61 protein-coding genes and 2 pseudogenes (2 of these 63 running past the window's edge) are annotated in these 54,055 nt (G+C 71.5%); 33 read left to right on the forward strand and 30 right to left on the reverse strand.

Features of this window, described 5'->3' with window-relative positions; all coding sequences use genetic code 11:
* The 3 genes in view from KIS93_RS05770 to KIS93_RS05780 are tightly spaced (at most 33 nt apart) and all read right to left on the reverse strand, a layout consistent with a single transcriptional unit that may run on beyond the window.
* Nucleotides 1-192: the 5' end (the start) of an NADP-dependent oxidoreductase gene (locus KIS93_RS05770; RefSeq protein ID WP_186403906.1), read on the reverse strand. The gene continues 723 nt to the left of window position 1, outside the view; 192 of the gene's 915 nt are visible here — the first part of the coding sequence; it begins with the start codon at nt 190-192; its stop codon lies off the left edge, out of view.
* A gap of 33 nt (nt 193-225) precedes the next feature.
* A complete protein-coding gene (locus tag KIS93_RS05775) occupies nt 226-807 on the reverse strand; it encodes an NADPH-dependent FMN reductase (RefSeq protein ID WP_186403907.1) in 582 nt (193 codons plus the stop codon).
* A complete protein-coding gene (locus KIS93_RS05780) occupies nt 804-1,211 on the reverse strand; it encodes a MarR family winged helix-turn-helix transcriptional regulator (RefSeq protein ID WP_222107267.1) in 408 nt (135 codons plus the stop codon). Before KIS93_RS05780 ends, KIS93_RS05775 begins: the two co-directional genes overlap by 4 nt.
* A 106-nt stretch (nt 1,212-1,317) precedes the next feature.
* Between KIS93_RS05780 and KIS93_RS05785 the strand changes: the two genes are divergently transcribed.
* Nucleotides 1,318-2,406 carry a DHA2 family efflux MFS transporter permease subunit gene (locus KIS93_RS05785; protein WP_186403909.1) on the forward strand — a complete coding sequence of 363 codons (1,089 nt, stop codon included), beginning with the start codon at nt 1,318-1,320 and terminating at the stop codon, nt 2,404-2,406.
* Entirely contained in the window at nt 2,384-2,758 is a 375-nt protein-coding gene (locus KIS93_RS05790) for an MFS transporter (protein WP_186403910.1), read from the forward strand. Before KIS93_RS05785 ends, KIS93_RS05790 begins: the two co-directional genes overlap by 23 nt.
* 91 nt (nt 2,759-2,849) lie before the next feature.
* Here the strand turns inward: KIS93_RS05790 and KIS93_RS64685 are convergent, their stop codons facing one another.
* Nucleotides 2,850-3,107, reverse strand: coding sequence for a hypothetical protein (locus tag KIS93_RS64685; protein ID WP_186404013.1), 258 nt, complete (start codon nt 3,105-3,107; stop codon nt 2,850-2,852).
* Here KIS93_RS64685 and KIS93_RS05800 point away from each other — a divergent pair.
* A pseudogene (locus KIS93_RS05800) lies at nt 2,991-3,738 on the forward strand (IS256 family transposase); the annotation flags it as partial. The gene KIS93_RS64685 and the pseudogene KIS93_RS05800 sit on opposite strands and share 117 nt — an antisense overlap.
* A gap of 334 nt (nt 3,739-4,072) precedes the next feature.
* Nucleotides 4,073-4,504, forward strand: a complete 432-nt coding sequence (locus tag KIS93_RS05805; protein WP_186403911.1) for a hypothetical protein — start codon at nt 4,073-4,075, stop codon at nt 4,502-4,504.
* Nucleotides 4,505-4,862: 358 nt separating this feature from the next.
* Here KIS93_RS05805 and KIS93_RS05810 read toward each other — a convergent pair whose 3' ends face one another.
* Nucleotides 4,863-5,354 carry a tyrosine-type recombinase/integrase gene (locus KIS93_RS05810; RefSeq protein ID WP_186404002.1) on the reverse strand — a complete coding sequence of 164 codons (492 nt, stop codon included), beginning with the start codon at nt 5,352-5,354 and terminating at the stop codon, nt 4,863-4,865.
* 251 nt (nt 5,355-5,605) lie between these two features.
* Between KIS93_RS05810 and KIS93_RS05815 the strand changes: the two genes are divergently transcribed.
* Nucleotides 5,606-6,040, forward strand: a complete 435-nt coding sequence (locus tag KIS93_RS05815; protein ID WP_186403912.1) for a DUF6196 family protein — start codon at nt 5,606-5,608, stop codon at nt 6,038-6,040.
* A gap of 133 nt (nt 6,041-6,173) precedes the next feature.
* On the opposite strand, the gene KIS93_RS05820 is transcribed toward KIS93_RS05815, so the two are convergent.
* From KIS93_RS05820 to KIS93_RS05860, 9 genes are all read right to left on the reverse strand, one after another.
* Nucleotides 6,174-7,082, reverse strand: a complete 909-nt coding sequence (locus KIS93_RS05820; protein WP_186403913.1) for an NmrA family NAD(P)-binding protein — start codon at nt 7,080-7,082, stop codon at nt 6,174-6,176.
* A gap of 84 nt (nt 7,083-7,166) precedes the next feature.
* Entirely contained in the window at nt 7,167-8,147 is a 981-nt protein-coding gene (locus KIS93_RS05825) for a zinc-binding dehydrogenase (RefSeq protein WP_186403914.1), read from the reverse strand.
* 296 nt (nt 8,148-8,443) lie between these two features.
* Complete coding sequence (locus KIS93_RS05830; RefSeq protein WP_186403915.1) at nt 8,444-8,929, reverse strand: MarR family winged helix-turn-helix transcriptional regulator; 486 nt, start codon at nt 8,927-8,929, stop codon at nt 8,444-8,446.
* 39 nt (nt 8,930-8,968) lie between these two features.
* Nucleotides 8,969-9,796 (reverse strand): DMT family transporter, encoded by an 828-nt coding sequence (locus KIS93_RS05835; protein ID WP_246005212.1) that lies wholly within the window; start codon nt 9,794-9,796, stop codon nt 8,969-8,971.
* 76 nt (nt 9,797-9,872) lie between these two features.
* The gene (locus tag KIS93_RS05840) at nt 9,873-10,391 is read right to left on the reverse strand and encodes a hypothetical protein (RefSeq protein WP_186403916.1); all 519 of its coding nucleotides are present in this window, start codon (nt 10,389-10,391) and stop codon (nt 9,873-9,875) included.
* 79 nt (nt 10,392-10,470) lie between these two features.
* Entirely contained in the window at nt 10,471-10,998 is a 528-nt protein-coding gene (locus KIS93_RS05845; protein ID WP_186403917.1) for a lasso peptide biosynthesis protein, read from the reverse strand.
* Entirely contained in the window at nt 10,995-11,270 is a 276-nt protein-coding gene (locus KIS93_RS05850) for a PqqD family protein (protein ID WP_186403918.1), read from the reverse strand. Before KIS93_RS05850 ends, KIS93_RS05845 begins: the two co-directional genes overlap by 4 nt.
* Nucleotides 11,248-12,966 carry an asparagine synthase-related protein gene (locus tag KIS93_RS05855; RefSeq protein WP_186403919.1) on the reverse strand — a complete coding sequence of 573 codons (1,719 nt, stop codon included), beginning with the start codon at nt 12,964-12,966 and terminating at the stop codon, nt 11,248-11,250. Before KIS93_RS05855 ends, KIS93_RS05850 begins: the two co-directional genes overlap by 23 nt.
* 220 nt (nt 12,967-13,186) lie before the next feature.
* Nucleotides 13,187-14,110: an alpha/beta hydrolase gene (locus KIS93_RS05860; RefSeq protein WP_222107270.1), complete on the reverse strand. Its 924-nt coding sequence runs from the start codon at nt 14,108-14,110 to the stop codon at nt 13,187-13,189.
* Nucleotides 14,111-14,445: 335 nt separating this feature from the next.
* Between KIS93_RS05860 and KIS93_RS05865 the strand changes: the two genes are divergently transcribed.
* From KIS93_RS05865 to KIS93_RS67300, 6 genes and pseudogenes are all read left to right on the forward strand, one after another.
* Nucleotides 14,446-14,646: a transposase gene (locus KIS93_RS05865; RefSeq protein ID WP_080038501.1), complete on the forward strand. Its 201-nt coding sequence runs from the start codon at nt 14,446-14,448 to the stop codon at nt 14,644-14,646.
* Between the two features lie 113 nt (nt 14,647-14,759).
* Entirely contained in the window at nt 14,760-15,098 is a 339-nt protein-coding gene (locus tag KIS93_RS68825) for a transposase (RefSeq protein ID WP_418115083.1), read from the forward strand.
* 522 nt (nt 15,099-15,620) lie between these two features.
* Nucleotides 15,621-15,896 carry a hypothetical protein gene (locus KIS93_RS05875; protein WP_186403920.1) on the forward strand — a complete coding sequence of 92 codons (276 nt, stop codon included), beginning with the start codon at nt 15,621-15,623 and terminating at the stop codon, nt 15,894-15,896.
* Entirely contained in the window at nt 15,893-16,291 is a 399-nt protein-coding gene (locus tag KIS93_RS05880; protein WP_080038504.1) for a hypothetical protein, read from the forward strand. Before KIS93_RS05875 ends, KIS93_RS05880 begins: the two co-directional genes overlap by 4 nt.
* Nucleotides 16,292-16,371: 80 nt before the next feature.
* Nucleotides 16,372-16,680: pseudogene (locus KIS93_RS05885) on the forward strand (transposase); the annotation flags it as partial.
* Nucleotides 16,680-16,814 carry a hypothetical protein gene (locus KIS93_RS67300; protein ID WP_268966952.1) on the forward strand — a complete coding sequence of 45 codons (135 nt, stop codon included), beginning with the start codon at nt 16,680-16,682 and terminating at the stop codon, nt 16,812-16,814. The pseudogene KIS93_RS05885 and the gene KIS93_RS67300, both read left to right, overlap by 1 nt.
* 509 nt (nt 16,815-17,323) lie before the next feature.
* On the opposite strand, the gene KIS93_RS05890 is transcribed toward KIS93_RS67300, so the two are convergent.
* Nucleotides 17,324-18,307 carry an alpha/beta hydrolase gene (locus KIS93_RS05890; RefSeq protein ID WP_080038505.1) on the reverse strand — a complete coding sequence of 328 codons (984 nt, stop codon included), beginning with the start codon at nt 18,305-18,307 and terminating at the stop codon, nt 17,324-17,326.
* A gap of 123 nt (nt 18,308-18,430) precedes the next feature.
* Complete coding sequence (locus KIS93_RS05895; protein WP_080038506.1) at nt 18,431-19,354, reverse strand: SDR family oxidoreductase; 924 nt, start codon at nt 19,352-19,354, stop codon at nt 18,431-18,433.
* A 187-nt stretch (nt 19,355-19,541) separates the two neighbouring features.
* On the opposite strand from KIS93_RS05895, the gene KIS93_RS05900 reads away from it, so the two are divergent.
* From KIS93_RS05900 to KIS93_RS05915, 4 genes are all read left to right on the forward strand, one after another.
* The gene (locus KIS93_RS05900) at nt 19,542-20,111 is read left to right on the forward strand and encodes a TetR/AcrR family transcriptional regulator; helix-turn-helix transcriptional regulator (protein ID WP_230466148.1); all 570 of its coding nucleotides are present in this window, start codon (nt 19,542-19,544) and stop codon (nt 20,109-20,111) included.
* Between the two features lie 315 nt (nt 20,112-20,426).
* A complete protein-coding gene (locus KIS93_RS05905; RefSeq protein WP_222107271.1) occupies nt 20,427-20,903 on the forward strand; it encodes an SRPBCC domain-containing protein in 477 nt (158 codons plus the stop codon).
* A gap of 9 nt (nt 20,904-20,912) precedes the next feature.
* A complete protein-coding gene (locus tag KIS93_RS05910) occupies nt 20,913-21,269 on the forward strand; it encodes an ArsR/SmtB family transcription factor (RefSeq protein ID WP_080038509.1) in 357 nt (118 codons plus the stop codon).
* A gap of 5 nt (nt 21,270-21,274) precedes the next feature.
* On the forward strand, nt 21,275-22,108 hold the full coding sequence (locus tag KIS93_RS05915) for a DUF899 family protein (RefSeq protein WP_222107272.1): 834 nt from the start codon (nt 21,275-21,277) through the stop codon (nt 22,106-22,108).
* A gap of 125 nt (nt 22,109-22,233) precedes the next feature.
* Here KIS93_RS05915 and KIS93_RS05920 read toward each other — a convergent pair whose 3' ends face one another.
* Nucleotides 22,234-23,433, reverse strand: a complete 1,200-nt coding sequence (locus KIS93_RS05920; protein WP_080038510.1) for an ROK family transcriptional regulator — start codon at nt 23,431-23,433, stop codon at nt 22,234-22,236.
* 77 nt (nt 23,434-23,510) lie between these two features.
* Here KIS93_RS05920 and KIS93_RS05925 point away from each other — a divergent pair, with 77 nt between their 5' ends.
* From KIS93_RS05925 to KIS93_RS05945, 5 genes are all read left to right on the forward strand, one after another.
* Nucleotides 23,511-24,809, forward strand: coding sequence for an extracellular solute-binding protein (locus KIS93_RS05925; protein WP_080038511.1), 1,299 nt, complete (start codon nt 23,511-23,513; stop codon nt 24,807-24,809).
* 2 nt (nt 24,810-24,811) lie between these two features.
* Complete coding sequence (locus KIS93_RS05930; RefSeq protein ID WP_222107273.1) at nt 24,812-25,711, forward strand: carbohydrate ABC transporter permease; 900 nt, start codon at nt 24,812-24,814, stop codon at nt 25,709-25,711.
* A 166-nt stretch (nt 25,712-25,877) separates the two neighbouring features.
* Nucleotides 25,878-26,552: a carbohydrate ABC transporter permease gene (locus KIS93_RS05935; protein ID WP_222107274.1), complete on the forward strand. Its 675-nt coding sequence runs from the start codon at nt 25,878-25,880 to the stop codon at nt 26,550-26,552.
* A 12-nt stretch (nt 26,553-26,564) separates the two neighbouring features.
* Entirely contained in the window at nt 26,565-27,533 is a 969-nt protein-coding gene (locus KIS93_RS05940; protein ID WP_080038512.1) for an SIS domain-containing protein, read from the forward strand.
* On the forward strand, nt 27,530-28,468 hold the full coding sequence (locus KIS93_RS05945; RefSeq protein ID WP_080038513.1) for an N-acetylglucosamine kinase: 939 nt from the start codon (nt 27,530-27,532) through the stop codon (nt 28,466-28,468). Before KIS93_RS05940 ends, KIS93_RS05945 begins: the two co-directional genes overlap by 4 nt.
* 154 nt (nt 28,469-28,622) lie before the next feature.
* Here the strand turns inward: KIS93_RS05945 and KIS93_RS05950 are convergent, their stop codons facing one another.
* Nucleotides 28,623-29,210 carry a TetR/AcrR family transcriptional regulator gene (locus KIS93_RS05950; protein ID WP_080038514.1) on the reverse strand — a complete coding sequence of 196 codons (588 nt, stop codon included), beginning with the start codon at nt 29,208-29,210 and terminating at the stop codon, nt 28,623-28,625.
* Between the two features lie 137 nt (nt 29,211-29,347).
* Between KIS93_RS05950 and KIS93_RS05955 the strand changes: the two genes are divergently transcribed.
* Complete coding sequence (locus tag KIS93_RS05955) at nt 29,348-30,367, forward strand: NADPH:quinone reductase (RefSeq protein ID WP_080038515.1); 1,020 nt, start codon at nt 29,348-29,350, stop codon at nt 30,365-30,367.
* The gene (locus KIS93_RS05960; RefSeq protein WP_080038516.1) at nt 30,361-31,716 is read left to right on the forward strand and encodes a serine hydrolase domain-containing protein; all 1,356 of its coding nucleotides are present in this window, start codon (nt 30,361-30,363) and stop codon (nt 31,714-31,716) included. The genes KIS93_RS05955 and KIS93_RS05960 overlap by 7 nt, the downstream gene beginning before the upstream one ends.
* Before the next feature lie 149 nt (nt 31,717-31,865).
* Here the strand turns inward: KIS93_RS05960 and KIS93_RS05965 are convergent, their stop codons facing one another.
* Together KIS93_RS05965 and KIS93_RS05970 are read right to left on the reverse strand one after the other, a co-directional pair.
* Nucleotides 31,866-34,745, reverse strand: a complete 2,880-nt coding sequence (locus tag KIS93_RS05965) for a glycosyl hydrolase family 95 catalytic domain-containing protein (protein ID WP_222107275.1) — start codon at nt 34,743-34,745, stop codon at nt 31,866-31,868.
* A gap of 378 nt (nt 34,746-35,123) precedes the next feature.
* On the reverse strand, nt 35,124-35,441 hold the full coding sequence (locus tag KIS93_RS05970; RefSeq protein WP_155127048.1) for a hypothetical protein: 318 nt from the start codon (nt 35,439-35,441) through the stop codon (nt 35,124-35,126).
* Nucleotides 35,442-35,913: 472 nt separating this feature from the next.
* Here KIS93_RS05970 and KIS93_RS05975 point away from each other — a divergent pair, with 472 nt between their 5' ends.
* The 5 genes from KIS93_RS05975 (at nt 35,914) to KIS93_RS05995 (ending at nt 41,223) form a co-directional block, all read left to right on the forward strand.
* On the forward strand, nt 35,914-36,453 hold the full coding sequence (locus KIS93_RS05975; protein WP_080038519.1) for a GTP cyclohydrolase I: 540 nt from the start codon (nt 35,914-35,916) through the stop codon (nt 36,451-36,453).
* A complete protein-coding gene (locus KIS93_RS05980; RefSeq protein ID WP_080038520.1) occupies nt 36,450-37,877 on the forward strand; it encodes an FAD-binding oxidoreductase in 1,428 nt (475 codons plus the stop codon). The genes KIS93_RS05975 and KIS93_RS05980 overlap by 4 nt, the downstream gene beginning before the upstream one ends.
* 275 nt (nt 37,878-38,152) lie before the next feature.
* Nucleotides 38,153-39,163: a methyltransferase gene (locus tag KIS93_RS05985; protein ID WP_080038521.1), complete on the forward strand. Its 1,011-nt coding sequence runs from the start codon at nt 38,153-38,155 to the stop codon at nt 39,161-39,163.
* A complete protein-coding gene (locus tag KIS93_RS05990) occupies nt 39,160-39,933 on the forward strand; it encodes a class I SAM-dependent methyltransferase (protein ID WP_080038522.1) in 774 nt (257 codons plus the stop codon). Before KIS93_RS05985 ends, KIS93_RS05990 begins: the two co-directional genes overlap by 4 nt.
* 141 nt (nt 39,934-40,074) lie before the next feature.
* Complete coding sequence (locus KIS93_RS05995) at nt 40,075-41,223, forward strand: cytochrome P450 (RefSeq protein WP_230466150.1); 1,149 nt, start codon at nt 40,075-40,077, stop codon at nt 41,221-41,223.
* A gap of 49 nt (nt 41,224-41,272) precedes the next feature.
* On the opposite strand, the gene KIS93_RS68830 is transcribed toward KIS93_RS05995, so the two are convergent.
* From KIS93_RS68830 to KIS93_RS06035, 7 genes are all read right to left on the reverse strand, one after another.
* On the reverse strand, nt 41,273-41,503 hold the full coding sequence (locus KIS93_RS68830; RefSeq protein ID WP_418114538.1) for a glycosyltransferase: 231 nt from the start codon (nt 41,501-41,503) through the stop codon (nt 41,273-41,275).
* Entirely contained in the window at nt 41,500-41,979 is a 480-nt protein-coding gene (locus KIS93_RS06005) for an SGNH/GDSL hydrolase family protein (protein WP_186403922.1), read from the reverse strand. Before KIS93_RS06005 ends, KIS93_RS68830 begins: the two co-directional genes overlap by 4 nt.
* Before the next feature lie 11 nt (nt 41,980-41,990).
* Entirely contained in the window at nt 41,991-42,404 is a 414-nt protein-coding gene (locus tag KIS93_RS06010) for an SGNH/GDSL hydrolase family protein (protein WP_186403923.1), read from the reverse strand.
* Between the two features lie 5 nt (nt 42,405-42,409).
* Nucleotides 42,410-43,198, reverse strand: coding sequence for a glycosyltransferase (locus KIS93_RS06015; RefSeq protein ID WP_080038524.1), 789 nt, complete (start codon nt 43,196-43,198; stop codon nt 42,410-42,412).
* Nucleotides 43,199-43,355: 157 nt separating this feature from the next.
* Entirely contained in the window at nt 43,356-43,589 is a 234-nt protein-coding gene (locus KIS93_RS06020; protein WP_080038525.1) for a hypothetical protein, read from the reverse strand.
* A gap of 15 nt (nt 43,590-43,604) precedes the next feature.
* Entirely contained in the window at nt 43,605-45,902 is a 2,298-nt protein-coding gene (locus KIS93_RS67305) for an inorganic phosphate transporter (RefSeq protein ID WP_329607764.1), read from the reverse strand.
* A gap of 372 nt (nt 45,903-46,274) precedes the next feature.
* The gene (locus tag KIS93_RS06035; protein WP_080038527.1) at nt 46,275-46,871 is read right to left on the reverse strand and encodes a DUF6461 domain-containing protein; all 597 of its coding nucleotides are present in this window, start codon (nt 46,869-46,871) and stop codon (nt 46,275-46,277) included.
* A gap of 222 nt (nt 46,872-47,093) precedes the next feature.
* Here KIS93_RS06035 and KIS93_RS63045 point away from each other — a divergent pair, with 222 nt between their 5' ends.
* The gene (locus KIS93_RS63045) at nt 47,094-47,582 is read left to right on the forward strand and encodes an Lrp/AsnC family transcriptional regulator (protein ID WP_222107277.1); all 489 of its coding nucleotides are present in this window, start codon (nt 47,094-47,096) and stop codon (nt 47,580-47,582) included.
* Nucleotides 47,583-47,610: 28 nt separating this feature from the next.
* Nucleotides 47,611-47,961: an AsnC family protein gene (locus KIS93_RS63050; RefSeq protein ID WP_230466477.1), complete on the forward strand. Its 351-nt coding sequence runs from the start codon at nt 47,611-47,613 to the stop codon at nt 47,959-47,961.
* A 138-nt stretch (nt 47,962-48,099) separates the two neighbouring features.
* On the opposite strand, the gene KIS93_RS63055 is transcribed toward KIS93_RS63050, so the two are convergent.
* The gene (locus tag KIS93_RS63055) at nt 48,100-50,151 is read right to left on the reverse strand and encodes an ATP-binding protein (RefSeq protein ID WP_222107279.1); all 2,052 of its coding nucleotides are present in this window, start codon (nt 50,149-50,151) and stop codon (nt 48,100-48,102) included.
* Nucleotides 50,148-51,014, reverse strand: a complete 867-nt coding sequence (locus KIS93_RS06060) for an AfsR/SARP family transcriptional regulator (protein ID WP_222107280.1) — start codon at nt 51,012-51,014, stop codon at nt 50,148-50,150. Before KIS93_RS06060 ends, KIS93_RS63055 begins: the two co-directional genes overlap by 4 nt.
* A 97-nt stretch (nt 51,015-51,111) precedes the next feature.
* Here KIS93_RS06060 and KIS93_RS06065 point away from each other — a divergent pair, with 97 nt between their 5' ends.
* Both KIS93_RS06065 and KIS93_RS06070 read left to right on the forward strand, forming a co-directional pair.
* Nucleotides 51,112-51,564, forward strand: a complete 453-nt coding sequence (locus tag KIS93_RS06065; RefSeq protein WP_080038529.1) for a carboxymuconolactone decarboxylase family protein — start codon at nt 51,112-51,114, stop codon at nt 51,562-51,564.
* A 35-nt stretch (nt 51,565-51,599) separates the two neighbouring features.
* Nucleotides 51,600-51,890: a hypothetical protein gene (locus KIS93_RS06070; protein WP_080038530.1), complete on the forward strand. Its 291-nt coding sequence runs from the start codon at nt 51,600-51,602 to the stop codon at nt 51,888-51,890.
* Here KIS93_RS06070 and KIS93_RS06075 read toward each other — a convergent pair.
* Nucleotides 51,869-52,816: an AraC family transcriptional regulator gene (locus tag KIS93_RS06075; protein WP_080038531.1), complete on the reverse strand. Its 948-nt coding sequence runs from the start codon at nt 52,814-52,816 to the stop codon at nt 51,869-51,871. The genes KIS93_RS06070 and KIS93_RS06075 overlap by 22 nt on opposite strands.
* An 82-nt stretch (nt 52,817-52,898) precedes the next feature.
* Between KIS93_RS06075 and KIS93_RS06080 the strand changes: the two genes are divergently transcribed.
* Nucleotides 52,899-53,612 (forward strand): SDR family NAD(P)-dependent oxidoreductase, encoded by a 714-nt coding sequence (locus KIS93_RS06080; protein WP_222107281.1) that lies wholly within the window; start codon nt 52,899-52,901, stop codon nt 53,610-53,612.
* A gap of 436 nt (nt 53,613-54,048) precedes the next feature.
* Nucleotides 54,049-54,055: the 5' end (the start) of a P-loop NTPase family protein gene (locus tag KIS93_RS06085; protein WP_080038533.1), read on the forward strand. It continues 500 nt past the right edge of the window; 7 of the gene's 507 nt are visible here — the first part of the coding sequence; its start codon is at nt 54,049-54,051; its stop codon lies beyond the right edge, outside the window.

Raw genomic sequence — 54,055 nt, forward strand, 5'->3', positions numbered from 1 at the left:
CAGGCGCTGTGGGAAATGGGCAGGAATGGTGTCGGCGAAGTCGCCGCGGCGGAGCTTGCAGTCGACCGGATTGACTCCGGCTGCGTGGATCCGCACGAGCGCCTGGCCAGGTCCCGGCCGCGGGGTTTCGATCGGGAAGGGCCGCAGGACTTCCGGAGGACCGAAGCGGGTCAGTGCGATGACGGTCGGCATCGAAGGGGAACTCCTTGTTGCTCGTGTCGGCGTTCAGCCGGTCAGGACGTAGGGCCGGGCGGAGCGGGCGGCGCGCAAGGCAACTCCCCACCAGGTCAGCCGGTCGAACAGGGTGTGCGCTGCGGCCTCTGCGGATGTGGCGGTGGCGGGGTCGGTGATGTGCCCCTCCGGATCCACGTGGTCGTGCGGGAAGTGGAAGCTGACCGTGTCGCGGACGGTGACGGCATGGAGTTCGGCGAGGACCTGACGTAGCTGTTCGACCGCGCGTAGCCCGCCGGCGAACCCGCCATAGGAAACGAACCCGACGGGCTTGGCGGCCCACTCCTGCCGGACGGTGTCGATGGCGAGTTTCAGCGAGGCGGGGTAGCCATGGTTGTATTCGCAGGTCACGACGAGGATGGCATCGGCGGCGCCGATGCGGCCGGCGAACTGCGTCGCGGCGATCGAGCCGCTGAGATCGGCAGGCAGGGCAAGGCCGGCCAGGTCGATGACGTCGGTGGTGAACTCTGGCCGGCCGCCGGCGACGCGAGCGGTCCAGCGGCCGATGGAGGTGCCGAAGCGGCCCTGGCGGGTGCTGGCGATGATCAGCGCCAGGTGCAGGGGCTGGTCGTTCACTGGCGGGTGTCCTGTTCTTCGTTGTGGGCTCGTGCGGCGTCGCGGACGGCGGTGAGGCCGGCCGTGAGCTGCTCGCGCTGGGCGGGGGACAGCCGGCCGAAGGCGAGTCGTTCCAGTTCGGCCCAGGCGGCTCGGATGCGGGGGCACAACGCCTGCCCGGCGTCGGTAAGGCCGACCTCCATCGCGCGCTGGTCGGTCTCGGACGGGGTCCGCACGATGAGCCGGCCGCGCTCCATGGCTTGCAGGGTCGCGGTCACCGTGGAGCGGTCGCGGCCCAGGAAGCGAACGAGCTCGGCCTGCGGCGTCCGGCCATGGTCCTGCAGGTACAGCAGGACGACCTCCTGCGGCGCCACCAGGCCCAGCTCGGACAGCAGGGAGGTGGCCAGGGCGGCGTGGGCCCGCACCGCCTGCAGCAGCAGCGAGCCCAGTGGGCCTCGGCGATCTGGATCCCCGGGTGGGAACGTGTCCCTTTCCCGGAAGCCTTTTTTGTTGGCATACCAGCATAATACTTTGCATACTGCTGGCATGCCAACAAATCAGGGTGGCTCCGACCCACTCGATCCGAACCTGCTCCGGCTTGCCGCCGTCTTGATGGTCGGCGGCTTGGCCTCGCTGCTGAACACCACCATCGTGGGAGTGGCTCTGGATGACGCCCGCGTCGCCCTGGCCGCCGGCACCGAGCAGATTCAGTGGGTTGCGACCGCCCACCTCCTCACCCTGGCCGTGGTCGTCCCCACAATGCCCTGGGCACTCGGCCGCGTCGGCACCCGGTCGCTGTGGCGGGCCAGCCTGCTGATCTTCGCCCTGTCATCGCTGCTCTGCGGAGCGGCCTGGTCCACTGCCAGCCTCATCGTCTTCCGCATCCTGCAGGGGATCGGCGGCGGGCTGATCCTGCCCGTGCTGCAGACGATCCTGGCCACCATGGCGGGACCACGGCGGCTGGGCCGCGTGATGGCGCTGGTCGCGGTGCCCGGCCAGCTCGCGCCACTCCTCGGACCGATCCTCGGTGGCATGGTGATCGACGGCCCCGGATGGCGGTGGGTGTTCTGGGTCAGCGTTCCGCTGAGCACGGCAGCTCTGGTTCTGTCCTGGCATGGACTTCCCGCCACGGTCCCCGCCGATCCGCGACCACTCGACCTGCGCGGGCTGCTCTTGTTGTGCCCTGGACTGGCGGCCCTGCTGTACGGCGGCACCCGGCTGACAGCCTCCACCGACGTCCTCGGCGCCGGGCTGTCGATCGCGCTCGGCACCGTGCTGCTGCTCGGCTACACGCACCGCGCCCTCCGCCGCCGTCATCCCTTGGTTGATCTACGGCTGTTCGGCGAGCGTGCATTCGCCCTGTCCTGTGGGCTGATGGTGCTGGCCGGCGCGTCGATCTTCGGCCCCATGGTGCTGCTGCCGCTGTTCTACCAGCAGGTGCGCGGTGCCACCGGCATGGAGACAGGCCTGCTCCTGGCCCCCTGGCAGTCGGCACCATGGCCGCGCTGCCCCTGGCCGGCCGGCTCACCGACCGCTTGGGCCCCGTGTGCTGCTCGTCGCCGGCACGGTCGTCGCCGCCGCAGGCACTGTGCCCTACGTGGCCGCGCCCGGCGCGAGTGATTCGGCGCTGAGCATCGCCCTGTTCCTGCGTGGTATCGGGCTCGGCCTGGCCACCGTCCCCATCACCGCCGCCGCGTACATGCGGATGTCACCTGCGGCCATTCCTGAGGCGACCACCCTGCTCAGCGTCGTTCAACGCATCGGTGGCTCCTTCGGCACGGCATTCCTGCTCGCCATCGTGGCCCGTCACCTCGCCACCGGTGGCTCTGCTCCCCAGGCGTACGCGATCGCCTTCGGCGCCACCCTCATCATCTCCCTGCTCGCCCTCGCTCCAGCGGCGCTGTTGCCGCGGCGCGATCCCGCCTCTCCCGACTCCGACACCACAGGCGCTGCCGCTGAGCCAGTTCGGTGATCTGGGCGTTGTGCCATCGAACGCCGCAGCATTGTGGCCGGAACCTGCGTCCCCGCTCGACCTGTCGGCTCGCAGTGCGGGGCGAACGATATCAAGGGAGGACTGCAAAACCACGGCGGATTTGATGATCAAGGAAGAGACGCTTGATGTCCGAGACCGCCGTGGAGCCGTTGTCCATGAACGAACTGCCTGTCGAGCCGGACCGCTCGCTGACGGCCGGCAGCTGATCTCGATGCTCGTGAACCGGGCCCGCAGTGAGGGGCTGCAGCTGACCGGTGAGGGTGGCCTGCTGCAGCAGCTGACCAAGCGGGTGCTGGAGTCGGCGCTGGAAGGCGAGATCACCGATCACCTCGGCTATGACCGGCACGACCCGGCCGGCAAGAACAGCGGCAACAGCCGCAACGGCCTGCGCCAGGACGGTGGTGACCGACGTCGGCCCGGTCCAGGTGCGGGTGCCGCGCGATGTGGCGGGTACCTTCGAGCCCCAGCTGGTGCGCAAGCGGCAGCGCCGGCTGTCCGGCGTGGACGAGATGGTCCTGTCCCTGTCGGCCAAGGGGCTCACCCATGGGGAGATCTCCGCCCACCTGGCAGAGGTCTACGGGGCGAACGTGTCCAAGCAGACCATCTCCACCATCACCGACAAGGTCATGGACGGCATGGCCGAAGGGCAGAACCGGCCGCTCGATCGCGTCTACCCGGTCCTGTTCGTGGACGCGATCAACGTCAAGATCAAGATCCGGGACGGTCACGTCGCCAACCGGCCCATCTACCTGGTCACCGCCGTCACCGTCGAGGGACACCGCGACATTCTCGGTATCTGGGCCGGCGACGGCGGTGAGGGCGCCAAGCACTGGCTGGCGGTGCTGACCGAGCTGAAGAACCACGGCGTCGACGACGTGCTCATGCTGGTCTGCGACGCACTCAAGGGCCTGCCGCAGGCGGTGGCGACGGTCTGGCTGAATGAAAGAGCTCACTCATGTAGCGATATCGATCGGGGGAGTGAGCCGAGAGATAGTTCACCCTACGGTGTGATCGTTGACGACGAGCGGCCACAGCGAACCTATGATGAACATATGAGCACCAAGCCCATCACCATCACGGTGGACCCCCACGTCCACGAATACGCCCTCCAGCAGGTCGATCAGGGCCGAGCCCGGTCAGTGTCGGCCTTCTTCAACGATGCCGCCCTGCATCGTATGGAAACCGAGCGGCACGCCGATCAGGCTTGGCGAGCCGCCGTGGAGAAGGCGCACGAGGACCCTGCCGTCGTCGAGCGCGCCCAGCGCCGGGCGCGTAAGGCGCGGGAGATCCTGCATGCTCGCTGAACCAGGCTATGTGCTCGACGCCACAGTTCTGGCCGAGGTGGGCCGCGGCGACAATGATGTGATCGCGCTGCTGCAGCAGTTCGATGCCGACAACATCAGCATGATCGTGCCCGCTCTGGCCGTCACCGGCGCCGCCGTCGAGGCCGCTGCCACGGACGCGCAGCTGGCCGTCATCCGGGGTGTCGGCCGGCTGGAGGCGGCCGGGTTCGCCGGGATCACCGCGTTCGACGATGCCACCGACCTGGCCCGGATGCGGGTGGAGGTCGAGGCGCTGGGCGAGTTGTGGGATGCGCAGACGGCGCTGCATGCGCTGCTGCGGAACTGCCCGGTTTTGACCACGGACGCGGCCCGGTGGCAGGACGCCGTGCGGGAGATGGCCGGGCATCTGACCGTGGTCGAGATGTCGCAGCTCGACGATTAGTGGTGCCGACTTGGGTCGAACCGGGGCGCCCTGCCGTGATTACTCACGGTGGGTTTCCCCGGCCCGCCCGCCGCACCCTGCGTGCGTGGCTCCACGCACCGGGCGCTCCCACGTGCCTTGCCCGTCGGTCAGCTGTCAGCAGCTGCCGGGTTCAGGGCCATGGGGTCGCGATGTTGCCGCCGTGATAGCGCTTCACCGAGACGCTGGATGTGCCGGTGAAGGCGACGCCCTGGTGAGCGATCTTCCAGCCTCGATGGGGGCAGACCAAGTACGGGAGAAAGGGATAGTCGTGCCGCTGACCTCGGCACAGGAGATGGCCCGGAGCTCCTCTAGCTCCGGCGAGCCGCCACTCAGTCGATCAGTGGGTTCGGCGGCGTGGTGCCAGGATCTCGGTGACCTTGGCGATGGCTTCAGCGCCGGGCTTGACGTAGCGCATGGCGGTGCGAGGGTTCTTGCGCCGGGTCTTGCCCATGATGAGCTGCAGCGGCACCTCGGCCTCGCCGAGGTGAGTGGCGGCGCTGTGGCGTAGCTGGTGCAGATCGAGCCCGGCGTACTTCTCCAGCAGCACGCGGGCGCGGTCATAGCCGAGGCGGGCGCGGCCGGTGTGCGGGCAGATGTCGACGGCCGCCGGACGGCGCGCGGGGACGGAGCGGCGTTCGGACAGGAACAGCGGACCGTGCGTGCGGGTGCTGCCGTCCGGGAGGCGCAGGAGCCGGGGAAGCAGGTGCGCGGTGCCGCTGTCCCAGTACACCCACTCTGTCGCGCTGCCTTTGGACCGGACCGGAGTGCGGCGATGCTCCAGGTCGAGGTCCTCGACGTTCAGTGCCAGGACCTCCGCGGCCGCGGCGATGCACGCCCTCGGCGCGCAGGGTCACGGGTGGTTGTCCCTCGCGGTGACGCAGGACAACATTCGCGCCCGCCGCCTTCACGAGTCCCTGGGCTTCGTGCCACACCAGAAGAAACAGTGAGCCGCACGACCGATACCGGCCGGCCACCCGGCGATGGCGAGGGCGCGTGCCCCACGAGCCGGCCCGCCGTTCGGACGTGACCGGAATCAGCGCGCCGGCGAGGACGTTGTGCTCCGCCATAGGAGGTCCGCCCATGGTGAGCGTCAGTGTGGAGACCGCGGAGCAGACGGAGGCCCGGCTCCGGCGCGTGATCGCGGCGGCCGAGCTCGTCGTGCACGACGGCGTCTGGTGCTTCGAGGAGTCACCGGCCGACCGCCCGCCGGCCCTCACCCGTGACACGCTGGCGGTGGTCCGGGACGACGAGAGCTGGAGCGCGCTGGTCCCGTTCGCCCCCCAGCATGATGGCGCCGAACGGTTCGGAGTCTTCTCCTTCCACTTTCCCGCCGGCCTGGACAACAGCGGCTTCGTCGGCTGGCTGGCCACCCGTCTCAAGGCGCGGCTCGGCACCGGCGTGTTCGTCGTCTGCGGCAGCAACCGCGCCAGGGGTGGGATCTACGACTACTGGGGCTGCCCCGTCGACCTGAGGGACGACGCCCTCGCCGTCATCAGGGAACTGCGCGCCGGCTGACAGCGCTGATGGGCAGGAACGCTTCCCGCCGGGGACCGGCCTGCGGCTCTCGGCCGGATCTCCCGGCCCGGCCGAGGAAGCCCGGGAACGCGGTCCACTGCCGCACGCTGTGGGCCGCGTTTCGGTGTACGGGTCAGAGCCCGGGTGCGGTGGCGCGGACGAAGTCGGTCATCGACACGGGCGTGACGTCCGGGTACCTGTCGTTGTCCAGGCGGTCGAACTTGGCCTTGCCGCTCACCATGCACCACTGGTACTGCAGCGCCACATAGTCGAACGGGTTCTGCGCCACCGCCGCCTGGCGGGCGATCTCCGCGCGCAGGTCATCGGCGGTGCCGAGGTGCCGCAGCTCCAGGGTACGGCCGGAGCCGCGCTGGACCGCGTCGTGGAACTGGCGCATCGACATGACCTCGCCGGCGAACCGCAGCGTGCCGGTGGCGGCCGGGTCGAGGGCGACGGCGGCGGTGTAGGCGGCGGTGTCGGCCACCGAGGTGAGGTCGAGCGGCTGGTCGGGGTCTCCCCAGTGGGACAGGGTGCCCTGCTCCCAGTCGATGAGCCCCATGAAGCCGGTCATCACCTCGTAGAAGGCCCCGTTGAGCACGGAGATCACGTCAAGAGGGCTGCCGGCGCGGGCGGCGGCGGCCTGGCGACGCCAGTCGATCATGAAGTTGTCGCCGTCGTCCAGTTTGGTCAGGTCGAAGGCGAAGTCGGAGGGGATGAACCGCTGGGCGCCGGCCTTCTCCGCGGCGCGCAGGAGGTTGGCCTGCCCGTCCACGATCACGTCGGGGCCGCCCTGAACGGCCGAGATCACGGTCGTGGCGTCGCCGACGGCCTCCGCCAGCCGTTCGGCCGGGTCGGTGATGTCACCCTCGACCAGCTCCAGGCGGTCGGATCCCAGAGCGGTCAGGGAACGCTTCTTCTCCTCGCCGGCACCAGGGCGGACTAGGGCTCGAACGGGGGCGCCCCGGTCGAGAAGGGCCTTGACGATCTGGCCGCCGAGCAGCCCGGTGGCACCGGCTACAAAGATCTTGGGGAAAGCGGACATGATGGAGGAACTCCTCGTTGGTAACTAACGTGAACGCTCGTCCCGGGGCCCGTGGCGGGCCGAGGGAACGTTTCCGGGATGCGGTCAGGGGATGAGCAGGGTCTTGCCGACCGTGGCGCGCGCCTCGATGGCGGCGTGCGCGTCGGCCGCCCGTTCCAGGGGGAAGCGTTGGCCGATCACCGGGGTGAGCCGTCCCGCCGTGGCCAGGTCCAGGACCTCGGTCACCAGGTGGCGGGCGTAGGCGGGCCTGCTCCAGATGGGGCCCGTGCTGAACCCGGTCATGGTCACACTGCGGCCGATGAGCTCCATGGGCCGGACCTCCAGGGGCGTGCCACTGGAGAGGCCGAACGTGACCTGACGTCCGGTGCCCGGGGTGAGCAGCTCGAACGACGCGCGTCCGAGCGCTCCGCCGACATGGTCGAAGACCACGTCGATCGAGCCGCCCGCGGCGTCGCGCGCCTGCTCCGTCCAGCCCGGGAGCGTGTAGTCCACCACGTGGTCGGCCCGCAGCTCGCCGAGCAGGGCGAGCTTGCGCTCGCCGCGGGCCGCCGCGACGACCGTCGCCCCGGCCCGCTGGAGCAGCTGCACCAGGAGCGTGCCGACGGCGCCCGCGGCGGCCAGCACCAGGACCCGGTCACCGGCGCTCACCCGGGCCGCGCCGATCAGGCCCTGGGCCGTGGCGCCGTACCGGTAGAGGGCGACGGCCTCGGGCAGGCCGATGCCGTCACCGACCGGGATGAGGGTGCCGGCGGGGACGACGGCGGTCTCGGCGTACCCGCCGAGGCCCGTGGTGCTGGCCAGGACCCGCGTGCCGATCAGGGTGGTGTCGCCCCCGGGGCCGACCTCGGTGACCAGCCCGGCGACCTCCTTGCCGAGGATCACCGGCAGGGCAGCGCCGCCGAGCGCGCCGCGCATCGTTCCCGCGCGGGCCTGCGTCTCCAGGAACTGGACGCCGACCGCGGCCACCCGCACCGCGACCTGGCCCGCGGCCGGCTTCGGCGCAGGGACGTCCGCGATCCGCAGGTGGTCCGGTGGCCCGAATTCGTGCAGCACAACGGCACGCATGTGACATCACTTCCTTGAGTAAAGGCGGTAGAGAGCGCGACGGCGGGGGCGTGCGGACGGCAGCGTCGCGCTCAGGCACAGGGCCGGGACCGGCGTCGGCCGGGGTCGGGCCGGTGGCGGCCACGGCGGCCCTGGCCCGGCTGGAGGGGGATCAGCCGCCGCGGATGGAGGCGCGGCGACGTGTCGAGGACGGTAGGTGGCGTGCGGGCAGCACGGGGCCACGAGCCGAGAGGGTGTGGACCGGTGGCAGCGGGTCTACCTCCCAGCGCGGGCGGGACGCGGGAACCGTGATGGGCTCACGGCCCCTTCTTGATCGCTTCGCTGAGCGCGCCGAGACCGGCGGCCAGCCGTTCGACGTCCGCCGGATCCCAGTCGCTCAGCAGGGCGGCGACGGCTGCCGTGCGTGCCTTCCAGAGCTTGCCGATGGCGAGCTTCCCGGCCCGTGTCACGCTCACGAGCTGGGCTCGGGCATCGGCCGGGTCGGGCCGGCGTTCGATGAAGCCGCGTGCCTCCAGGCGTTTGGCCGGCGGTGACAGGGTGGATTTGTCCACCTCCATCAGCTCGGCCAGGACCGACAGCCGCACCGGCGCGTGCAGCGACACCTGCGCCAGCAGGGTGTAGTCGCCCAGGGACAGCTCCAGCCCCGAGGCCGCCATGATCGTGCGCCGCGTGGCCGGGGAGAACATCCAGTTGCCCACCGTGGCCAGCGCCGCCGCCACCTCGTCCACGGCCTGACGCTGTGCGCGAGAGGAGCCGCCCGCGCCGGCCGACGCCTGTTCCATCTCCGCACCACTTTCGAATGGTTGGTTGTGTCAAACCAACTATTGCGTATGTGGAGGCTCGATGCAAGTGCATGAACCCCGGCCCGGCCCCTGTGCGGCCCCGGCCGCTGCCGGAACGCCGGCAACCATGCGGGGCCACGACGTATCGACGATCGCGCCATGCGGGCTGGAGCGCTGGGGATCCGGCCCGCTCAGGTCGCGTCCGCGGAGGACCGCGACTGAACAGCGGCTGGACGGGCCGTGTGCCGGTTGATCAGGATGACGCCGGCCATGCTGATGACTCCGCCGACGAACTCGACCGGACCCGGCATCTCGCCCAGCCACACGAACGCCACGCCGATGGCGATCGGGGGGAGCAGCTACAGGGGCTGCCGTGGACGGCGCGATGGGATACCGGGCGATCGCGTAGCCCCGGGTGACGAAGCTGAGCGCGGACGGAAGCAGGCTGAGGTAGACGGTGGCCACCGCGGCGTCTGCCGGCGCGTCGAGCAGGTCGCGCACGGCGCCGGGCGCCAGCGGGGCCAGGAACAGCGTGCCCGCCCCCATCGTGTAACAGGCGACCTCCAGCCCTGTGTACCGCTTCAGCAGCGGCTGGGTGGCGAAGTGGTGGACGCCTTGGACGACGGCCGCCGTGAGGATCACCAGCGCGCTGGTGGTGACCTGCGCGGAGCAGCGGCGCAGGCGATGAGCGCCACGCCCGCCAGGGCCGTGACGGTGCCGGCCACGATGGCCACGGAGAGGCGCTCGCCGAGGAGGAGCGCAGGCCAGCAGCACGCTGAACACCGGCGCGGTGGCGATGAGCAGGCTGGCGATCCCGGCAGGGACGTGCACCTCGCCCCAGTTGAACAGCAACTGGTAGGCGCTCATCCCGATGACGGCGCACACGGAGGCCGTCGTCGCCCACGTGGCGAGCGGCCGGTCGCGTACGAGGCCGTGCGCCGGTTCACGGCGTCTGCTCGTCGATCTCGCACGAGGTGAAGACCCACTGGTGGCCGCCGCTGTTGTTCAGCGACCAGTACATCCACCCGGTCCCCGTCAGGTCGACGCTGGCGGTGAAGTCGAGCGCGATGGCGCCCCCGGAGACGTTCGCGGTCTGCGTGCCGCCGCCGTTCGGGGTGATGAGCTGGTACTGCGTGGCGGCGGCGTTGGTCGTGTTGAGGTGGAAGCGCAGCCGGTAGGTGTGCGGGGCACCGTCGGGCACCCGCACGTACGGCACCACGAGCTGGCTCGCCGAGGCGGGGATGACGTCCGGGTTGAAGGCGGCGTTGCTCGCGGTGAAGGCGTGCACGCCGTAGAGCACGAGCTGGGTGTCGGCCGAGATGACGTGCTGCGGGTCCACGGTGCCGACCGGCGTCCACCCGTACGCCGCGCCGCTGTGCGCACCCGCGCCGGACGGGAGCACCGCCCAGAGCAGCACGGCCGCCAGGCCCGCCAGAGCCGATCTTCTCGCGGTGATGCTCATGGGGCGCTGCCTTGCGATCGTCGTCGGGTCGAGTGCCACGCCCACCGATGCTGCTCCCGGAGCCGGGTCCGTCCGGCCTTCACGTACGGGCCGGCCGGCGCGCCTCGCCGAGGCGGCCGGACCGCACCCGTTGCAGCACGGCGTACCCGAGCTGGACGTCCGGGTTGTCGTTGAGCACGTGGCCGTACAGCTCGGTCCAGGAGTGGAAGGCGTTGCGAGGGACGGAGATGGTGCGCCCCCTGGCCACGATGACCTGGGCGGGCAGCCCGAGCGCGTTGAGGTGGACGGCCAGGGCGAAGGAGCGGGTCAGGCACTGCCCGTCGGGGGCGAGCACGCGCGTCACCAGCTGGCAGAACAGGACCTCGCGGCGGGCCAGCCGGACCGCGCTGGCTTCGGGGAGCCGGGTGATGGGGGCCGAGCCGCGGGCGGGGGCCAGCTCGCGCAGGTAGCGCTGGGCCGCCGGCCAGCCGTGGCGGTTGTAGGTCCACAGGGCCACGGCGGTCCGGGCCATGGCGTGGCCGCGCAGCCGCGGCGGGGTGCGCGGCGGCATCGTGGACGGGTCGAGGTCGCCGAGGAAGAACTCCCATTCCAGCCGGCCGTCCTTCACCGCCGTTCCTCCGCTCCGGCCAGCAGGGCCTGGTCGCCGAGCTGGGAGACCAGCTTGGCGTATCCGGCCCTGAGGGTGGTCTCGGGCGCGTCGATCCGGCCCCGCAGCTCGGCGATCAGCTCGTCGAGCGTCTCGTGGCGCAGGGCGGCCCTGAGCATGACCGTGGCGACGCCGTTCAGGCTCAGGTACACCCCCTGCCGATTGTCGAGAATGACGCCCGCGTCGTCGGTGTCGTCGAAGACCGCGTGCTCAGCCAGTCGCAGTATCGGCATACGTCCCACCTTCTGAGATCAGGGCGGCGTGATCGCGCAGGAACAACTCGGTCATGGCGGCGCAGATCAGGGTCTCGCTGTGGCGGCGCAGCGAGGCGGGCTCGGCCAGAACGGCGGCCAGCCGGTCCGGATCGACGATGCCCTTGGTCACGAGCTGAGACTGCGGGGTGCCGATCAGGTCGGCGAACACGTGGGGGTGGGTGATGGCGTACCGCTTGTGCGGCGAGTCCTGCCAGAGCCGGCCGTACCTGCGCCACACGGTGGCGGGCAGGCGGGTGGACAGCAGGAGCCGCAGCACGGGCTTGGGGATCATCCGTCCCTGGTGCACCAGCAGCCGGTAGGCGTGCGGCATGCGCGCGGTGAGCCGCTTGATCTGCCGGTCGCCCAGGGGGGAGCAGCGCAGGATGCCTCGTGGCCACCACAGCATGAGGTCCATGGTGTGTTCCTTGGCCGAGTAGTCGCTGTCGTACCGGTCGTCCGGAACCCCGGGCGCCGGGGTCGTGAACTCGGTCGGCCGGGCGTTGACGCCGACCGGCAGATACTCCTCCAGCAGCGACGACGACCTGCGCACGCTCCTGAGCACCCGCGACAGCTCCCACCGGGAGGCGATCAGGCCGCGGCACAGCGCCGCCTTCTCGTGCGGCGCGATGTCGCCGAAGAGCACGTCGTGCAGGCCGTAGCGGTACGGCCCGAAACACAGGTCGCCGTCGGCGCCCCAGGTGAGGAAGGTGATGCCGTCCTCGTGAACGCGTTCGGCGAGCTGCTCGACCCAGCGGTAGGCGAAGCCGACGAAAGGATGGGGGAACGGCCGCGCCCGCGACAGGTAGCCCTCACCCGACTCCGTGGGCACCGCCACGAAAGGCACGCCCAGATGGTCGCAGACGGTGCGGGCGTACGCGGACTCGTCGGCGAGCGGGTCGTCGGTGTGCATGTGGTAGGCGACCACGTCGGCGCCCACCTCGACCAGTGCGGTGAGGACGGCGGAGGAGTCGAGGCCGCCGCTGAGCATGATGCCGATCCTGCCGCGCCCGGCGTAGGGGCGGACCGCGTCCAGGAGCATGCGGTGGGCCAGGTCGGCGTACTCCGCCAGGGGCGTGCGCCGCGGCAGCTCCAGCGGGGTGATGCGGTCGAAGACGCGGCGGGTGGTGCTGCGGGTGTCCATGACGACCAGCTCGCCGGGGCCTACGGGCCGCGGCTGCCGGTAGACGAAGACGTCGTCGCCCCGGCAGCAGCGCCACAGTGCCTGCTCGTCCAGGTCGTCCGGCGTTCCGTCGAGCAGGTCCAGCGGATCGGTCGACCAGCGCACGCGTGAGCCTTCCCGCCGGTACAGCAGCCCTTCGGGGGCCACCGCGTTGCGGAACAGGAAGACCTTGTCCGTGGTGACCAGGCAGCCGGCGAGCGGCCCGGGGACGGCGGCCAGCTCGTCGTCGTGGCCGCTTTCCAGGGCCTCGATGACGCGCCGCGTCCACGAGCGGGTCACCGGCCCGTGCAGGACGCCGGACAGCGTGAGATGGCGGCCGGCGCCGTCCACGGGTGGCGCCGGCACGCCGCTCGCGCCGGCCCTGGTCCACTGGACGGCCACGTCTCCGGGGCGGGAAAGGCGTTCCCCGTAGGGGCGGCACTCGTACGTGACGGGCCGGCCCAGCCGCACGTCGCCGTAACACCCCGGATAATCTCCTGTCAGTACCACAGCCACTGCCGCGACCTCTCCTCTTCAGTTTTCCAGAATGCGCCGAGCCGTTTCGATCCTCTTCCCGGAAAGCGGCTTTCCGGGAAGAGGACCGAGAAGGAATCAGATCAGCAGCGTGCGGTGGGCCGGATTGTCACTGAGCAGGATGAAGCCCAGGTGCGTCAGCTCCTCAACCGCCCCCAGGACCTCTACTTTCGGCTCTGTGTACGTCAGCATGGCGACTCCCTTACCGCTCGGATATCCCGATAGCCATGGAACTGTAATATCGCCGGGGAGAGTGATCAAATGGCCGGTCCGAATTCGCGGCCCGTCCTTTTCCCTGCTCAGTGCCGCCGCCGAAAACGACGAAGCGGCATGGCCCATTCACCAAAACGCCGTGAGCAGGGAGGCCGCGGGCGGGTTTCATCCCTATTACCGGACGGCAGTCGGACCTGTCCGGCGGGTAAGCCCTCCGCAACGGCGCCGAAGGCATCATCGGGAGCGCCGGGAAAACGCGGTCATCGCCGAATCCGATCGCCCCGCCAAGTTTCGCGGGATCAATCCGGCAGGCGGCGGAGAAAGTCGCGGACCAAGGCCGCGATCTGCGCGCCACGTGTCTCCAAGGCGAAGTGACCGGCGTCCAGGAGTTGAACGTGGGCGTTCTTCGCGTCACGGGTGAAGGCCAGTGCCCCGTCCGGCCCGAAGATTTCGTCGTGGCGGCCCAGACGGCCAGCAGCGGCGGCTGGTGAGTGCGTAGGTACTCCTGCCAGCGCGGGTACTGCGGCGGATTGGTGGCGTAGTCGAGGAAGAGGGCGAGCTGGATGGCGTGGCTGCCGGCCGGTCGAGCACGGCCTGATCCAGGGCCGCCTTGTCCGGGTTGACGAGGGTGGTGTCGCGCACGCCGTGCGTGTACTGCCAATGGGTGGCCTCCCTGGGTGTAGTAGCCGAGCAGGGCGTCGGTGTTGGCCTGCGGTGGGTCGGCCCATGCCGTCTTGAACGGCTCCCAGAACGCGGTCAGGTCCTTTTCGTAGGCGTTGCCGTTCCGGCTGACGATGCCGGTGCTCCGTTCAGGGTGGCGCAGTGCGAGGCGGAAGTCGACCGGTGCGCCGTAGTCGTGCACGGAGATCGCGTACCTGGTGACGCCGATGGCGTCGAGCAGTCGGTCCACCACGTCGGCGCGCTGGTCGAAGGTGTACTCCCACGCGTCGGCGTCGGGGCGGAGCTGTGACCGAAGCTCGGGTAGCCGGGCGCGGCGAGGTGGAACTCGCCGGACAGCGCGGCCATCAGCTCCTGGTAGGCCGCCGGCGAGGTGGGGAAGCCGTGCAGGAGCACGAGGGTGGGGGCGGACGGGTCGCCGGCCTCGCGGTAGAAGACGTCGAGTCCGTCGATCGGCACGGTGCGGTGGGGCATGCTCATGACCACTTTCTAAGTGCGTGTTTGAGAAGATCGTTCATGTTCGGCGTGGCGGTGTGACGACGAGCGCTGAAGCGTCGTCAGGGTAGGCGGATGCCCGCTGATCGCTACCCTTCAGATCTGACCGACGCGCAGTGGGAGCTGATCGAGCCCTTACTGCCCGAGCCGAACACCGGCGGGCGTCCCGAGAAGCATCAGCGTAGGGAGATCGTCAACGCCATCTTGTACGTGGTGCGCTCGGGCTACCCGTGGCGGTATCTGCCCACCGACCTGCCGCCCTGGCAGACCGTGTAGTGGTACTTCCAGCAGTGGGGAACAGGCCAGCGTCACCGAGGCGCCTCTGACCGAGCTGCGCATCAAGGCCTGCCGCCAGGTCGGACGCGAGGACGAGCCGGGCGGCGGGCATCATCGACTCCCAGAGTTTCAAAAGCGCCGACACCGTGGGCCGCGACAGTCGCGGCTACGACGCGGGCAAGAAGGTCAACGGCCGCAAGCGGTTCATCATCACCGACACCACCGGCCTGCTTGTCACAGTCGCCGTCATGGCCGCGAGTTGGCAAGACCACGACGGCGCCAAGACCGCCCTGCTGTCGGCCTACCTGACCACCCCGATCCGGCACGTTTCGCCGACCAGGGCTTCTCGGGACGGCTCGTGGACTGGCCCCGCGACACGCTGCGCACCACTCTGGAGATTGCGCGCAAGCCCGCCGGCCAGCGCGGCTTCAGCGTCATCGCCCGCGGAATAGCGAATCTCCCGAAATGACAGGATTGAAAGCGTCGTATGAGGAAAAAAATGATAACTCCGTCGGCCCGGCTGCGAATCTGTCACGTTGACTGGTATCGCTGGTCCGATGATTCGTGGCCAGGTGAACTCGTCCGCTTGGAGCGGTATCACCCTCACCCTCCTCATCGGGCAGATTCGCGCCAGACCGCGCGAGCAACAAGCTGACCGTCCGATCGGCTGGTCCAAGCCGGGCAGAAAGACCTTCGAGCCCGCCGTCACCGGGCGCAAGGCCACCGATCCCGCAGCCCGGATCGGGTCGCTGATGGTCAACCCGGGCGGTCCCGGGGTCGAGTTCGCCTACGGCGCTCCGGCTTCTTCAGTGAGGAGATCCAGCGGCGCTCCGGCATCGTGTCGGCAGGACTGCCTCTCCGCTGGACAGAGCATGTCAGCGCATCTCGCAGGCCCCGCCTCGGGGTCTGTGCGATGGGGCGGACGGCTCCTGCTTTTGCGGGACAGATTGTTTCCTACCAGGTAGGGTGCCGGTATGGCACAAAAGTTCTCCATGAGCCTGCCTGACGAGGTGTACGAGCTCGTCAAAGAGATGGCCGAAAAGGAAGGCACCACCCTTTCCGGCTATCTCGCCGCCCTGGCCAAGGAACGCGCCGATGCCGACCGGGCCTCCCGCGAGCGGCTCGCCCGCCTCACCGCTCAGGACCGCGCACCCGACCCCGAAGGCTACGACCGGCGCAAGGCGGAGATGCGCGAGCGCATGCACGCCGCCCAGCGGGCCGCGGCGGAGAAGAAGGCCGCTACCGCATGATCGCGGGCTACGTGGCCGACCTCACCGCCATCGTGCGGCTCTTGGCCGACGGCGAGGAAGGCGCCGACGCCCGGACCGCTCTGGAGGTCTTGACCGAGGACGGGCACACCCTGCTCCTGCCGGTCACCGCGCTCGCCCAGGCGGCCATCATCGCCGACCCGGACCCCGCGCAGCTCATGTGGCTGTTCGGCTTCCGCTCCTGCATCGTCGAAGACTTGACCCGGCAGGAGACCTTCCGCGTCGTGCGCCAGGCCCGGCACGCGCCACACCCCCTGGAGGTGCCCCTGCACCATGCCCACACGGCCCACCTCGCGCTGGACCGCGGCTGGCCCGTACTCACGGGAGACGCGGCGGGCTGGGCGGGATACGGGCATCTGGAGTTTTTCCAGGTATAGGGCAGCCCGGGACGCGGTCGACGCTCATGGTTCGGTCCCGCGGGCCTTAGTGGGCGTTTAGGGCGACCTCCACCAACGTCCCCGCCACCAGCCAGGGCTACGACGCCGGCAAGAAGATCGCCGGCCGCAAACGCAGCATCATCACCGGCACCCTCGGCCTCCTGCTCGCCGTGCTGGTCGCCACCGCCGGCCTGCCCCTGTTGAGACAGGTCGCCGCAGCCCAGCCCACCCTGGTCACGGCCTGGGCCGACAGCGCCTACCGCGCCACCGTCATCGAGGGCGCCGCCGCCCTCGGCATCGACCTCGAGATCGTCAGCCGCGACCCTGCCGCCAGGGGCTTCGCCCCGCTGCCACGTCGCTGGGTGGCCGAGCGCATCCTGGCCGGCTGATGCTGCACCGCCGCCTGACCCGCGACTACGAAGCCCGCCCCGGCCATTCCGCAGCCATGATGCACATCGCCATGACCGGCCTCATGACCCGCCGCCTCACCGGCGAGAACACCCCCACCTGGCACGGCACCTGAACCCGGGACCAGACAGGACTAAACGCCCACTAAGCAGCGACGTGCCGGCCGCCCCATGGACGCGCAGCGGCCGGGCCAGGAGCAGAGCGCCTAACCAACGCTGTTGCCTGCGTTCGAGCCCACCTTGGCCGATCTTGGCTGGCAGCCCCCGTGTGCCGGCTGGTCCCGCAGCGGAGCAGGTGGGGCGCGGGCGCGGTTCGCATGGGGGCGAGAGCGGAGACGGAATCGGAACTGCCGGTGCCGGGCCGCGCGGGGCCGGGGTTCAGGAGGCGGGGGAGGTCTCGAAGTAGCCCTGGTCGAGGTCGCCGATGAGGTCGGACCTGGTGGCGTCACGGTTCGTGATGGCCGGGTTCGGGTGCTCGATGTCGGGTTGTGGGGCCAGAGCAGGGGGCCGATGCCGAGGATGCCGAAGTGGGTACCGGCTTCCTCGGCGGGTCACCGGCTGTCAGCACGCCCGTGTGGCGGCCCGCCGGCCGTCACCGCGCGGCCGGGCCGTCCGAACCGGGCGCTCAGGGCTGGCGGGCCGTGAACTGGCGGCGCAGGTATCCGTACCAGGCGTGGACGTACGCGGCACTGACCGCGGCGTCGGGGGCGAAGAGGTCCCAGGCGTGATAAGCGCCGGGGTACAGGTGCAGTTCGACGGGCACGCCGCTGGCCTGGAGCCGCGTCGCGTAGCTCAGGTCCTCGTCGCGGAAGACGTCGAGTTCGGCGGCCGCGACGAAGGTCGGCGGCAGGCCGGTGAGGTCCGTCGCGCGCGCGGGCGCGCTGTACGCAGGCACCTCGTCGGAGCCGGCGCGGTCCCCGAGGATCAGGTTCCAGGCCAGGATGTTGGTCGCGCGGTCCCAGATGCCGATGTCGGTGATCTCGTGACTGGACGCGGTGGTGTTGCGGTCATCGAGCATCGGGTAGCTCAGCGCCTGGAACAGCGGCGCGGGCTCGCCCTGGTCGCGGATCATGAGCGCGGTGGCCGCGACGATACCCCCGCCGCCGCTTTGGCCGGCCAGGGCGACGCGGTCCTCGTCGATGCCGAGCGCGGCCGCCTGACGGCGAAGCCGGCGATAGGCGAGCAGGCCGTCCTCGGCGGCGGCCGGGGCGGGAGCCTCCGGCGCGAGCCGGTAGTCGACGGAGGCGACGACGCAGCCGACCTCCAGGGCCAGGCGCTTGAGGGTGGGGTCGTCCTGGGCCGCGTACCCGAGGACCTGCCCGCCGCCGTGGAACCAGAGCAGCACCGGAAGCGGCCCGGCTGCCTCGGTGGGCCGCAGTAGCCGGATGGGGAGGGTGGATCCGTCCGGGCGGGCCAGGGCGACCTCTTCGACCGACACGGACGGCTCGTCCGGTATCCGGGCCGCGATCGCCTCGGCGAAGGCGCGGATGCCGGCGCGCGTGCCCTCCAGGTCGCTGAGGTCGAACACCCCGGCCTCCGTCATCGGCACCGCCTTCAGGGCCTCGGCGAGTTCGGGGTCGAGCCGCTCGTGCGCGTTCTTGGTGTTCATGTCGTTCGTTTCCTCTCGGCTGCGCGGCAGCCGGTCGTACAGGAGGATGGCGGGTCGTTCGGACCGATTCCGCCGGGCCGTCCGGACGGGCGCGATGACCGGGCCGGGATGGAGAAGAGGGCCTCAGCGCGGGATGGTCGCGGGGGCGTCGAAGTAGTGGCCCTGGCCGAGGTCGTCGATGAGGCCGGGCTGGACGGGCTTCCAGCCCAGGAGATCGCGGGTCAGCGTGCTCAAGGACGGGTTGTCGGCCTGGGCGTGGGCGCTCAGGAAGCCGAAGTGGGCCTCGGCCTGGCTCGGCGGGATGCTGACCACGGGCAGGTTCAGCCCGCGGCCGATGCCCTCGGCGATCTGCCGGAAGGTGACCCCCTCGTCATCGACGGCGTGCAGCCGTGACCCCGCCGGCGCGGATTCCAGCGCCAGCCGGTACAGGCGGGCCGCATCCAGCGTGTGCACGGCGGGCCACCGGTTGGCCCCGTCGCCGACGTGGGCGGAGACGCCCTTGGAACGGGCGATGGAGATGAACGTCGGGATGAAGCCGTTGTGGTCGAGCGAGCTGTGCACGGTCGGCGGGAGCCGGACGACGGACGAGCGGATGCCGCGCTCGGCGAGGGCGACCACCGCGTTCTCGGCGTCGATCCGCGGTCCCGCGTCGAGCGTGCAGTCCTCGGTGAGGGGGTCCTTCCGTCCCGCGAAGGCGAACAGCACGGTTCCCGACGTGGTCACCAAAGGCTTGCCGGTGCCGGCGAGCGCGTCCCCGAGCGCCTCGATGGCGCGCAGGTCCGCCGTGACCGCGCCGTCGAAGTCGCCGGCGAACATGGCGTCGTGCTTGAAGGCCAGGTGAATGACACCGTCGGCCGCGGCGGCGGCCCCGGCGAGACCGTCGAGATCGTCGAGATCGCCTCGGTGCACCTCGGCGCCGGCAGCCGTCAGCGCGGCGGAGGACGTGTCCGAGCGAGCCAGCCCGACGACCTGGTGTCCCGCTTCGAGGAGTTCGGGGACGACGGCGGAGCCGAGATGTCCGGAGGCTCCGGTGACGAAGACGCGCATGGTGTGTGCCTTCCTGCTGCGAGCTCCCGACCAGGGGCGGAGAGCCGTGATGTCAGTTAGTGACATCACTGTAGCGCCCATGTCAGTCTCTGTCATCACTTTGATGTCAGATTCTGTCATCGGTGTGTAGGGTCGGTGCATGAGCCGATGGAAACCCGACGCGCGCGGCCGCCTGGAGAAGGCGGCGATGGAGCTCTACAACGACAAGGGCTTCGAGGCCACCACCGTGGCGGAGATCGCCGCTCGGGCCGAGGTCACCGAACGCACCTTCTACCGGTACTTCGCCGACAAACGGGAAGTCCTCTTCCAGGCCAACGCCCTCGCTGACGTCCTCGCGCGCGCCACGGCCACCGCCGCCGACCCTCTGGCGCCACTGGAGGTGATCACACACGCACTCACAGAAGCCGCTCCGGTCTTCGAGGAACGCGCAGAACTGGTACGGCAGCGCCAAGCCGTCATCGCCGCCAATCCCGAGCTGCAGGAACGTGAACTGGCCAAACTGGCCTCACTCGTCTCCATCCTCGCCCACGCGCTTCGGGAACGCGGTCTGGATCCCACCACCGCGGCACTCGCGGCCGAAATCGGGATCGCCGCGTTCAAGGTCGCCTTCGACCGCTGGATCAACGACCCCGGCCGGCATACCCTCGCCCAGCACATTCGGGAAACCCTCGACGCCACCAGGCGCCTCACCGCGCCCGCCGAACAGGCCGCCGCGACCGACGACGGGAGCCTCCCAGGCCAGGAGAACGTGACATGAATGCGGCGGGCACCCCGAGCAAGGGACCCTCCGGCGCAGGGGAGTGGTGCGGGTGCTCCAGGACGCAGAACGAGCAGGCGGCCTTGTCGGCCAGGCCGGGTGGCAGGTTGGGGCGGCAAGGCTTTGAGCTTGGCGCCGACGCCTTCGAGGACAGCCCGTAGCGGGCCTCTTGCTCGGCAGGCAGGTGCTCAACAGGCATGCCGGGGCACAACACGATCGCGGTCCCGACCTGCCTCCCGCGTTTCCGTCAGGCGACATGAATGTGCAACCCCAAGGTTGCGCGACGCTCCCGCATGTGCAACCCTGGAGTTGCACATGAGAAACAGGGAAGCGACGAAAGAGGAGCACACCATGATCGGTGACCGCATTGAACGCGAGATCGTCATCGCCGCCCCGCCGGAGCGGGTCTGGCCGCTGGTGGCCGAGCCCGGGTTCTGGGCGGCGGAGGCGGGCGACGCGACCTTCCGCGGCACGACCGTCACGCAAGGCCAGTCCATGGTGATCAAGAACGCCGAGCACGGTGACTTCCCGATGCGCGTGGAGAAGGTCGATCCGCCGAGGTACCTGGCCTGCCGGTGGGTGAGCGCGTTCCCCGGCGAGGAGTTGCGCGAGAACAACTCCACGCTCGTGGAGTTCACCCTGACGCCCGAGGGCGACGGCACGCGGCTGCGCGTGGTGGAGAGCGGGTTCGCCGCGCTGGCCACGTCCGAGGACAACCGCCGCAACATCGTCGACGACCACACCGCCGGCTGGAAGCAGTGCTTCGAGGCGCTGGCGGCCCGCGCCGGGTGAGCCGCCGTCATGGCTGAACGCGCCGCCGACGTCGTGAACGACGTCCTCGCCGCGCTGGCCGACCCGACCCGCCGGCACCTGCTGGACCTGCTCTCCGCCAGCGGCCAGGCCTCCGCGACGACGCTGGCCGACGGACTGCCGGTCTCCCGCCAGGCCGTGGCCAAGCACCTCGCCGTCCTGGACGCGGCCGGGCTGGTCGAGAGCGTGAAGGTCGGCCGCGAGGTCCGCTACGCGGTACGCCCGGAGGCGCTGGAGACGACGGCCCGCTGGATGGCCGCGCTCGCCGCCGACTGGGACCGCCGCCTCGCCAGGATCAAACGCTTCGCGGAGGCGGCCGAGCAGGACCGGCACCATCCCAAGGAGTGATCATCATGCACAACGCCACCGCCATGCCGCACGTCGTCGAGCGCGGCAGCTTCCAGGCCGAGCTCGACCGCCTGCGCATCCGGGAGAAGGCCCACACCCGGGAGGGCGACGCCATCGCCGCGGCCCGGCGGCGCCTGCCCATGGTCGAGGTCGACCCCACCCTCGAACTGCTCGGCCCGAACGGGCCGGTCAGCCTCCTCGACACCTTCGAGGGACGCCGCCAGCTCATCGCCTACTCCTTCATGTGGAACCCCGGCCGGCCCGCGGCCGAGCAGTGCGAGGGCTGCACGTTCTACACCACGCAGGTCGGCGAGCCGGCCCACCTGCACTCCCGCGACATCACCTTCGCGGTCTTCTCCCAGGGGCGCAACGTCGCCTCCAGCGGGGGAGACATCCGGGCCTCCTACGAGGCGAGCCTGCGCTACCGCGCGTTCATGGGCTGGGAACACCTGCCGTGGTACTCGGCGCAGCCATCACTCGACGCGCTGCTCGCCGGCCGCCAGGCCGGCCTGTTCCACCTGATCTGCTACCTGCGCGACGGCGATCGCGTCTTCGAGACGTACTGGACGACGCGGCGCGGCGTGGAGGCGCTGGACCACAGTTACGCCCTCATGGACCTGACCGCGTACGGCCGCCAGGAGCCCTGGGAGGACTCGCCGGCCGGATGGCCGCAGAAGTGCACGAACGTGCGCACCGACGCCGGCTCACCCGACTGGCCGCCGGCGTCGTCGTGGCCGGGCGGACGGCCCATCGCGCAGTGGTCTCGGCTCGACTCCGGGCGTTCCGACGACCTCGGCCCCGTGGGACCCCCGAACCAGCAGCCCCATCCCTGCCACTAGGGCGGTGGGGTGATCGCGGATCCCGCGCGTCGCAGGTGGCAGGCTCTCACCTCGTGCCCCGCCGCTGGCCGGCAGGTGGATCCACGGGTGCGGGCCGCCTGCCGGGTGGCGGGCCGGGGCGGGGCTCAGGTGGCCGTCCCGATCAGCCGTTGCAGGGCGTGGTCGCGGGCCAGGACGGCGGCGCCCGTCACGGTGGCCGTGGTGCCCAGGCCGCTCTGACGTACCTCGACCGGGATGTGCAGGTTGTGCAGCGTCTCGCGGACCGTGCCGAGGAGCAGCGGATTGGAGCCGATGCCGCCGCCCAGCACCACCAGCCCCGGATCCACCAGGGCGACGACCGCCACGATCAGCCGGCCGAGCTGCGCGGCGTGCTCGGCGACCGCGCGCTGGGCCGGCGCGTGCCCCTCGGCGGCGCGCTGGAAGAGCTCCTCGGCGCTGGACGGTCGCGGCTGCTCGCTCCCGGGCCAGGCGGCGACGGCTCGGCGCAGCAGCTGCTCGGCGCCGAGGAAGTGTTCGAGGCCGTCCGGGGCGGGCTGCCGGTCGGGGGCCCAGGGGAACGGCAGGTGGGCGACCTCCCCGGCCCAGCCGGACGCGCCGCGCAGCAGCCGTCCGTCGATGACGATGGCGGCGCCGATGCGTACGCCGGCCTGGACGTAGGCGAACTGTGAGAACCCCTGCGCCACCCCGACGCCCCGCTCAGCCAGGGCGGCGCAGTTGACGTTGTTCTCCAGCAGGAGCGGGACCTCGGGCAGGGAGAACGCCTTCAGCATGGCGCGCGCTTCCGGCCGGTGGGACGGCGCGCCGGGGTCGCGGTCGGTCACGATCGTCGGCAGCGCGATCACGATCTGGCGCAACGGCCCGTTGTCGTCCAGCCGGGGCAGCGTCTCCCGGAGGAGGTCACCGGCCACGGCGGCGCTGGCCTGCAGATCGGCCAGGGGAGGCGCGTCGCGGCCGGGTTGTGGCGCGCTCTGGAGTGGCACCTCGCGGTCGGCGTCCAGGAGGCGCACCCCGCTCACGGTCTGGGCGTGGACGCGGGCGCGCGTCACGCCGACGTCCACCCCGACGACGTGCCCCGCGCCCTCACCGATCCGGTACAGCATCGCCGACCGCCCGGTGTGTCCCTGGGTCGAGCCGGCGGCGGAGACCAGGCGGTGCTGTTCGAGCTCCGCCATCGCGGCCGACACGGTGGGCTTGGAGAGCCCCAGCGCCTGGCTGATCTGCGGCCTCGTGGCCTGCCCGCGCCGCACCAGCTCGGCCAGCACGGCCCGCGCGCTCGTACTCAGTGACGTCATGCCCATCCCCGCGAACTCAACCAGTACTCCCATGATCCTCCCGCATCAGCACTTGACATACCTTATCCGACTTCGTTAGGTAATTTGCCTAACGAACGAGGAGAAGTCGCATGTCCGCCCCCTCCATCTCACGCCGTCGCCTCCTGAGCGTGCCCCTGACGCTCGGGGCCGCGGCGGTGCTGCCCGGCTGCGCCGTACCCAGAGTCGACCGCATCGACGACAGCGGCGGCCCGGCCCGGCTCAACGCCCTGTTCATGAAGCAGGCCAGCTACAGCGAGGAGGACGTGCGCGCCATGCTCGCGTCCTTCCACGAACTCCACCCCGACATCACCGTGCGGCCGACGTTCGTCGCGTTCGAGGCGCTGCACGACAAGATCGTGGTGTCCGCGCCGGCCGGCACGTACGACGTGGTGCTCATCGACTGCACCTGGCCGGCCGAGCTGGCCGGCAAGAACATGTTGCTCGACGTCACCGACCGCTACGACCCCGCCTGGCAGGCGGACATCCTGGCCGGCACGCTCGGCGGCGTCTCGTACCGGGGCCGCAGGTACGGCGTGCCGTGGAGCCCGGGCGCGAAGATGTTCTTCTACAACGCCGAAATGATCAAGCGGGCCGGCGTCGAGGAGACTTCCCTGGCCACCTGGGACGGCGTCGTGGAGGCCGCCAGGGCGCTGAAGGCCAAGCGGGTGGTCGAGCACCCGCTGGTGTGGAGCTGGGCCCACGCCGAGGCGCTGATGTGCGACTACGCGCAGCTCCTCGGCGCGTTCGACGGGCGCTTCCTCGACGAGAACGGCAGGGCGGCCTTCCACACCGGCGGCGGGGTGCGGGCCCTGGAGTGGATGCGGCGGACGCTGGAGGAGGGGCTCAGCGCCCCCTCCTCGGTCAAGCTCCTGGAGGACGACGTCAAGAAGGTCGTCTGCCAGGGGGCCGCCGCCATCGCCCTGAACTGGGACTACATGTACGCCGAGGCCAACGACCCCAAGCAGTCGAAGATCGTCGGCCGGCTGAAGCCCGCACTCGCGCCCAAGGGCCCGACCGGCAAGGGCCCGGCGGCCAACGGCTCGATGGGCCTGTCGGTCATGGCGACCTCCCGGCGGCCGGACGCCGCCTGGCAGCTCGTCACGTACCTGACCGGCAAGGAGAACCAGCTCCGCTACGCCAGGAACACCCTGCCGGTGTGGAAGAGCGCCTACCGCGACCCCGTGCTCACCACCGGCCCGCAGGCGCCGCTGGTGGCGGCCGAGCAGGCCCAGCTCGAATCGCTGGTCGAGCGGCCGGCGGTGGCGCAGTACAACGCGGTCAGCCAGCAGATCCAGGCCGCGGTGCAGTCGTGCCTGGTCACCGGCACCCCGGCGGCGCAGGCCCTGGCAGCGGCCGCCGCCCGGGTCAACGAGATCATTGGAGACTGACCGTGACCGCTCAAGGCAGGAACGAGCGGCAGTGGCCGCTGGCCCTGGCCCTGCTCGCCCCGTCGCTGATCGTGGTGCTCGGAGTCGTGCTCTACCCCATGGGCCGCACGCTCGTGCTCTCCTTCCTCGACGCCACCTCGGCGCTGCAGGACGCGTTCGACTTCGTCGGGCTGGACAACTACACCGAGCTGCTGTCGGACTCCGGCTTCTGGGCCACGGTCCGGCGTACGGCGGTGTTCACCGTCTTCTCCACCGTGGTGGAGCTGGGCGTCGGGATGCTGCTGGCGCAGTTCCTCAACCAGCGCATCCGCGGCCAGTGGTTCTTCCGCAGCCTGGTCGTCCTGGCCTGGGCGCTGCCCACGATCGTCGGCGCCAACATGTGGCGCTGGATCCTGCACCCCGAGTACGGCGCGCTCAACGGCCTGCTCACGCAGGCCGGCCTGCTCGACACCTACCAGGACTGGATCGGCGGCCCGCAGCAGGCGCTGTTCGTGGTGGCGCTGGTGGACGCCTGGAAGACGACGCCCCTGGTGGCGATCCTGCTGCTGGCCTCCATGCAGACCATCGGCGACGACGTCTACGAGGCCGCCGCCATGGACGGGGCGGGCCCGGTGCGCCGCTTCCTGTCGATCACGGTGCCCATGCTCAAGCCCGCCATCGCGATCGTGCTGGTGCTGCGGACGATCGAGGCGTTCAAGGTGTTCGACATCATCTACATCATCACCAGGGGCGGGCCCGACTCCGGCACCACCACGATGGCCTTCTACACCTACTTGCAGGCCTTCTCCAACCAGCAGTTCAGCATCGGCTCCGCGGCCGCGTACCTCACCGTGCTGTTCATCTTCGTGCTGTCGCTGGTGTACCTGCGCATGCTCCGCACCGAGACGAAGGGGCTCGTGTGAAACCCTCCCGCTCCTACTACATGGCCATGTACGCCTGCGGCACGCTGCTCGCGCTGGCCGTGCTCGGCCCGTTCGCGCTGCTGGTGCTGGCCAGCGTGGCGCAGCCGGCCGACCTGCTGGGCAGGCCGCCCGCCTGTGGCCCGATCGGCCGACCCTCGACCGATACGTGGCGATCTTCACCGAGGCGACCGGCGGCGTGGCGGGCGACTTCCGCGCGGCCCTGGTCAACTCCCTGCTGGTGGCCGCGTGCAGCGTCGCGGTCAGCCTGGTGACCGGGGTGCTCGGCGCCTACGCCTTCGCCCGGCTGCGTTTCCGCGGGCGGGGGTTCGTGCTGTTCCTGTTCATGCTGACGTACATGATGCCGCCGCTCGCCCTGGTGGTGCCGCTGTACCTGGCGGGCGCGGCGCTCGACCTGCTCGACACGCGGACCGCGCTGACCGTCGTCTACTGCTCGCTGACCACGCCGTTCGTGCTGTGGCTGCTGTCGGGGTACTTCCGCGCGCTGCCGGCCGAGCTGGAGGAGGCCGCCCGCATCGACGGCTGCACCCGCGTCGGCGCGCTCGTGCGGATCGTGCTGCCGGTGGCGCGGCCCGGGCTGATCTCGGCGGGGCTGCTGGCGTTCCTCATGGCCTGGGACGAATTCTTCTACGCCCTCGTCTTCACCTCCTCGCCCGCCTCCAAGACCGTACCGGTGGCGCTGGCCGAGTTCACCGGCCGCTACAGCCTGGACTTCGGGCAGATGGCGGCCGGCGGGCTGCTGGCCGCGGTCCCGCCGGTGCTCATCGCCCTGTTCTTCCAGAAGCACATCACCCGCGGCCTGGCCGCGGGCGCCGTCAAGTAAGGAATGGTTCCCATGTCACAGATTTCCCTGGCAGAGGCGCTGGAACGGCAGCCGGACGCGCTGGCCGCCGCCGTGCGTACGCTCGGCGAGCAACTCGCGGACCCGTCGGCGTGGCCCGCGCCGCGCCGGCCGCTGTTCGTGGCGATGGGCGCCAGCCACGCGGCGCTCGCCGCCTGCGTGCACCGGCTGCGAACGGCCGGCATCTGGGCCTCCCGCACCGGGTGCGGCCCCGTCGGCGATGCCGATCTGGTGGTCGGCGTGTCCCAGTCGGGCCGCAGCGCGGAGACCGTGGCGACGCTGCGCGAGGCGCCGGCGGAGCGGCGGCTGGCCGTGGTGAACGTGGCGCCGTCGCCGCTGGCGGAGCTGGCCGGGCGGGTGTTGTCGTGCGGGAGCGTGGCGGACTCGAAGGTCTCGACCTCAGGCTTCAGCGTCACCCTGGCCGCGCTGGGGATGCTGAGCGACGTGTGGGCCGGCGGGCGGCCGGACCCCGTGTGGCCCACGCTGCCCGGCCTGCTCGCGGTGGACCTTCCGCCGGTCGCCGAGCAGGTCGCCGGCTGCGTCGCCGTCGACGTCGTGGGCGGCGGCGCCTCGCTCACCGCCGCCGAGGAGGGAGCGCTGATGCTGCGAGAGGCGTGCCGGCTGCCCGCCACCCCGTACGAGACCCGGCAGTACCTGCACGGGCCCATGGAGTCGGCGGGCCCGCGGACCGCGCACGTCATCATCGGCGGCGAGCGCGAGGCGGAGCTGGCCGCCCAGCTCGCCGGGGCCGGTCACGTGACCGTCTACGTGGGGCCGTGCCAGAGCGCCGTACCGCGGGTGGCGGTGCCTGCGATCCCGGCCGTGGCCAGGGCGATCCTGGAGAACGCGGTGCTCCAGCGGCTCGTGGCGGCGGTGGCGGGCGTGCGCGGCGTGCCGGTGGGCGAGTTCCGCTTCTCCGTGGGCGACACGAAAGTGGACTCGGCCGCGGCGGAAGCCGTATGAACCGGCGGGCCGGCGACGTGCCCCCGCGGGTCGCCGTCGGCGTCGACGTGGGCGGCACCAAGACCCACTGGCGGGCCGTGGACGCCGACACGGGCGACCTCGTGGCGGACCGCGTCGTGCCCAGCGAGCTCGGCACCGGCCTGCGCGACCTGGCCGCCTGGCTGGCCGCCCACCTGCGCGGCAGCGGCCTCCGATACGACGCGGTGGGCGTGGGCGCGCACGGCTGCGACAGCCCGGCCCTCTGCCGCACCCTTCAGTCCGAGCTCGTCGCCAGGCTCGACGTCCCGGTACGGGTCGTCAACGACGCCCACCTGCTCCCGCACGCGGCGGGCCTGCCGGGGGCCATCGGCGTGGTCGCCGGTACCGGCTCGGTCGCCGCGGGCACCGGCCCGGACGGCGAGCCCCTGCTGGCCGGCGGGTGGGGATGGGCCCTGGGGGACGAGGGGTCGGCAGCGGGCCTGGTGCGCGAGGCCGTACGCGCGGCCTACGCCCGCCACGACGCCGGCCTGCCCCCGGACGAGCTGACCACCCGCCTGCTCACGGCCTTCGAGGCGGCGGAGGTGGCGGCCCTGTCCCAGGCGATGACCCGCTCACCGGGCGCCGAGGAATGGGGGCGGCACGTCCCGCTGGTCTTCGAGGCCGCGGCGGAGGGGTCGGCGAGCGCGGTCCGGGTCGTCGAGGAGGGCGCGCGGGCCCTGGCGGGGCTGGTGGACACGCTCATCGCGCGTGGAGCGTCCGCCCCGGCGGTGGTCGCCGCCGGGGGAGTGATCACCAAACAGCCGCTGCTGTTCGCGGCGCTGAGGGACGCGGTGCGCGAGCGCCATCCCCAGGTGCCCGTGGTGTTGCTAAAGGAGGCGCCGGTGCGGGGGGCGCTGAGCCTGGCGCGCGAGCTGCTGGGCGTCCGCCGTCCCCGGCCGGGGGAGGAGGGCGGGTAGCTCGGCGGCCACGGTCGTGGAGGGCCTGCGGTGCCGCAGGCTCTCAATTATCGGAATGCCGGCGTGCCAGGAAGGAAGCGTGACCACCGGCGAGCCGGCGACCGCGACCCGGCTGTGCCCGGCCTGCCCTCGCCGCCTCGCACGCGGGTGGCCGTCACCGCGCCCTGATGCCGTTGAGTATCAGGGCGATGACCGCCTCCGCCTCCGCCGCGGTCCCGGGGGAGCGCCACTCCGCGGCATGTGCCGGGTTGTGGAAGCGGCTGGTCGCGTCGAGGATCGCGCGGGCGGTCACCTCGGGGTCGCCGGGCGCGAAGTCGCCGACGGCGATGCCGTCCTCGACGATGGCGCGGATCTGGGCGAGCAGGTCGGCGACATGGGCGGACGACACGCTGCTGTGCTCCGTCGCCAGCACCCGGAAGGTGGCGAACAGCTCCGGATCGTTGTCCGCTTTGGCCCATTTCTGGGTGAACATGGCGGTGAGCAGAGCACGCAGCCGCTCGGACGGGGTCAGCCCTGGATCTCGCACTGCCGCCGCGAGCTCCTCGCGCACCCGGTCGAGCCAGCGCCGGATCACGGCCTCGCGCAGCGCCGCCTTGGACGGGAAGTGCCGGTACACGCTGCCGTGGCTCACCCCGAGGACCCGCGCGACGTCGAGCACCGTGGTCTTGTCGGGCCCGTGGCGGCGCAGCACCTCCTCGGTGGCGGACACGATCGTCTCCGCGTCGAGCGGCTCCGCGCGCATAGGACCTCCTCCGTTCCCGGCAGTGGACCGTACGTCGATCAGCCGGCCGAAGTCAAACTGACAAAAATTGAAATCTGTCATCCCAAGCCTGTACGGTTCGGGCGTCGCACCATCACCACGACACCTGAGGACGGATCATGAAAGCCATCGTCCACCGCGACCACGGCGGCCCCGACGTGCTGCGGCTCGTCGAGCGTGACCTGCCCGAACCCGGCCCCGGCGAGGTTCGCGTGCGGGTCGCCGTGTCCGCGGTCAACCCCACCGACGTGCAGGGCCGCTCCGGCAACCACGGGCCCAGGCAGTTCCCGGAGGTCATCCCGCACCTGGACGGCGCCGGTGTGATCGACGCCGTCGGCGAGGGCGTGGACCGGAGCCGGATCGGCGAGCGGGTCTGGTTGTACCTGGCCGCCGCCGGGCGGCCCACCGGCACCGCCGCCGAGTTCACCACCGTGCCCGCCGACCAGGCCGTGCCGCTGCCCGAGCAGGCGGGTTTCGAGGTCGGGGCGGCGCTCGGCGTGCCCGCGCTGACCGCCCACCGGGCGCTGACCGTCGCCGAGGACGGGCCGCGGCGCCTGCGTCCCGGATCGATGGAGGGGAAGGTGGTGCTCGCGGCGGGCGGGGCCGGAGCGGTCGGGCACGCGGTGATCCAGCTCGCCCGCTGGGCCGGCGCGACCGTGATCAGCACGGTCAGCGGCCCGGACAAGGCCCGGCTGGCCACGGCCGCGGGCGCGCACCACGTGGTCAACTACCGCGAGGGGGATCCGGCCGCCGAGATCCGCACGTTCGCACCGGACGGCGTCGACCTCGTGGCCGAGGTGGCGCTCGGCGCGAACCTCGCCCTGGACCTGGCCGTGCTGCGCCCGCGCGGGACGATCTCCACCTACGCCAACGACGGTGGCAAGCCGGTCGAGCTGAACGTGCCGCAGAACATGGTGCTGAACACCCGCCTGCAGTTCCTGGTGCTCTACACGGCCGGCCCGCAGGCGCGCGCCGCGGCGGTCGCGGACGTCGCCGCCGCCGTCCGCGACGGCGCCCTGCCGGTCGGCGAGGCGCACGGCCTGCCGCTGATCCGCTTCCCGCTCGACCGCACCGCCGACGCGCACCGCGCGATGGAACGCGGCACGGTCGGCAAGGTCCTGGTGGACGTCGCATGGTGACCGGTTCTCTGCCCCGGAGCACGCCCGCCGAGCAGGGCGTCGACGCGACCGGAATCGACGCGTTCATCGCCGCCCTCGCCCCCCTGCCGGGCGTCGAGCTGCACAGCCTGATGGTGCTGCGGCACGGTCACGTGGTGGCCGAGCGGTGGTGGCGTCCGTACCGGCCGGATTCGCCGCGGTTGCTGTACTCGCTGACCAAGAGTTTCGTCTCGACCGCTCTCGGCTTCGCGGTGGCCGAGGGCCTGGCCGACCTCGACGCCACCGTGCTGTCCTACTTCCCCGAATGGGACGCCCGGGTGAGCGATCCGCGCTCACGCGCCACGCTGGTCCGGCACGTGGCCGCGATGGCCGGCGGGCACGCCGGCGAGCGGGAGGAGCAGGCGTACCGGGCGGGGGAGGGTGACATGGCGCTCGGCCTGCTGCTGGTGCCGCCGGAGTACGAACCCGGCACGTTCTTCGCCTACAACCAGCCGTGCACGAGCACGCTCGCCGCGATCGTGCGGAAGGTCAGCGGCGGCTCCCTGGCCGACTTCCTGGGGCCCCGGCTGTTCGAGCCGCTGGGCATCGGCACGCACGGCTGGTGGCGCGACCCGGCCGGCGGCGAGTCGGCCCATCTCGGGCTGCACACGACCACCGAGGCGATCGCCAAGCTGGGACAGCTCTATCTCGGCAACGGCGTCTGGCAGGGCGAACGGCTCCTGCCGGCGGAATGGGTGGCCGAGGCCACCCGGGCACAGGTCGCCACCAGCGACCCTGATCCGGACTGGCGGCAGGGGTACGGCTTCCAGTTCTGGGTCAGCCGGCACGGCTACCGCGCAGCCGGCGCGCACGGCCAGTTCGCGCTCGTCCTGCCGGAGGCCGACGCGGTGGTGGCGATGACCGCGCAGAGCCCGAACATGCAACAGGTGCTCGACCAGGTGTGGGCGCACCTGCTGCCGGCCCTGACCGCCGGAAAGGGGCCGGAGGGCCCGTGGCCGGCCCTCACCCCGGACCTGGCCCTTCCGGCGGGCACGGCCGGCGCGATCACCAGGGCGACCTACCGGCCGGGCCCGGGGAACGCGGCCGGCCGCCTGCGCACGATCGAGCTGAGCCCCGGCGAGATCACCCTGATCGACGACGGCCCGCCGGTCACGGCGGCACTCGGCCCGGCCGGCCGCTGGACCACCACCGACGTCTGGGCCACCGCCCACGCCTGGTCAGGCGGCGAACTCCACGTCGACGTGGTCTTCCTGGACACCCCGCACCGCCTCCGCCTGACCCTGGACCCGGCCGGCGGCACGTTCACGGCGGCCTGGCAGTCGCCCCCGCTCACCCGCCGGCCGCTGGCCCACCTGCGCATGCCGCGCTAGACGTCGCGGACCGGTGACACAGCTCGAACCGGACCGGAGGAGGCGTCATGCCCGGCACCACGATTCGCCCGTCCGAGATCCCGATCGCCACCGACGCCGCCCTGAACGACCTGCGCACCCCGCATCGCCGCCGGCCCGGCCCCGGGGTGTCATAGGGTGACGATCTGCCATTCCTGGTTGGTGCCGTTGTTGCCGGGCCATTGGATGATGCGGGCGCCGTCGGCTGTGGAGCCCCCTTCGACGTCCGCGCACAGTCCGTTGCCGAGGTTGACGAGCCGGTAGTAGCCGCTTGTGGCGGCGGGAAGGAGTTTCCACTGCTGGTTGGCGCCGTTGTTGTCGGTCGTCTGGACGAGGGCGGCGCCCTGGCCGGCGTTCGGGCTGCTGAGGACCTTGCCGCTGCCGACACCGGACAGCCGTAAGGAGCCGTCGGAGTTCTGCGACATCCGCCACTGCTGGTTGGGCCCGCCGTTCCAGCGCCATTGGACGATGGCGGCGCCGTCGGCGGTGGAGGCGCCCGAGACGTCGAGCACCTTGCCGCTGTTGCGGTTGACCAGGCGGACGACGCCGCCGGACGGGCCGCCCGCGCCCCACTCGACGGTGATCCGGGTGGTCGTGCCCGCGGTGAGTGACACCTGCCTGGCGTGGCTGCCCAGCGGCGAGGCGGCGACGCTCGCACCGGTGGAGACGGAGGCGATGCCGCGCCGGCAGATGAGCGTCACGGTCTGGGCGAGGTCGGAGACGACGGTGGCGGTGACGGTCCGGGCGCCGAGGTCCCAGGTGAGGGACTCGATCCGGATGCGGTTGCGGCCGCGCACGCCGGTGATCGTGCCCTTGGCGAGCTGGTCGGGCAGGGCGGGCAGCAACTCCAGGATGCCGGGCCTGGTGTAGATCAATGCCTCGGCGAGAATCGCGGGCAGCGCATGGGCGGCATCGGCGTTGTAGATCGCCAGGTTCGGGTTGTGCGAGGTCATCAACGACCGGAAGACCATGTTGTTGCCCAGGATCTTCCGCACGTTGGCGTACACGCCGGCGCCGTCCTTGAGCCGGGCTCGGGCGAGGCCGCGGTGGATGGCGCCGTGAGCCTCCCCTGCCTCGTCGCCTCGCAGGTCCAGGGCGCGGCTCGCGGAGCGGATCAGGTCGGGTTCGTCCTCGGGGGTGATCTCGTGCAGCGGCCAGAGCGGGTACATGTGCTGGACGTGACGGTGGTTGTAGCGGTCGCTCAGGCTGGGCCAGGACCATTCCGCGAGCGCCCCGTCGCCGTTGATCCGGTAGTCGGGCAGCTTGGCCAGCAAGGCGGTCCAGCGTTGCACGCCCTGTCCTGGGCCCTGCTCGACGCCGAGGAAGTCGGCAGCCTCGATGGCGGCCCGCAGCGCGTGCCTGCCCGCGGCGATCTCCCCGGTCGCGTTGATCGACAACTGCCTGCCCGTGTTGCCGGGGCTGTTCTCCATGGAGAAGCACGGCACGAAGATGACCTTGCCGTTGGCGTCGGTGCGGGTGAGGAAATCCTCATAGAACGAGGCGAGCTCGATCAGGACCGGAGCGAGCCTGGTGCGATAGAAGGTGGCGTCACCGGTGACCTGGTAGTACTCCAGCAGCGGATAGAGCAGCCAGTCGGCGCCGCCGATCCAGGTGTGCCCGGGGAATCCGCCGTCGAAGTGCAGCATCGTGCCGTACTCGCCGTCGGTCCGGGAGGGAGCGAGCAGGCCGCGGGCGCCGTAGAGGTTTCTGGCGTTGGTGCGCCAGTCGTTGAGCTGGCCGAGGATCAGGTTGAAGTAGCCGTCCATGGCCTCGGTGAGGGACAGGATGTTGCCGCCGGCGACCTGGACGTTGAGGTTGGCGTCGGTGGTGAAGTCGCCGGCCCACGCCGCGTCCCAGGCGCCCGTCCACAGGCCGGTCAGCCGCGGCGGCAGGATGCCGCTGGAGGACAGGAACAGGTAACGGCCGGAGTCGTACATCCGCTCCAGCAACGCCAGGTCGATGACATTGCGGTGGGCATTCTGCCGCGCGATCAACTCGCCGGTCGGCACTTGCCGATCGGCGGCGCTGACGTTCAGGTCAAGGCGTGAACGGTCGTACAGCGCGGTGTGCAGGGCGGTATGCCGCGTGAGCAAGCTCGTGTAGTCGGCGCTCAGCGCGGCCAGCGCCGCGTGCAGCGGTCTGGCGTCCCACGCGGTGGACGACTCGTAGCGGTCGAGTTGGGTCAGCAGCACGAGTTTGGTCGCCGCGGCCACCACGATGGCCGACCCGCTCACCCGTACCGAACCGCCGGTCGCGATCACCCGGGTGACGCCCTCATAGCCGAACGCCCCCTGCCCGGCGGGGTATCTGCCCCGCAGGTTCAGGTAGCCGTCACCGCCGGCGATCGTGGCCAGGGTGGTGAAGCCGACCGACCCCGGCACGCCGCTCAGGCCCGTGTTGACGCCGAGCGTGGTGTCGATCGTCCGGCCCGGCGCGGGAGTGAGCTCGTGGACGATGACCCTGTCGGCCCGGGAAGCGAAAGCCCGGCGGCTCCACGTACCGAAACCGTCGGTCCACGTCGAGGTGACCTCACCGGTCCTGAAATCGGTGACCCGGGCGTAGTCGTTGACCGTCGTCATTCCCGGGGTGCTGATCTGCAGCTCATAGCCCGGGTGGAAGGTCTGGGTCCAGCGCAGCGCCCAGCCGGAGGTGAAGTCACTGGTGGCACCGTTGAAGTCGCCGGCCAGCGCCTTGTCCCTGACCCCCGCCAACCGGCCCGACAACACCGGCGGAGTCACGTTACGGGTGCCGTTGGGCAGCACGAACCGATGATGGGTGAAGATCACCTTTTCCAGGCTGGGCGCACCGTAGAGCATGGCCCCGTACTCGCCGTTGCCGGTCAGGAAGGCATCGGTCCACCCTGACGCGGCGGCCGTGTCGTAGATGCCGCGCTGCGGCAGGGTCACCTGCGGCGGCACGGCAGCAGCCGCTCGGCCACTGAAGATCGCCGGAGACAGCCCGGCGGCGCCGGCGGTGGCCACAGTGGCGGCGATGAAGTGTCGACGGTTCATCGGCGTGCTCATCGAAACTCCTGATGGCGAGGTAGGTGATGGGTTGTGCCTAATGCCGCCCGTGCGCCGCGGCTGAGCTCGCCGAAACGTATGACGTCCAATGTTTGGCGTCAATGGGGACTCGAGATGCCCCGCAACCCCGCCGCCGGATTCTGGGATGATCGGCGGTTTCCCTGGACCATTCGTGAAATTTTCATCGACAGAAGACCAGGTGTCGGGACGGTTGCGGCAAGTTCGGCTTCCCCAGTCCGTGCTTGATGGTCGTCGTCGACGTCTACACGACGCAGATCTCCATGCCGCGAGGCTAGAGATGATCGCGGCCAGTTTCCTGCCGCAATCGCGGCCCATGGGACGCCCCTGCCGGTCAAGCTCGTTGGGCTAGGACGTCCAGGCGATCAACCGCAGTGTCCCGCCTGCTCCGGTCAGGGCGCCTGCGCTGGCGAGCGCGAGCAGGGGAGCGCCGGTGGCCATGTCGATCAGGAGCAGCGCCACGGGGATCGGGGTGAGGCGCATCAGCCGGCCGACGCGGGTGGGCGGGGAGAGGAGCGAGGTGATCGAGCCGCACGCCAGGCCGATTCCGATCGCGGAGGTGACCAGGCCCCAGCTCATCGCGCCGTCGAGGTAGCGGGTGGCGTAGATGGGGCCGAGCACGCTCACGCCGGCCGCCCAGCACGCCGACATCAACGCGTTCACCACTGACGATCCAGCAGGTGGCCAGGTCAACGCCCTGGGCCCGCCACCGATCCACCGGAGCGACGGAGCCGATCGGCCGGCGCGCCCGCGCTGCGGTACGGCATCATCAGCGCGCCGACGCTACGTGCGGTGGCGGCCCAGCGCAATATCACTATCTGTGATTGGACAACTACGTTGAGGGTATGAGGGGGATAGTCCCTCGCCCCTCATGCCGACGCGAAGTGAGACCCCCATGCGAGCACTTGCCCCCTGCCAGTCTGCGATCCCTCTTCGCGAGGCGGCCAGCGTCCTCCTGGATGCTCGGCATCGTCATCGTTGACAGGAGGGCCTGGTGAATCTTCCTGCCGGCCATGCGGACCCCACCGCAACGCGTTCATCACCGATATGGCCGTGGCCATCGCGATGGCCGGTGTGCGGGCTGCCACGCCGTCGCCGGCCATCGGCACGACCGCGGACCTCTGAAGGGAAGGTGTGCATGACGCTCGAAGACGCAGCCGCCATGGCCGTCGCCGTCCCGGAGGAGGCCGGTGCGGCGGACGAGTATGAGGCGTGCGAGCACGCCCGGCGGATGATGGCCGCACTGGGATTCCCGTTGCACGAGCCGGGAATGGTGGGCACGCCGGCGCGCCTGGTGAACGCGCTGCGGGAGCTCACCGGCGGCCTGCGCGAGGACCCGGGCAGGCACCTGGAGGTCACCTTCCCGCCGGAGTCGAACGACCCCGGTCTCATCGCGGTGACGAACGTGCCGTTCATCTCGCTGTGCGAGCACCACCTGCTGCCGTTCACCGGCGCCATGACCGTCGCATACGTTCCCGCACCGGGCGCCCCCATCGTCGGCCTGTCCAAGCTCGCCCGCATGGCTCAGGGCTTCGCGGCCATGCCCCAGGTCCAGGAGCACCTGGGGGAGCAGATCGCGGAGACCCTGCACACCAAGCTGGAGAGCCTGAAGGGGGTCTTCCGCACCGAGCCCGCCATGCGGGAGAACTTCTTCCGCCTGCACAGCAGCGGCGTGTGAGCGGCGGGCCCACCGCCGCGGACTGGGCGGCGCTGCGCCGGCGGGCCCGAGGCGAGGTCATCCTGCCGGGCGACGCCGGATACGCCGCTGCCCGCGGTGTCGCCGATCCCCGCTTCGGCCAGGTCCGTCCCCGGGCGGTGGTGCGCTGCGCCGGCGAGGAGGACGTGCGTGCCGCGGTCGAGTTCGCCCGCCGGCATCGCCTCACCCCGCACCCCCGCTCCGGCGGGCACAGCTTCGCCGGTTACTCCACCGGCCCCGGTCTGGTCGTCGACGTCTCCTCGATGAACGCGGTGACCGTGAACGGCGCGGTGGTCCGGGCCGGCGCCGGCGCCAGGAGCGGTGCGCTGGCCCGCGTCGTCGACGAGCACGCGAGGATCCTGCCGATCGGGACCTGCCCGGAGGTCGGCATCGCGGGCCTGACCCTGGGCGGCGGCATCGGCACGGTGGGCCGGGCGTACGGGCTCACCGCCGACAACCTGCGCGCGGCCGACGTCGTCCTGGCCGACGGCCGCATCGTGACCTGCAGCCCGTCTTGCCACCCGGACCTGTTCTTCGCGCTGCGCGGGGCGGGTGCCGGCAACTTCGGGGTCGTCACGTCCCTGACGTTCGGCACCCACCCGGCGCCCGACGTGAGCTCGTGTTTCCTGCGCTGGCCCCGGCACCGCGCCGTCGGGACCATCCTCGGCTGGCAGCGCTGGGCCCTGGCGCTGCCCGATCAGATGTGGACCCAGGTCGTCCTGAGAGGTGGCGCGGCTCATACGTTGGTGATCACCTGCTGGTGCGGCCCGCCCGGCGGCGACACCTCGTTGATCGACCGTCTCGTCGCGGCGCTCGGCGAGCCGGTCTCCGCGGATTCCCACACCGCCCGCTATCCCCGTTCCCTCGAACGGCTGTGGGCGGAGCACACCCTCGACGACGAGGCCACGCGGCCCCGTTACCCGTTCCAGGAGGACCACCAGCTCTCCGCGCCGCTGCCCCCGGACGCCGCCGCGCTGCTGGCCGGACGGATCGCCGCCAGGACGGACGTGCTCTGCTTCCTGGAGCGGCAGGGCGGCGCCCTTGGCGCGGACCCCGCGACGGCCTGGGCGCACCGCGACTGTCCCTTCGGCCTGTTCTTCTGGAGCGAGGCGTCGCCGGCGGCAGGGCTCGGCCCGGTGCTCGAGGCCAGGAACTGGGCGGTGTCGCTCTGGCAGGATCTGCTGCCCTGGGCGTCCGGCCAGTCGTACCAGAACAACATCTCCCCGCGCCGTCCCGGCTGGGCGCGCGCCTACTACGGCCACCACCTCGAGCGTCTGTACGCGATCAAGGCGGCCTACGATCCGGGCGATCTGTTCCACCACCCGCAGGGCCTGCACCCTCCACGGGCCAGGTGCCCGGGCACCGGAGGAACGCCGCCGGCAGCGCCGGGCCCCCTTCGCCCTTGAGCGCCCGCTCTCCAGTCTGAGCCGCGAGGGGAGGAGGCGGTGACGGGCGTGGCGGTGAGGCTTTCCGCCGGCGTGCCCTGGGTGGTGACGCCGGGCTCGACCACCGCAGCCGCAGTGGTCAGGTCCGGCAGGCGGATCCGGTCCGGCCGGCGCAGGCCGAGCACCACGGCCGTCACACACCGGCTCGCGCGAGCCCAGCCCCGGGACAGGGTGGTCACCCCAAGTCTTCCCTAACAGAAAGTAGTCAAAAGGTTGCACAGAGATATTATCGTGGTATGTTTCCCGAACCCGGGGCTCCGCTGATGATGCCGTGGGCCCTGCGCGTTGCCGGCACGCTGTGCCTGGCCGACCTCATGGCCGACGGGCTGTCCCGTCCTGAGGAGCTGGCCGCGTGCAGCGGAGCGCATCCCGGGAGCCTGGAGCGGCTGCTGCGCTACCTGGTCTGCCGGGGCTACTTCGCCGAGCCCGAGCCGGGCCGCTTCACACTCAACGACCGGGCCGAGACGCTGCTGAGCGCGCATCCGTCAGGATTGCGCGCCCGCATGGACGCCGACGGCGCGTTCGGCCGTACCGATCAGGTCATCTCCCACCTGCTGACCACCATCCGCACCGGCCGCCCCGCCTACGCCCAGGTCCATGGCAGGCCCTTCTTCGACGACCTGGCCGTCAGCGCCGGACGCTCCGCCCCCTTCGACGCCGTCATGCGCGACCGCCTGGGCGTGGACCTGCCCCACCTGCTCGACGCCTATGACTGGGCGGCCGCGGGCAGCGTGGCCGACGTCGGCGGCGGCACCGGCGGGCTGCTGGCCGCGCTCCTCACCGCCCATCCCGGCCTGCACGGCACCCTCGTGGACCTACCGGTGACGGCCGAGCGCGCGGCACAGTCGCTGCGGTCGGCCGGACTGGCCGATCGTTGCCAGATCGTCGCGGGGAACTTCTTCGAACCGCTCCCGGGCGGCCGGCACGTGTACGTGCTGCGCAACATCCTGCACGACTGGGACGACGAACGTGCCACGGCCATCCTGCGCAACTGCCGGCAGGCCGCCGGCCCCGACGGCCGCATCCTGGTCATCGAGCTGGTCATGGGCGACGCCGACACACTGACCATGACCACCGCGCACGATCTGTTCATGCTGCTGATCTGCGGCGGCAAGGAGCGCGACCTGGCCCAGTTCGGCCGGCTCGCCGCCGACGCGGAGCTGCACCTGTCCGCCGCCCGCGCCCTGCCCTCGGGGTCCTGGCTGCTGGAGCTGCGTACGCCGGCCGAAACGGAGGAGACCGGGTGACGACGAGCCCGAAGGACGCCTACTACGACCTCTGCCAGCGGCTGCTCGGCCCATGGCGCACCACCGAGCTGACGGGCGCCCAGCTCTGCGAGGTCGGCGAGACCATCTACGGCCGCGCCGAGCACTTCTCTCTGTACGGTGTCGCCGCCCCCGCCATGGCGGACGCCGGGCTGCGGGTGTTCGGCCGCACGGCCGTCGAGTGCTGCACCGACCTGATGGCCGTGGCCGTCGCGCACGCGGTCGCCGACCTGCACGCCCCGCCGGACATGGCCGGCGACTCGTTCGTCGCGGAGCTGTTCTGCGGTTCGGGCAACCTGGGCGTGCATCTCGGCTGGACGCTCGGTCGGCCGGTGTACGCGGCCGAGCTGGACCCGCTCGTCTACCAGGCCACCCGCCACAACCTCGGCAGCGTGGGAGCTGCGACCCGGCTCCAGCAGATCGACTACCGTGAGCTCCTTCCCGGGCTCCCCGCCCGCGGGCCGGGCGACACCTACATCGTCGAACCTCCCTGGGGGTGCGCCATCTCTCCCGCCGGGCTCGACCTGCTGGGCACCTCACCCCCCGTACCGGAGATCCTGGACGACATCCTGCGAGCGCGCGACGGCCGGTCGTGTCTGGTCGGGATCAAGACCATCGACCGCATCCTCCACGACTCCTTGAACGTCGCGTTCGCCGACGCCCGTCACCTGCGCACCATCACGAGCGAGCGGCCGTTCCCCGACGGCTCCAGGATGCAGTTCCACTTCTACCGCATCGGCTCCGGCACATGAGGCCGGCGCGTTCGCGCCACCCCACGCGCGACCGCCCACGCCGAACCCGTGCATGAATTCCAGGCGCGGACGATGACCGCCATCGGGAGAGAGATGCCAGCCCAGGATCCGCCGTGCTTTCCCTTCGCCGCCGCAAACCTCTTGCGTCCCCCTGCCGAGTACGCGCGGCTCGTCCGCGAAGAGCCCATCTCGCGCGTCACGCTGCCCAGCGGTGAGCTCGCCTGGCTGGCCGCCGGCTACGAGCCGGCCCGCACGGTCCTGTCCGACCTGCGCTTCAGCAAGCAGGCGAGCACGCGCCCCGGCGCCATCACCGGGTTGCCCATCACCGAGGGCTCCGAGTCGATCTTCTCCAGCGACCCGCCCGCCCACACCAGGCTGCGCCGCCTGATCGCCGGCCCGTTCAGGCCCCGCAACGCCGAGGCGCTGCGCCCCCGGATCGAACGGCTCACCGACGACCTGCTCGACGAGATGGAACGGAAGGGGCCCCCGGCCGATCTGATCTCCCATCTGGCCATGCCCCTGCCGATCACCGTGATATGCGAACTGCTCGGCGTACCGTCAGAAGACGCGCCACACTTTCGCGCCTGGACCGACACCATGCTGAGCCTCGACCCGAGCCGGCGCGGTGAGGTCAGGACGGCGATGGCCCGCCTCTGGGCCTATTTCGGCGGCTTGCTGGAACACAGGCGCCGGCATCCCGGGGACGACCTGCTCACGAAACTCCTGCGGATACGAGACGAAGGCGACCGGCTCGACGACGGCGAACTGCGCACCCTCGGCATGACCTTGCTGACAGGCGGCTACCAGATCCTGGCCACGCACCTCGGCCACGGCATCATCCACCTCCTGCGCGCACCGGAGGTCTACCACCGGGTCGGCCACGACCCGGTTCTGCGCGCACAGGTGGTCACGGAGCTGCTGCGGTACACGCAGAGCGGCGGCAGCCTGGGCTCGCTGCGCATCGCCCTGGAGGACGTCGAGCTCGACGGGACGCTGATCAAGGCCGGCGAGGCGGTGGTGCCGCTGATCAACGCCGCCAATCGCGATCCCCGCGTCTTCGACCTTCCCGATGAGCTGCGGCTCAGTCGTGACCCCGGCCAGCACCTCGCCTTCGGCCACGGCATCCACCGCTGCCTCGGCGCACACCTCGCCCGGGTCCAGCTGGAGACGACGATCGGCGCGCTCAGCCGCCGGCTGCCGGCCCTGCGCCTCCTCGTCGGAGAGGAGGAGCTGGCCTGGCACCGCGCCTCGACGTTCCACCGGCCCGTCAAGGTGCCGGTGAGCTGGTAGGCCATCTGCGCGCCACCGCTCGCCGTCTTCGCTCGCTTGAGCTTGCCGGCTACACGGTGCTGCACGACCGCGCGATTCCGGGCAGCCGCGCACGGGCAGGCCGTACTGGCGGGCGAAACCGGCGAAATCGGTCTGGAACACCCCGACCGCGGGGGATGCCGAGCCGCCGCGCGGCGGCTGCTCCGGCCGCGCCCAGCAGCACGGGGGAGGCCAGGTGGACGATGTCGGGCTGGAAATCGCGCAGGGCCCACGTGAGGCGGCCCGGTCGCCAGGTGGTCAAGGACGCGGGAGACGGAGTTGGTGACCCCGTTCACCTGGGGCAGGAACGATTCGGTCACGATGGCGACCCTCATATGGCCGTTCATCCCATCCGTCGGCGACGGCCGGCTGCCCGGAAGGGTGCGGCGCGGCGAATTCCCCGTCAACGCCCTGTGGGCGCCACAGCTCTTTGACGACGAGCACCGCGAAGGCGGGCAGGAAGTCGAAGCAGCGCCGGGTCAGCCAGGCGGCGCCGCCGGCGGTCACGCGCAGGGCGCTTCGCCAGGCGGGAGGTTCGGGCGCGCCCGGTTCGAGGCCGGGCAGCCGTACGGGGAGCCCGCGCAGCCGCAGTCGTTCGGCGGCGAGCCGGGCGAGCAGGCGGTGGCCGCGCTCACTGGGGTGCAGGCGATCCATGCTCCACATGCGCGGGTCGTACAGCGCCGGGTGCCGGGCGAGGTCGAGGTGCACGGTGTCATGCCGTCCGGCCAGGCCGGTCACGATGCCGTTGATCAGGTGGACGCGGCGGGCCAGCGGGCGGCGGAACGCGTCCGGAACGCGCAGCAGCAGGCCGGGTCGGGCAGGGTGGCGGTCACCACGATGCTGCCGGCACCGGTGAGCCCGGCGATCGCCTGCTCCAGGTCGCGGGCGATCGCCGTGGGGACGAACCGGCCGCGCAGCGTGTCGTTCACGCCGATCAGGATCGTGGTCACCGAGGGCCGCAGGGGCAGCGCGCGGGGAAGCTGCTCGCTAGCCAGGTCCGCGGAGCAGGCGCCGCGGACGGCGAGGTTGGTCAGCGCGACCGGGCCGCCCGCGCCCAGCGCCTCGGCCAGCAGGCCGGCCCAGCCGCGCCCCGGTACGGGGTCGCCCATGCCGGCCGTCACCGAGTCGCCCAGCGCGACGAGCCGGATATCGTCCCTGATCACGCTCGTCATCGAGGGCTCGCCGGCTTGCCGATCAGCGCGTGAGCCCGCAGGAAGCCCTGGACGGCGGCCGACCACGGGTACCGCTCGGCCCGCGCCCGCTCGGCGGCGCGCGAGCGCGAGCCGAGCAGGTCCAGGATCGCTGTGGCGCAGGCCGCCGGGTCGTCGTCCACCGCCGCCCCCGCCGGGCCCGCGACCTCGGGAAGGGTGCTGTCGTGGCTGACCACCACGGGGGTGCCGCTGGCGAGCGCTTCGAGCGCGGCCGGCCCGAACGTCCCGACCGGGCCGGGCGCGAGCGCCACGCCGGCGCTCGCGAGCGGCCGGGCCGGCACGTCCCGCTCGGAGATGTGCCCCAGGAACCGGACCGGCAGGCCGGTCGCCCGCGCCCGCAGTGTCCCGAGCAGCGGCCCGTCACCTGCCACGGCCGGCACCGCGGGCAAGCCCCTGCGGCGCAGCTCTGCCAGCGCCCGGATCGAGCGGTCGGCCCGTTTCTCCCGCGACAGCCTGCCACAGTGCACCAGCAGCAGCTCACCGGGCCGGGCGAGGCGGGCCCGCACAGCGGCGACGAAGCGGCCGGGGGAGAAGGTGCCCAGATCCACGCCCAGCGGCACGCGGACGAGGTTCCGCACGGCGGCCCGCGCCCAGGAGCCGGTCTGCTCGTCGCGGCCAGCGGGCCCGGGTACGACCGGAACGGGTTCGTGACCGGCGGCGAGGTAGCTGGCGCCGAGCTCGTCGAGCGTGGTCCGCAGCCCACCGGAGACGGGAGTGACGAAGTTGGCGATCCTGGCGATGCGCACATCTGGAGGAATTGCCGTCCATTCGACACAGCCGGGTAACAAGGCGTGATGCGGAGCATAAATGTGCTCGACAGATCGGGCTCACGAGCCGGGAACGCCACCGACCGCCGGGGTGCGGGCGGCCTGCCCGAGATCGAGCGCGACCACGAGGGCGTGGTCAGTGGAACTGGGGCACGATCAGGTACAGGCCGTAGAGCACCACCGCCGCGCACGCGGTGAAACAGAGCGTGGCCGCGACGACCGCGCCGGAGCCGCCGTCGCCATGGTGTTCCCGTACGGACCGGCGGGCTGAGAGCGCCATCACGCCGAGGGAGAAGACGACCACCACCGCGACGCTGACCGCCAGGCTGACCACGAAGACCTGACCCAGCGCGCCCCACTTGACATCCATGACGTCCTCCTCGGGTCAGGCGGCGGCCGGCTGCGGGGTGCCCGGCAGCTCGTTGACGTTGCCGGCGTGCACCGGGTTGCGGCGGCCGGCGGCGTACAGGCCGGCCGCGGCGGCGACCGCCACCAGGGCCGCGACGGTGACGCCGAGCGTGCCGGTGGTGGCCACGGCCGCCGCGACGCCTCCGACGGCGGCGGCCGCGGGCAGGGTCAGCAGCCAGGCCAGCGCCATCCGGCCCGCCACTCCCCAGCGCACCCGCGCCAGCCGCCGGCCCAGCCCCGTGCCCAGGATCGCGCCGGAGACGACCTGCGTGGTCGACAGCGCGAAGCCAAGGTGCGAGGAGGCCAGGATGACGGTGGTCGCGCTCGCCTCCGCGGCGAAGCCCTGCGGCGACTCGATCTCGGTGATGCCCTTGCCCATCGTGCGGATGATCCGCCAGCCGCCCAGATAGGTGCCCAGCGCGATGGCCAGCCCGGCGGCCCCGATCACCCAGAACGGCGGCGCGGAGCCGGAGGCCAGCGTGCCCGTCGAGATCAGCGTCAAGGTGATCACGCCCATGGTCTTCTGCGCGTCGTTGGTGCCGTGCGCCAGCGACACCAGCGAGGCCGAGACGATCTGCCCGAAGCGGAACGTCGTCGCCACCGACTCGTGCCGGGCCCTGGCCGTGATGGTGTAGGCCAGGTACGTCGCGGTCATAGCGACGAATCCGGCGATCAGCGGTGAGGCCAGCGCCGGGACGAGCACCTTCTCCAGCACCGTGTCGAAGTGCACGCCCTGCACGCCGGCGCCCACCCACACCGCGCCGATCAGCCCGCCGAACAGCGCGTGCGAGGAGCTGGACGGCAGCCCCAGCAACCAGGTGAGCAGGTTCCACAAGATCGCGCCGATCAGCCCGGCGAACACCATGGGCGGCGTCACCAGCCGGTCGTCCACGATCCCGCCCGAGATCGTCTTGGCCACCTCCACCGACAGGAAGGCTCCGGCCAGGTTCAGCACGGCCGAGATCGCCACCGCGATCCTCGGACGCAGCGCGCCCGTCGCGATGGAGGTGGCCATCGCGTTGGCCGTGTCGTGGAATCCGTTGGTGAAGTCGAAGGCCAGCGCCGTGATGATCACCACGACGACCAGGAACGTCACATGCTCCATGACTGGATGTCCCATCCGTTCCGCCGTGCCAGTGAGGTTAGGCGCGCACGGTGAACCGGCGATGAACCCCCGGCGGGCAGCACGCGACAAAGTCACCCCGTCCCTTCCCGGCGCGATCCAACGGATCGGTCTTCGCCGCGCCGGCCGGGCGGGCTGTGAGAGTACCTGCTCGGGCATGTGACCGCTCAGGTGGCAGACGTGCGAGGCACACAACGCAAGACGACAACACCGAGCAGCAGGAGCGGCCCGATACGGAAGCAGCGTCGAGATGCCCGGGCAGACCTCGACCTGCTGACCGAGCCGCAGCCGCACAAGCGGCCGGGCACCGTCGCGGCCGGCCGCCCGACCGCGTACGACTTCCAGCCTGCCGAGGCGGACGAGGACCACGAGCACCATGGGGCAGCCGCGATCCACCTGCTCGGCCAGCTCGCTCTGGCACAGCACCATGCCGCTGCGGGGGCCGCGCAGGGTTTTGTGGGTGGTGGTGGTGACGATGTGGGCGTGCGGGATCGGGTCGAAGTCGCCGGTGAAGACCTTTCCGGCGACGAGGCCGGCGAAGTGGGCCATGTCCACCATGAGGGTGGCGCCGACTTCGTCGGCGATCTCCCGCATGATCCGGAAGTTGATCTTCCTGGGGTAGGCGGAGTAGCCCGCGATGAGGATGAGCGGCCGGAACTCGCGGGCCTGGGCGCGCACCTGGTCGTAGTCGAGCAGGCCGGTGGCCGGGTCGGTGCCGTAGCTGGCCTGGTGGAACATCTTGCCGCTGATGTTGGGCCGGAAGCCGTGGGTCAGGTGGCCGCCGGCGTCGAGGCTCATGCCGAGCATCCGCTGGTTGCCGAGGTCGCGGCGCAGGTCTTCCCAGTCGCTGTCGGACAGGTCGTTGACGTGGCGGGCTTGGGCGCGGGCCAGGGCCGGCGCTTCGACGCGCTGGGCGAGCACGGCCCAGAACGCCACCAGGTTGGCGTCGATGCCCGAGTGCGGCTGCACATAGGCGTGGGCCGCGCCGAACAGGGCGGTGGCGTGATCGGCGGCGATCTGCTCGACGGTGTCGACGTTGCGGCATCCGGCGTAGAAGCGGCGGCCGATGGTGCCTTCGGCGTACTTGTCGCTGAGCCAGTTGCCCATCGCGGCCAGGACGGCGGGGGAGGCGTAGTTCTCGCTGGCGATCAGCTTGAGGCTTCCCGCTGGTCCTGAAGTTCTTGCCGGATCGCTTCGGCGACGCGGGGTTCGGCTTGCGAGATGAGGTCCAGCGCGGCGGTGAAGGCGAGCGAGTCGGCGGGCTCAGCAGGCAGGGCCGTGATCGTGTCTCCGAGAGGTGGGCGAGGAACGGCAGCACGCTAGGCGGCCAGGCTTTCACACTCCGTGCCCGGTCGTGCTGCCCTGCGGGTGGGGCGGTGGCTGCGGTGGCCATGGCTCGGAGTTGGAGCTGGGGCAGTTTGTCCTGCAGTTCTACAGCGGCTTTATCGGCGTAGACCTCGATCGCTTCCCGGCCTCCACCGAGGCACCGCTGCACGGTTCGGACGCGGTAGGGCCTGGGTGACTTCAGGCAAGTTCCGGCGCGCCACCATGCTCAGGCGAGTAGTAGTGCGCGATGGACGCATACCAGGGCATCGACTGCAGGTGCCGAGGCTCCAGACGGACGCCGGTACGGTGCTCGGCAAGGGCGAGCGCGGCCTGGAGGTGGCGGTCGATGAACCCGTCGCCGGGATCCTGGTAGCCGGGGATCATGTCGAGGTACTCGCCGTCGAGAAGTTGGTCGTCCGGGTGGCGGATGGGGCTGTAACCGCGATACATGGGATCGAACCTGGCGCGCACCTGGCCGTCGACGGCGTAGAGGAAGGTGGCGTGCCAGTTGACGTTGCGCTTGACGCTGGCGATCAGCGCACCGGCCGACAGATCGCGAACCACGTCTCGCATGATGCCCGCGTAGCCACCCCATTCGATCATGATGGATCCCCCCGATGCAGTGCCCACCTCGATGCCGCCCGGACCGATGTAGTCGGGGTCGTCCACGGCCCGCAGGCGACGCAGCACGTCCTCCGGATCAAGCGCCCTGGCGAAGGTGAAACAGAAGCCGGAGTCGAAGCGGTAGGCGAACTCCTCCAGCCAGCGATAGTCGTCGGCCGTCACGCTGCTCATAGCCATCTCCTTTGTCGGCAGCCGCCATCATTGCGCAACAGCTGATGGGATCACGCGGCTCTTCACGCGAACTGGACAGTCATCTGCAGTCACGGTCTGCAGTCCTGGGACCGGCAACGAGCGCATGGTCCCGGTGCGGTCTGCCGAACGAGTTCGGGACCTGACGGGCGATTCACTAAGCCGCAGCGGCATCCATGCGCGAATCCGACATCATCAGCTGCTGTGAAGACGTATCTCGACACCCCTCGCCGCGAAGAGCGTGAGCTGTCGAGCGAGGAGACCGAGCTCGCACATGCCCTTCAAATCAACGCAAGAACCTCCTTCCGCGAGATCGCCGACGCCCTCGGGGTGTCCGACCAGAGCGCCGCACGCCGCTTCGCGCGACTGCGATCCGCCGGGAAGCTTCGAGTCCTGGGTCTGACTGATCCCGAACGGCTGGGGGGACTCCCGCTGGGTCGTCCGCATCCGATGCACACCCGATGCGGCCGCTTCCATTCTGGCGGCGCGGAGACCACCTGCTCAGTGCGGACCAGCGGTCCCGGGCTGGAGGAGTCACCGCTCCTGCAGAAGCTGCCACCCACGCCCCAGGTGGTCGATGTATCGGCACACTGCCTGTTGCACGTCTTCTTCGGCCGCGACCTCGGCCCGATAACCAAGCGCGGACCGCTCACGGTGGCGCAGACAGCGGCGCTCGCCCCTCGACACACCTGAACGGGCCCCGAACGACGCGCCCCCGGTGATGTTGGACGACGGTGACCGGCACCTGCTCGACCTGCTGGCCAGGGACGGCAGAGCGGCACCCGGAGAACTGGCCGCCGCGACCGGCCTGTCCCCGTCGACCGTGCGCCGCCGCATCACCGAACTTGCCACACACCCCGGGGTGGCCGTCGCCGCCGCCGTGACCGGCGACACCAACCTCTACGCCAGCATCGACGTCGCGACCGCACAGGTCTTCTACCACTACCTCACCGCATCGGGTGTCCGCCTTGCCCGGTCTGCGCCACGCGGCGACCGCACCCATCCACCGCACCCTGAAAGGCCCCGGCCCCTACCTCCCGGCTGGGGCATGAATCTATCGCCGGAGCCCTGAGCAGGACAAAGACGGCGGGGTAGAGCCTGCCGTTGAGCCGACAGTGGTCGATCATCGGTGACCGGGGGCACGTGGAGGTCGCGTTCCGGCGGCGGGACGGCTCCCGGCGGTCGCGCGGGCGCTGCACGTTTCGGCAGGTCAGCGTGATTCACGCGGGTTCCAGGAAGGCGCGGAGCTCGTCGGCCTCCGGGACGCCGAGTTCGGCGTACAGGGCCAGGGCCAGGTGGCCGTGCTCGCCGGCCTGTTCGGGGTGGCCGAGGGCGAGGTGGGCGCGGGCCAGCCCGTCGTGCGCGCGGGCCTGCTCCGGGCGGTTGCGGGTGCGGTCGGCCAGGGCGAGCGCGGCCGTGTGCTCCTCGATCGCGCGGGCCGGATCGTCCGCCGCCTCGGCCAGGCCGTTGAGCGCCGCGGCCTCGTCGGCGGGGTTGCCCAGCTCGCGGTAGAGGGCGGCGGCCTGCTGGTGGCGGCGCGGGCCTGGGCCGGCTCGCCCTGGCGGCGCAGGACGACGCCGAGGTGGTCGAGGGTGGCCGCCTCTCCCGCCGGGTTGCCGACCTTGCGGTGGAGGGCGAGGGCCAGGTCGAGGTGGCGGCGGGCCTCCTCGGCACGGCCCGCCCGGTCCAGGGTGAGGGCGAGGATGCCGAGGACGTGCGCCTCGCCCCAGGTGTCGGCGCCGATGCGGGACAGGTCGAGCGCCTGCTTGAGGTACTGCTCAGCCTCCACGTCCCGTCGCCTGCGCAGGGCCACGTTGCCCAGCGTGAGCAGCGCCCTGGCCCGCTCGTACGCCTCCTCGCACGCGTCGAGGGCCTGGTGGGCGTGCTCCTCGGCCCGCTCGTACTCGCCCAGCCGCCAGTACGTCCACGCCAGGTCGGTCAGCGCCCGCGCCTGGACCTCGCGGTCGCCGAGCTTGCGGCTGCGCTGGAGCGCCAGGGTGTGCAGGGTGAGCGCGTCGTCGTGGTGGGCCTGCCGGTCCAGGTACGGGCGCATGGTCAGGGCGAGCATGCCCAGGCAGATCTCGGGGCCGTGGACGGCGGTGGCGATGATGTTCGCGCGTTCGGCGTCCAGCCAGGCGCTCGCCTCGGCGGCGTCGCGCAGGGGCGCGACCGGGGTCGCGGGCTGGGGGATGCCCTCGCGCTGGGCGAGGCTGTGCGGGAAGAGCCGGTCCATCGCCGCGCGGGAGCGGTGCAGGTAGTACGCGAGCAGCCGCATGACCGCGCCGTCGTCCTCGGCGAGGCTGCGGGCGTGCTCGCGGAGCAGGTCGTGGAAGGTGTAGCGGCCGGGCTCGCGTTGCAGCAGCATGTGGGCGTCGAGGAGCCCTTCGAGCAGTTCCTCGGCCTCGTCCTCGTCGATCCCGGCCAGGGCCGCCGCGCCGCAGGCGTCGATGTCGCGGCCGGGCACCAGGCCGAGCAGGCGGAACATGCGCTGCTCCGCCTCGTCGAGCTGCTCGTACGACAGGGCGAAGGCGGCCGACACGCCGTTCAGCAGCCGCCGGTGGTCGTTCAGCCGGCCGGCCAGGTACGCCACGGTCCAGCTCGGGCGGTGCTGGAGGCGGGCGGCCGAGATCCGCAGGGCGAGCGGCAGGTGCCCGCACAGCTGCAGCACCTCGCGGACGGCGTCCGGCTCCTGCCGGGCGCGCTCGCCCACGATGCGTTCGAACAGCTCTTGCGCGTCGCGCTCCGCCAGCACGTCGACCGACAGCGCGTGGGCTCCGTCCAGGCCGACGAGCCGCCGTCTGCTGGTGATCAGGACGAGGGTGTCGGAGCGGCCCGGCAGCAAGGGGCGTACGTGGTCGGCGTCGCGCGCGTTGTCCAGGACGGCCAGCACGCGACGCCCGGCCAGCTCGGCCCGCCAGAGCGCGCCCCGCTCGGCCGTCGTGACCGGGATGCGGTCGGCGGGCACCCCGAGCTGCCGCAGCAGCGCCTCCAGCGCGGCGGCCGGGTCGATCGGCTCCCGGCCTGCGGTGTGGGACTGGAGGTCGAGGAAGAGCTGCCCGTCCGGATAGCGTTCGGCCAGCCGGTGGGCGACGTGCACGGCGAGCGTGGTCTTGCCGATGCCCGCCATGCCGTCGATCGTGATGACGCCCGGTTCGTGGTGCTCGGCCACGAGCCGCTCCAGCTCGACGGCCCTTCCGGAGAAGTCGGGAATGTCGTACGGAAGGAAGGCCGAGCGGCGAGACGGCTGAGCGGCGGTGATCAACCCCGCCGGCCAGGCGCGCGGCCCCGCGACGGAGGCGACCGGCCCCGCAGGGGAGGCGCCCGGCCCGCAGGGGAGGCGCCCGAGCCCGCCGGGACGGCCACCGCCCCGGCCGCGGAAGCGCTCTGACCCACGAAGGAGGCCGGGGCGGCGGGCAGGCGCAGGGACGGGTCGTCCTTGAGGACGGCCTGCTCCAGCTCGGTGAAAGCGTGGCCGGGGTCGAGGCCCTGTTCGTCGGCGAGGGCCGTGCGGTAGGCGCGGGCCGCGGCCAGGGCGTCGGCCTGGCGGCCGGCCCGGTGCAGGGCCAGGACGAGATGGCCGGTGAGCTTCTCGCGCAGCGGGTACGCGCTCACCTGCGCGGCCAGCTCGTCGAGCAGCTCCGCGTGCCGCCCGGCGGCCAGCTCACCCTCCACCAGCCGCTCGTACGCCGACAGCCGCCGCTCGTTCCACAACTCCCTGAGCCCGGCGACGTAATGCGCGTGCACCCCCTCCAGCGCCTCACCACTCCACAGCCCCAGCGCCTCGCGCAGTGCCCCTGCCGCCACCAGCTCGGTGAACTCCTGCGCGTCCACCTGCCCCGGCTCGGGCCGCGCCACGTAGCCGCCGGCCCGGGTCTCCAGCAGCCCCTCGGCGCCCGCGCCGCGCAGCGCCTTGCGGATGGCGGTGATCGAGGCGTGGATCTGCGAGCGGGCGGTGTCCGGCATGTCGTAACCCCACATCGCCTCGATCAGCCGCTCGATGCTGATCACCCGGCCCGCGTTGAGCAGGAGGTAGGCCAGGACGGCCCGGTGACGTGGGGCGATGCTCGGGACCGGCGTGCCGCCGAGGGTCAGCTGCACGGGTCCGAGCAGAGAGAAGCGCAGCATCGTGACCCCCATCTCCGGCACATCGTGGACGCATAGCGAATGTATCAATCCGGACGTCCATCCTGATCTCACGCGAAGCACGACAGAGGAGACAACGATGGAAGCCCGGATGAAGAACCCCGCCACGGTCATCCCCGCCGCGATGAAGCCGATCATGGAGCTGATGAAGGCCGCCCAGTCGCAGGGCCTGCCCCAGGAGCTCATGGAGATGATCCACCTGCGGGTCAGCCAGATCAACGGCTGCAGCTTCTGCGTGGACGCGGGCCTGAAGAACCTGCGCAAGCTCGGCATCACCGACGAGCGCCTCGGCCTGATCGCGGCCTGGCGCGAGGCCCCGTACTACACCGACGCCGAGCGGGCCGCGCTGGCGCTGGCCGAGTGCGCGACCCGGCTGGCCGACCGCACCGACGCCGTGCCGGACGAGATCTGGGACGAGGCCGCGGACCACTTCGACGAGAAGCAGCTCGCCTCGATCCTGCTGATGACCGCCACCACGAACCTCTTCAACCGCCTCAACGCCCCGATCCGCCAGGTCGCCGGCAGCTGGTAATCGACGCACACACCCACGAAAGGGAGACGACTGACATGTCCGCCGTACGCTCGCACCGCTACTCCGTCGCCGACGCCGACCTGGAGGAGTTCCTGGCCCGCCGCGCCTCCCTCATCGCCACCGTACGGGAGCGGCACCCCGGGCTCACCCGTACCGTGCTGATCCGGCTGGAGGACGGCACCTACACCGACACCTGGCACTGGGAGGACGCCGGGCAGATGGGCGCGGCGTTCGCCGCCATCGCCACCTTCGCCGAGGCGCCGCTGACCATGGCCCTCACCAAGGACGCCACCGCCCAGAACGGTCAGGTCGTGGACGAACGCTGAGCCTCCGACGGCGTGCGCCCGCGAGCACGCTTGAACGCGACGCTGAACGCGAAAGAATCCCCGTAGCCCACCTCGCGCGCCACCGAGGCGACGCTCCTGCGGGGATCGCGGAGCAGGTCGGCGGCCAGGGTCATGCGCCAGTCGGTGAGGTAGCCGAGCGGCGGCCGGCCGACCAGGGCGGTGAAGCGCTGGGCGAAGGCGGCCCTGGACAGGCCCACCTTCGCCGCCAGCGAGGCCACCGTCCACCGATGCGCGGGCTCCTCGTGCAGCAGGCGCAGCGCCTCGCCGATCGCCGGGTCGCTCAACGCCCGGTACCAGGCGGGCGGCGTCGCCTCCGGCCTGGTGCACCAGGCCCGCAGCGCGATCACGAGGACCAGGTCCAGCAGGCGGGCGAGCACGGCGTCCTGTCCCGGCTCGCCGCTGGCGGCCTCGGTGGAGAGCAGGTCGAGCGTCACCCGGGTACGCGGCCCGGCCGGCACGACGGCCAGCGGGGGAAGCAGCTCCAGCAGGCGGGACGCCACGTCGCCGCGCAGGTCGTACGCACCGCGCAGCATGACGGTGGCGCCGGGCCCCGCACCGGACAGGCGCGTGCCGAACGTGCGGGGGGCCGGTGCCGGGACGTCGTCCACGGGCGCGCCGGTGGGCAGGAACTTGCGGCCGTCGCGGATGACGTACTGGGGCGGGGTCGCGGGGTCGTCCGCGATCGTGTAGCCGCCGGGAGCGGTGATGAGCGCGATGTCACCCGGGCACAGCCGGGTGGGAGGACCGTCCGCGAGCCGGATCACGGCCCGCCCGCCCAGCGTGGCCGCGACCGTGAGGGGCGGCGCGTCGGCGTACGTGATCGCCCACGGCGGCGGCTGGATCAGCTGCCGGACGACGGCGTTCTGCGCGCGGGCACGGTGCAGCAGATCGGTGAGCACGTCCACCCGCCCAACCTAGACGATCGCAAAGGCATCGCAGACTTTCTCCCATGGATCATCTGCCGGCCGGTGCGGTTCGCTGAGTGTCATGACGAAATCCATCGCAGTCTTCGGAACCGGTCCCGGCGTCGGGCAGGCGGTCGCCCGCCGCTACGGCAAGGAGGGGTACGAGGTCGTCCTCGTCGCCCGCCGCCGCGAGCGTCTGGAGTCCCTGGCAGGAGAGCTGGCCGCCGACGGCGTCACCGCCCACGTGATCACCGGCGACCTCGACCGGAGCGACACCGTCCCCGCGCTCGCCGGCCGGATCAGGGAGAAGGTGGGCGACCCCACAGCGTTCTACTACGGCCCGGCCCCCGCGGAGCCGGCCTTCGTACCCGCCACCCGGCTCACCCGCGAGCTGATCCTGGACCGGCTGCCGATCACCCTCTACACGCTCATGGGCCTGGTCGGCGAGTTCCTGCCGGCCATGATCGAGCGCGGCGACGGCGCCGTCCTCAGCGCCCAGGGGGCCGCCGCCGTCCACGGCCGCCCGCACATGAGCGGCTGGCCCACGATCCTGGCCGCGCAGCGGAACTACCTGCAGTCGCTGGCGGCCGAGGTGACAGGCCAGGGCGTGTACGTCGGCCTGCTCTACATCGGCGCCCGCATCCTGGGCACCCCCTTCGAGGAGGACTACCAGCGACGGCTGGCCCAGGGCGAGCCCATGCCGGACATGCCCGCAGCCGACCCCGTCGAGCTGGCGGACCTCCTGTGGGACATGCACGCCACGCGGTCCAGGCTCGAGGCCCACGTCCCCGCCTGAAGAAGGCTCGTCCGGAAGCGCACCGGCTGATCGCTGGAAAGCGGGACACCACGCGACGCGCGTGGCCGACGTCCGGGCCCGATGCCGGACACCCGCGAGGGCGAGCACCGGCACGACCGCCTCGGGCCCGTACGCGACCGCCGCCATCGCGCCCAGCGACAGCGCGTCCAGCCCGCCGGCTACAGACAGGCGATGCATTTCTGACGCCAACAGCGCGAATAACTACGCGAAATGTACGACGGCGCAGATGCGTTCGACGGCGGCATCGCCGTGAGCCGTGGAGATCGCCTTCGATGGCCACGTCTGCCTGTCGTGCGCCGAAGTCGCCGGCCCTCGCCGCGATGTCCGGCTTCGACGCTGCCGCCCTGGTCGCCGCGTGAACGACACGATGCAAACCCCGGCCCGGCATCTTCTCCGCTGGGTAACCTCTGACGACATGCGCA

It is taken from the genome of [Actinomadura] parvosata subsp. kistnae (assembly GCF_900323885.1).
GTDB classification, from domain to species: domain Bacteria; phylum Actinomycetota; class Actinomycetes; order Streptosporangiales; family Streptosporangiaceae; genus Nonomuraea; species Nonomuraea composti.

What these genes read in the sequence shown, in the direction of transcription:
- KIS93_RS05940 (WP_080038512.1), top strand. Translation starts at nt 26,565, where the DNA reads ATGTCACAGATTTCCCTGGCAGAGGCGCTGGAACGGCAGCCGGACGCG.
- KIS93_RS06035 (WP_080038527.1), bottom strand. Translation starts at nt 46,871, where the DNA reads ATGAGCAGCGTGACGGCCGACGACTATCGCTGGCTGGAGGAGTTCGCC.
- KIS93_RS06060 (WP_222107280.1), bottom strand. Translation starts at nt 51,014, where the DNA reads ATGCTGCGCTTCTCTCTGCTCGGACCCGTGCAGCTGACCCTCGGCGGC.
- KIS93_RS63050 (WP_230466477.1), top strand. Translation starts at nt 47,611, where the DNA reads ATGTTGGACGACGGTGACCGGCACCTGCTCGACCTGCTGGCCAGGGAC.
- KIS93_RS05900 (WP_230466148.1), top strand. Translation starts at nt 19,542, where the DNA reads ATGGAGCTCTACAACGACAAGGGCTTCGAGGCCACCACCGTGGCGGAG.
- KIS93_RS05825 (WP_186403914.1), bottom strand. Translation starts at nt 8,147, where the DNA reads ATGCGTGCCGTTGTGCTGCACGAATTCGGGCCACCGGACCACCTGCGG.
- KIS93_RS05880 (WP_080038504.1), top strand. Translation starts at nt 15,893, where the DNA reads ATGATCGCGGGCTACGTGGCCGACCTCACCGCCATCGTGCGGCTCTTG.
- KIS93_RS06020 (WP_080038525.1), bottom strand. Translation starts at nt 43,589, where the DNA reads ATGGATGTCAAGTGGGGCGCGCTGGGTCAGGTCTTCGTGGTCAGCCTG.
- KIS93_RS05890 (WP_080038505.1), bottom strand. Translation starts at nt 18,307, where the DNA reads ATGAACACCAAGAACGCGCACGAGCGGCTCGACCCCGAACTCGCCGAG.
- KIS93_RS06065 (WP_080038529.1), top strand. Translation starts at nt 51,112, where the DNA reads ATGGAAGCCCGGATGAAGAACCCCGCCACGGTCATCCCCGCCGCGATG.
- KIS93_RS05925 (WP_080038511.1), top strand. Translation starts at nt 23,511, where the DNA reads ATGTCCGCCCCCTCCATCTCACGCCGTCGCCTCCTGAGCGTGCCCCTG.
- KIS93_RS05895 (WP_080038506.1), bottom strand. Translation starts at nt 19,354, where the DNA reads ATGCGCGTCTTCGTCACCGGAGCCTCCGGACATCTCGGCTCCGCCGTC.
- KIS93_RS05830 (WP_186403915.1), bottom strand. Translation starts at nt 8,929, where the DNA reads ATGGAACAGGCGTCGGCCGGCGCGGGCGGCTCCTCTCGCGCACAGCGT.
- KIS93_RS05945 (WP_080038513.1), top strand. Translation starts at nt 27,530, where the DNA reads ATGAACCGGCGGGCCGGCGACGTGCCCCCGCGGGTCGCCGTCGGCGTC.
- KIS93_RS05920 (WP_080038510.1), bottom strand. Translation starts at nt 23,433, where the DNA reads ATGGGAGTACTGGTTGAGTTCGCGGGGATGGGCATGACGTCACTGAGT.
- KIS93_RS05965 (WP_222107275.1), bottom strand. Translation starts at nt 34,745, where the DNA reads ATGAACCGTCGACACTTCATCGCCGCCACTGTGGCCACCGCCGGCGCC.
- KIS93_RS67300 (WP_268966952.1), top strand. Translation starts at nt 16,680, where the DNA reads ATGCTGCACCGCCGCCTGACCCGCGACTACGAAGCCCGCCCCGGCCAT.
- KIS93_RS06080 (WP_222107281.1), top strand. Translation starts at nt 52,899, where the DNA reads ATGACGAAATCCATCGCAGTCTTCGGAACCGGTCCCGGCGTCGGGCAG.
- KIS93_RS05840 (WP_186403916.1), bottom strand. Translation starts at nt 10,391, where the DNA reads ATGAGCATCACCGCGAGAAGATCGGCTCTGGCGGGCCTGGCGGCCGTG.
- KIS93_RS05910 (WP_080038509.1), top strand. Translation starts at nt 20,913, where the DNA reads ATGGCTGAACGCGCCGCCGACGTCGTGAACGACGTCCTCGCCGCGCTG.
- KIS93_RS05985 (WP_080038521.1), top strand. Translation starts at nt 38,153, where the DNA reads ATGTTTCCCGAACCCGGGGCTCCGCTGATGATGCCGTGGGCCCTGCGC.
- KIS93_RS05875 (WP_186403920.1), top strand. Translation starts at nt 15,621, where the DNA reads ATGGCACAAAAGTTCTCCATGAGCCTGCCTGACGAGGTGTACGAGCTC.
- KIS93_RS05815 (WP_186403912.1), top strand. Translation starts at nt 5,606, where the DNA reads ATGGTGAGCGTCAGTGTGGAGACCGCGGAGCAGACGGAGGCCCGGCTC.
- KIS93_RS05905 (WP_222107271.1), top strand. Translation starts at nt 20,427, where the DNA reads ATGAGAAACAGGGAAGCGACGAAAGAGGAGCACACCATGATCGGTGAC.
- KIS93_RS05835 (WP_246005212.1), bottom strand. Translation starts at nt 9,796, where the DNA reads ATGAGCGCCTACCAGTTGCTGTTCAACTGGGGCGAGGTGCACGTCCCT.
- KIS93_RS05955 (WP_080038515.1), top strand. Translation starts at nt 29,348, where the DNA reads ATGAAAGCCATCGTCCACCGCGACCACGGCGGCCCCGACGTGCTGCGG.
- KIS93_RS06070 (WP_080038530.1), top strand. Translation starts at nt 51,600, where the DNA reads ATGTCCGCCGTACGCTCGCACCGCTACTCCGTCGCCGACGCCGACCTG.
- KIS93_RS05960 (WP_080038516.1), top strand. Translation starts at nt 30,361, where the DNA reads ATGGTGACCGGTTCTCTGCCCCGGAGCACGCCCGCCGAGCAGGGCGTC.
- KIS93_RS05975 (WP_080038519.1), top strand. Translation starts at nt 35,914, where the DNA reads ATGACGCTCGAAGACGCAGCCGCCATGGCCGTCGCCGTCCCGGAGGAG.
- KIS93_RS05915 (WP_222107272.1), top strand. Translation starts at nt 21,275, where the DNA reads ATGCACAACGCCACCGCCATGCCGCACGTCGTCGAGCGCGGCAGCTTC.
- KIS93_RS05950 (WP_080038514.1), bottom strand. Translation starts at nt 29,210, where the DNA reads ATGCGCGCGGAGCCGCTCGACGCGGAGACGATCGTGTCCGCCACCGAG.
- KIS93_RS05805 (WP_186403911.1), top strand. Translation starts at nt 4,073, where the DNA reads ATGCTCGCTGAACCAGGCTATGTGCTCGACGCCACAGTTCTGGCCGAG.
- KIS93_RS05850 (WP_186403918.1), bottom strand. Translation starts at nt 11,270, where the DNA reads ATGCCGATACTGCGACTGGCTGAGCACGCGGTCTTCGACGACACCGAC.
- KIS93_RS05865 (WP_080038501.1), top strand. Translation starts at nt 14,446, where the DNA reads ATGCCCGCTGATCGCTACCCTTCAGATCTGACCGACGCGCAGTGGGAG.
- KIS93_RS05820 (WP_186403913.1), bottom strand. Translation starts at nt 7,082, where the DNA reads ATGTCCGCTTTCCCCAAGATCTTTGTAGCCGGTGCCACCGGGCTGCTC.